This window comes from Mitsuaria sp. BK037, assembly GCF_014193045.1.
Lineage (GTDB): Bacteria > Pseudomonadota > Gammaproteobacteria > Burkholderiales > Burkholderiaceae_C > Roseateles.
Map to the genome: position 1 here is coordinate 1186975 of NZ_JACHYS010000001.1, position 56417 is coordinate 1243391.

Annotated in this window: 55 protein-coding genes (2 of these 55 only partly in view); 41 read left to right on the forward strand and 14 right to left on the reverse strand. The window is 69.7% G+C overall.

Features of this window, described 5'->3' with window-relative positions; genetic code table 11:
* Both FHT37_RS05180 and FHT37_RS05185 read right to left on the reverse strand, forming a co-directional pair.
* Nucleotides 1-301, reverse strand: the 5' portion of a protein-coding gene (locus FHT37_RS05180) for a bacterioferritin (protein ID WP_091724420.1). It extends 236 nt beyond the left edge of the window; only the first 301 of its 537 coding nucleotides appear in the window; the start codon lies at nucleotides 299-301; its stop codon lies off the left edge, out of view.
* Nucleotides 302-338: 37 nt separating this feature from the next.
* On the reverse strand, nucleotides 339-515 hold the full coding sequence (locus tag FHT37_RS05185) for a DUF1328 family protein (protein WP_084452206.1): 177 nt from the start codon (nucleotides 513-515) through the stop codon (nucleotides 339-341).
* 300 nt (nucleotides 516-815) lie between these two features.
* Between FHT37_RS05185 and FHT37_RS05190 the strand changes: the two genes are divergently transcribed.
* A complete protein-coding gene (locus FHT37_RS05190; RefSeq protein ID WP_183479268.1) occupies nucleotides 816-1340 on the forward strand; it encodes a hypothetical protein in 525 nt (174 codons plus the stop codon).
* 22 nt (nucleotides 1341-1362) lie between these two features.
* Entirely contained in the window at nucleotides 1363-1566 is a 204-nt protein-coding gene (locus tag FHT37_RS05195; protein WP_091724422.1) for a hypothetical protein, read from the forward strand.
* Between the two features lie 198 nt (nucleotides 1567-1764).
* Here FHT37_RS05195 and FHT37_RS05200 read toward each other — a convergent pair whose 3' ends face one another.
* A complete protein-coding gene (locus tag FHT37_RS05200; RefSeq protein WP_091725254.1) occupies nucleotides 1765-2424 on the reverse strand; it encodes an OmpA family protein in 660 nt (219 codons plus the stop codon).
* Nucleotides 2425-2753: 329 nt separating this feature from the next.
* Here FHT37_RS05200 and FHT37_RS05205 point away from each other — a divergent pair, with 329 nt between their 5' ends.
* Nucleotides 2754-3947, forward strand: a complete 1194-nt coding sequence (locus tag FHT37_RS05205; protein WP_183479270.1) for an EAL and HDOD domain-containing protein — start codon at nucleotides 2754-2756, stop codon at nucleotides 3945-3947.
* 117 nt (nucleotides 3948-4064) lie between these two features.
* Here the strand turns inward: FHT37_RS05205 and FHT37_RS05210 are convergent, their stop codons facing one another.
* The 4 genes from FHT37_RS05210 to FHT37_RS05225 are packed head-to-tail and all read right to left on the reverse strand — an operon-like array spanning nucleotide 4065 to nucleotide 9552.
* A complete protein-coding gene (locus tag FHT37_RS05210; RefSeq protein WP_091724424.1) occupies nucleotides 4065-4730 on the reverse strand; it encodes a response regulator transcription factor in 666 nt (221 codons plus the stop codon).
* A gap of 54 nt (nucleotides 4731-4784) precedes the next feature.
* Complete coding sequence (locus FHT37_RS05215) at nucleotides 4785-5939, reverse strand: HlyD family type I secretion periplasmic adaptor subunit (protein ID WP_183479272.1); 1155 nt, start codon at nucleotides 5937-5939, stop codon at nucleotides 4785-4787.
* Nucleotides 5940-5960: 21 nt separating this feature from the next.
* Complete coding sequence (locus tag FHT37_RS05220; protein ID WP_183479274.1) at nucleotides 5961-8144, reverse strand: ATP-binding cassette domain-containing protein; 2184 nt, start codon at nucleotides 8142-8144, stop codon at nucleotides 5961-5963.
* A 49-nt stretch (nucleotides 8145-8193) separates the two neighbouring features.
* Entirely contained in the window at nucleotides 8194-9552 is a 1359-nt protein-coding gene (locus FHT37_RS05225; RefSeq protein WP_183479276.1) for a TolC family protein, read from the reverse strand.
* Between the two features lie 219 nt (nucleotides 9553-9771).
* On the opposite strand from FHT37_RS05225, the gene FHT37_RS05230 reads away from it, so the two are divergent.
* On the forward strand, nucleotides 9772-10131 hold the full coding sequence (locus FHT37_RS05230) for a four-helix bundle copper-binding protein (RefSeq protein WP_255489492.1): 360 nt from the start codon (nucleotides 9772-9774) through the stop codon (nucleotides 10129-10131).
* Nucleotides 10132-10389: 258 nt separating this feature from the next.
* Here FHT37_RS05230 and FHT37_RS05235 read toward each other — a convergent pair whose 3' ends face one another.
* Nucleotides 10390-12459 (reverse strand): sensor histidine kinase, encoded by a 2070-nt coding sequence (locus FHT37_RS05235; RefSeq protein ID WP_183479278.1) that lies wholly within the window; start codon nucleotides 12457-12459, stop codon nucleotides 10390-10392.
* 1 nt (nucleotide 12460) lies between these two features.
* Nucleotides 12461-12691: a DUF2789 domain-containing protein gene (locus tag FHT37_RS05240; protein ID WP_091724430.1), complete on the reverse strand. Its 231-nt coding sequence runs from the start codon at nucleotides 12689-12691 to the stop codon at nucleotides 12461-12463.
* A 148-nt stretch (nucleotides 12692-12839) separates the two neighbouring features.
* Between FHT37_RS05240 and FHT37_RS05245 the strand changes: the two genes are divergently transcribed.
* The 4 genes from FHT37_RS05245 (at nucleotide 12840) to FHT37_RS05260 (ending at nucleotide 18215) form a co-directional block, all read left to right on the forward strand.
* Nucleotides 12840-13493, forward strand: a complete 654-nt coding sequence (locus FHT37_RS05245; RefSeq protein ID WP_183479279.1) for an MEDS domain-containing protein — start codon at nucleotides 12840-12842, stop codon at nucleotides 13491-13493.
* A 5-nt stretch (nucleotides 13494-13498) separates the two neighbouring features.
* Complete coding sequence (locus FHT37_RS05250; protein WP_183479281.1) at nucleotides 13499-15094, forward strand: ATP-binding protein; 1596 nt, start codon at nucleotides 13499-13501, stop codon at nucleotides 15092-15094.
* Nucleotides 15095-15217: 123 nt separating this feature from the next.
* Nucleotides 15218-16102 (forward strand): winged helix-turn-helix domain-containing protein, encoded by an 885-nt coding sequence (locus FHT37_RS05255; RefSeq protein ID WP_183479283.1) that lies wholly within the window; start codon nucleotides 15218-15220, stop codon nucleotides 16100-16102.
* Between the two features lie 7 nt (nucleotides 16103-16109).
* On the forward strand, nucleotides 16110-18215 hold the full coding sequence (locus tag FHT37_RS05260; protein WP_183479285.1) for an ATP-binding protein: 2106 nt from the start codon (nucleotides 16110-16112) through the stop codon (nucleotides 18213-18215).
* A gap of 25 nt (nucleotides 18216-18240) precedes the next feature.
* Here the strand turns inward: FHT37_RS05260 and FHT37_RS05265 are convergent, their stop codons facing one another.
* Nucleotides 18241-19146: a Crp/Fnr family transcriptional regulator gene (locus FHT37_RS05265; protein ID WP_255489493.1), complete on the reverse strand. Its 906-nt coding sequence runs from the start codon at nucleotides 19144-19146 to the stop codon at nucleotides 18241-18243.
* A gap of 342 nt (nucleotides 19147-19488) precedes the next feature.
* Here FHT37_RS05265 and FHT37_RS05270 point away from each other — a divergent pair, with 342 nt between their 5' ends.
* A complete protein-coding gene (locus tag FHT37_RS05270) occupies nucleotides 19489-19932 on the forward strand; it encodes a hypothetical protein (protein ID WP_141225266.1) in 444 nt (147 codons plus the stop codon).
* A gap of 7 nt (nucleotides 19933-19939) precedes the next feature.
* On the opposite strand, the gene FHT37_RS05275 is transcribed toward FHT37_RS05270, so the two are convergent.
* Both FHT37_RS05275 and FHT37_RS05280 read right to left on the reverse strand, forming a co-directional pair.
* Complete coding sequence (locus FHT37_RS05275; RefSeq protein WP_183479287.1) at nucleotides 19940-20530, reverse strand: DUF4142 domain-containing protein; 591 nt, start codon at nucleotides 20528-20530, stop codon at nucleotides 19940-19942.
* Nucleotides 20531-20619: 89 nt separating this feature from the next.
* The gene (locus FHT37_RS05280) at nucleotides 20620-21390 is read right to left on the reverse strand and encodes a glycosyl hydrolase (RefSeq protein ID WP_221210958.1); all 771 of its coding nucleotides are present in this window, start codon (nucleotides 21388-21390) and stop codon (nucleotides 20620-20622) included.
* A 564-nt stretch (nucleotides 21391-21954) separates the two neighbouring features.
* On the opposite strand from FHT37_RS05280, the gene tssA reads away from it, so the two are divergent.
* The 13 genes from tssA to FHT37_RS05345 all read left to right on the forward strand — a co-directional run bounded on the left by tssA (nucleotide 21955) and on the right by FHT37_RS05345 (nucleotide 35385).
* Entirely contained in the window at nucleotides 21955-22986 is a 1032-nt protein-coding gene (gene tssA / locus FHT37_RS05285; protein ID WP_183479289.1) for a type VI secretion system protein TssA, read from the forward strand.
* Between the two features lie 67 nt (nucleotides 22987-23053).
* Entirely contained in the window at nucleotides 23054-23566 is a 513-nt protein-coding gene (gene tssB / locus FHT37_RS05290) for a type VI secretion system contractile sheath small subunit (RefSeq protein WP_091724438.1), read from the forward strand.
* Nucleotides 23567-23614: 48 nt separating this feature from the next.
* Nucleotides 23615-25114, forward strand: a complete 1500-nt coding sequence (tssC, locus tag FHT37_RS05295) for a type VI secretion system contractile sheath large subunit (protein WP_183479291.1) — start codon at nucleotides 23615-23617, stop codon at nucleotides 25112-25114.
* Between the two features lie 215 nt (nucleotides 25115-25329).
* Nucleotides 25330-25809, forward strand: a complete 480-nt coding sequence (locus tag FHT37_RS05300; protein WP_091724440.1) for a type VI secretion system tube protein Hcp — start codon at nucleotides 25330-25332, stop codon at nucleotides 25807-25809.
* A 148-nt stretch (nucleotides 25810-25957) separates the two neighbouring features.
* Nucleotides 25958-26458 (forward strand): type VI secretion system tube protein Hcp, encoded by a 501-nt coding sequence (locus FHT37_RS05305; protein WP_175538241.1) that lies wholly within the window; start codon nucleotides 25958-25960, stop codon nucleotides 26456-26458.
* 72 nt (nucleotides 26459-26530) lie between these two features.
* The gene (locus FHT37_RS05310) at nucleotides 26531-27331 is read left to right on the forward strand and encodes a type VI secretion system accessory protein TagJ (protein ID WP_183479293.1); all 801 of its coding nucleotides are present in this window, start codon (nucleotides 26531-26533) and stop codon (nucleotides 27329-27331) included.
* Nucleotides 27332-28027, forward strand: a complete 696-nt coding sequence (locus FHT37_RS05315) for a hypothetical protein (protein WP_255489494.1) — start codon at nucleotides 27332-27334, stop codon at nucleotides 28025-28027.
* Nucleotides 28012-28533 (forward strand): hypothetical protein, encoded by a 522-nt coding sequence (locus FHT37_RS05320; protein WP_091724444.1) that lies wholly within the window; start codon nucleotides 28012-28014, stop codon nucleotides 28531-28533. Before FHT37_RS05315 ends, FHT37_RS05320 begins: the two co-directional genes overlap by 16 nt.
* 22 nt (nucleotides 28534-28555) lie before the next feature.
* Nucleotides 28556-29050, forward strand: a complete 495-nt coding sequence (tssE, locus tag FHT37_RS05325; protein WP_183479296.1) for a type VI secretion system baseplate subunit TssE — start codon at nucleotides 28556-28558, stop codon at nucleotides 29048-29050.
* A gap of 9 nt (nucleotides 29051-29059) precedes the next feature.
* A complete protein-coding gene (tssF, locus tag FHT37_RS05330; protein WP_183479298.1) occupies nucleotides 29060-30988 on the forward strand; it encodes a type VI secretion system baseplate subunit TssF in 1929 nt (642 codons plus the stop codon).
* Nucleotides 30985-32238: a type VI secretion system baseplate subunit TssG gene (gene tssG, locus FHT37_RS05335; RefSeq protein ID WP_183479300.1), complete on the forward strand. Its 1254-nt coding sequence runs from the start codon at nucleotides 30985-30987 to the stop codon at nucleotides 32236-32238. The genes tssF and tssG overlap by 4 nt, the downstream gene beginning before the upstream one ends.
* Nucleotides 32235-34886: a type VI secretion system ATPase TssH gene (gene tssH, locus FHT37_RS05340; protein WP_183479303.1), complete on the forward strand. Its 2652-nt coding sequence runs from the start codon at nucleotides 32235-32237 to the stop codon at nucleotides 34884-34886. Before tssG ends, tssH begins: the two co-directional genes overlap by 4 nt.
* 163 nt (nucleotides 34887-35049) lie before the next feature.
* A complete protein-coding gene (locus tag FHT37_RS05345; RefSeq protein WP_183479305.1) occupies nucleotides 35050-35385 on the forward strand; it encodes a YnfA family protein in 336 nt (111 codons plus the stop codon).
* Between the two features lie 15 nt (nucleotides 35386-35400).
* Here FHT37_RS05345 and FHT37_RS05350 read toward each other — a convergent pair whose 3' ends face one another.
* Nucleotides 35401-36105 (reverse strand): hypothetical protein, encoded by a 705-nt coding sequence (locus FHT37_RS05350; RefSeq protein ID WP_183479307.1) that lies wholly within the window; start codon nucleotides 36103-36105, stop codon nucleotides 35401-35403.
* A complete protein-coding gene (locus tag FHT37_RS05355; RefSeq protein WP_254783294.1) occupies nucleotides 36105-36827 on the reverse strand; it encodes a hypothetical protein in 723 nt (240 codons plus the stop codon). The genes FHT37_RS05350 and FHT37_RS05355 overlap by 1 nt, the downstream gene beginning before the upstream one ends.
* A gap of 173 nt (nucleotides 36828-37000) precedes the next feature.
* On the opposite strand from FHT37_RS05355, the gene FHT37_RS05360 reads away from it, so the two are divergent.
* The 19 genes from FHT37_RS05360 to FHT37_RS05450 form a co-directional block, all read left to right on the forward strand.
* A complete protein-coding gene (locus FHT37_RS05360; protein WP_183479309.1) occupies nucleotides 37001-39064 on the forward strand; it encodes a type VI secretion system Vgr family protein in 2064 nt (687 codons plus the stop codon).
* Between the two features lies 1 nt (nucleotide 39065).
* Complete coding sequence (locus FHT37_RS05365; RefSeq protein ID WP_147241392.1) at nucleotides 39066-39614, forward strand: hypothetical protein; 549 nt, start codon at nucleotides 39066-39068, stop codon at nucleotides 39612-39614.
* Nucleotides 39615-39627: 13 nt separating this feature from the next.
* Nucleotides 39628-40782 carry a DUF2169 domain-containing protein gene (locus tag FHT37_RS05370; protein WP_147241391.1) on the forward strand — a complete coding sequence of 385 codons (1155 nt, stop codon included), beginning with the start codon at nucleotides 39628-39630 and terminating at the stop codon, nucleotides 40780-40782.
* Nucleotides 40782-41876 carry a hypothetical protein gene (locus FHT37_RS05375; protein ID WP_141225267.1) on the forward strand — a complete coding sequence of 365 codons (1095 nt, stop codon included), beginning with the start codon at nucleotides 40782-40784 and terminating at the stop codon, nucleotides 41874-41876. The genes FHT37_RS05370 and FHT37_RS05375 overlap by 1 nt, the downstream gene beginning before the upstream one ends.
* A gap of 9 nt (nucleotides 41877-41885) precedes the next feature.
* Nucleotides 41886-42272, forward strand: coding sequence for a DUF4150 domain-containing protein (locus FHT37_RS05380; protein ID WP_091724455.1), 387 nt, complete (start codon nucleotides 41886-41888; stop codon nucleotides 42270-42272).
* A gap of 17 nt (nucleotides 42273-42289) precedes the next feature.
* The gene (locus FHT37_RS05385; protein ID WP_091724456.1) at nucleotides 42290-43444 is read left to right on the forward strand and encodes an HNH/endonuclease VII fold toxin-2 domain-containing protein; all 1155 of its coding nucleotides are present in this window, start codon (nucleotides 42290-42292) and stop codon (nucleotides 43442-43444) included.
* A 10-nt stretch (nucleotides 43445-43454) separates the two neighbouring features.
* Nucleotides 43455-44429 carry a hypothetical protein gene (locus FHT37_RS25270; protein ID WP_254783296.1) on the forward strand — a complete coding sequence of 325 codons (975 nt, stop codon included), beginning with the start codon at nucleotides 43455-43457 and terminating at the stop codon, nucleotides 44427-44429.
* Nucleotides 44426-45754 (forward strand): hypothetical protein, encoded by a 1329-nt coding sequence (locus FHT37_RS05395; RefSeq protein WP_141225268.1) that lies wholly within the window; start codon nucleotides 44426-44428, stop codon nucleotides 45752-45754. Before FHT37_RS25270 ends, FHT37_RS05395 begins: the two co-directional genes overlap by 4 nt.
* A 2-nt stretch (nucleotides 45755-45756) precedes the next feature.
* Nucleotides 45757-46209 carry a hypothetical protein gene (locus FHT37_RS05400; protein ID WP_183479311.1) on the forward strand — a complete coding sequence of 151 codons (453 nt, stop codon included), beginning with the start codon at nucleotides 45757-45759 and terminating at the stop codon, nucleotides 46207-46209.
* Nucleotides 46210-46282: 73 nt separating this feature from the next.
* Nucleotides 46283-46822, forward strand: a complete 540-nt coding sequence (locus FHT37_RS05405; protein WP_183479313.1) for an SMI1/KNR4 family protein — start codon at nucleotides 46283-46285, stop codon at nucleotides 46820-46822.
* Nucleotides 46812-47258, forward strand: a complete 447-nt coding sequence (locus FHT37_RS05410; protein ID WP_183479315.1) for a hypothetical protein — start codon at nucleotides 46812-46814, stop codon at nucleotides 47256-47258. The genes FHT37_RS05405 and FHT37_RS05410 overlap by 11 nt, the downstream gene beginning before the upstream one ends.
* Nucleotides 47259-47286: 28 nt before the next feature.
* The gene (locus FHT37_RS05415) at nucleotides 47287-47814 is read left to right on the forward strand and encodes a hypothetical protein (protein WP_183479317.1); all 528 of its coding nucleotides are present in this window, start codon (nucleotides 47287-47289) and stop codon (nucleotides 47812-47814) included.
* 156 nt (nucleotides 47815-47970) lie between these two features.
* The gene (locus tag FHT37_RS05420) at nucleotides 47971-49629 is read left to right on the forward strand and encodes a cellulase family glycosylhydrolase (RefSeq protein WP_183479319.1); all 1659 of its coding nucleotides are present in this window, start codon (nucleotides 47971-47973) and stop codon (nucleotides 49627-49629) included.
* Nucleotides 49630-49851: 222 nt separating this feature from the next.
* Entirely contained in the window at nucleotides 49852-52128 is a 2277-nt protein-coding gene (locus FHT37_RS05425; protein WP_183479321.1) for a type VI secretion system Vgr family protein, read from the forward strand.
* Nucleotides 52129-52138: 10 nt separating this feature from the next.
* Nucleotides 52139-52591, forward strand: coding sequence for a hypothetical protein (locus tag FHT37_RS05430; protein WP_183479323.1), 453 nt, complete (start codon nucleotides 52139-52141; stop codon nucleotides 52589-52591).
* Nucleotides 52592-52602: 11 nt separating this feature from the next.
* Nucleotides 52603-54069, forward strand: coding sequence for a hypothetical protein (locus tag FHT37_RS05435; RefSeq protein WP_183479325.1), 1467 nt, complete (start codon nucleotides 52603-52605; stop codon nucleotides 54067-54069).
* Between the two features lie 16 nt (nucleotides 54070-54085).
* Nucleotides 54086-55111 (forward strand): DUF2169 domain-containing protein, encoded by a 1026-nt coding sequence (locus FHT37_RS05440; RefSeq protein ID WP_175538243.1) that lies wholly within the window; start codon nucleotides 54086-54088, stop codon nucleotides 55109-55111.
* A complete protein-coding gene (locus FHT37_RS05445) occupies nucleotides 55108-56223 on the forward strand; it encodes a hypothetical protein (protein ID WP_183479327.1) in 1116 nt (371 codons plus the stop codon). Before FHT37_RS05440 ends, FHT37_RS05445 begins: the two co-directional genes overlap by 4 nt.
* Nucleotides 56220-56417: the 5' portion of a PAAR-like domain-containing protein gene (locus tag FHT37_RS05450; protein WP_091724466.1), read on the forward strand. It continues 174 nt past the right edge of the window; 198 of the gene's 372 nt are visible here — the first part of the coding sequence; the start codon lies at nucleotides 56220-56222; the stop codon falls past the right edge of the window. The genes FHT37_RS05445 and FHT37_RS05450 overlap by 4 nt, the downstream gene beginning before the upstream one ends.

Genomic DNA, 56417 nt, shown 5'->3' on the forward strand with positions numbered 1-56417 from the left:
GATCGCCGCCCAGCTGCACGATGCGCTCGGCGAGGCGGTCGGCATGCACGGCTTCCTGCGTCGCATGCTCGAGGAACTCCTCGGCGATGCGGGGCGAGTTCAGGCCGTGCGCAGTGAAGTAGTGGCGCTTGTAGCGCAGCACGCAGACCAGCTCGGTGGCCAGCGCGTCGTTGAGCAGGCGGATCACGTCGTCGCGCCACGGGCCGTAGCTGGGCGTGACCGGGCCTTCGTCCAGGTGCTGGCGAGCGCGTTGCAAGGCCTGCTCGTCCAGCTGCAGGTGCTTGTGTTCAGGGGCGTTCATGGGCGGGCTCCTCTGGATGCGGAAAACGGGGGGAGGGTCACTTTCGCAGCGCGTTCACGCCGGTGATGCCAAGCACCAGCAGCACCAGGAAGATGACCAGGAAGATCCCGAACAGGATCTTGGCGATGCCGGCGGCGCCGGCGGCGATGCCGGTGAAGCCGAGCACGCCCGCCACCAGCGAGATCACGGCGAAGATCAAGGCCCACTTCAACATGACGAATCCTTTCAGGTGATCGGCCGCGGCGCGGCGCTTGCAGGGCATGTTGGCGCCGCGCGGCGCGAGCGGGGATCAGCAGGGTCCACGTCCGGATGTAGGACATCACGCCGCAGCGCGCGCCCGGCAGGGCCCCCCCTCGAAGGTGCCCCGGCGGCGTCGGCGTTGCGCTGCCGGACTCGTCCTACACACGGCACCGGCGCGGTACGACAGACGCGGCCCGCCCATCGGCCTAGCCTTGCTTCATCCTCCCTTCCCGACGTCCGACTCCGTGGCGCCCCGCGCCGGAAAGGATCCAAGATGATCAAGCTCAACAAGTCCCTCTCGTCGCCGTCCACCGCCGCGCTGGTGACCGCTGGCGCGGTGCTGTCGGCCGTGATGATGGTGGCCGCGCCGGCCTTCGCCGCCGGCAGTTCCTCCAAGTCGGAGATCCAGCGCACCTATGAGAAGGAGCGCGCGGACTGCCTGGCCGGCAAGACCGGCCAGAGCCAGGCGACCTGTCTCAAGGAGGCCGGCGCCGCCCGTCAGGAGGCGATGCGCGGCAACCTGCGCACCGCCAGCACGCAGGAGCTGGCCAACAACGCGATGCTGCGCTGCCAGCGCGTCGCCGAGGCCGACCGCGAGGACTGCCGGATGATGGTCATGGGCCAGGGCACCCGCGATGGCAGCGTGCAGAGCGGCGGCATCCTGACGCGCATTGAACGCCTGGTGCAGGAGAACCCGACCGCCGCCGGTACGCCGCCGGCGCCGCCCAGCGCGCCGATGCGTCCGGGGCCCGACGTGCCGCCGCCGCGCCAGCCCAAGGCCAGCGCGCCGGCGCGCTGATCGATCGCCGAGGAGCGACACCATGCTGATGAAACGACTCGTCCCCCTGGCCCTGTCCAGCCTGGCCGGCTACGCGCTGTGGCAATGGCAGGCGCGGCGCACCGAGCAGCGCCTGAAGACCTCGCACGGGAAACCCGAGGAAATGACCACCTGGGAGGGCGAGGGCGGCGCCTTGCATCGCACCGGCCCGCACATGGGACCCGAGCCCACCAAGCCGGCGCACTGACGCGCCCCGCGTCGCTCGCACCGGGCCGCGGAGCATTCCAACGGGCTCGATGCGAAAAGGCCTGCCACCCCTGTGCCGGGGTGGCAGGCCATTCTTCGTTGCTGGCGTCGTGGAGGGCGCCGCCGGGGCGCCGTCATGAGGCCCCCGTCATGATGACCATCAGCAGGCGCGCCCGGCCGACACCGGGCGCGCCGCCGTTCAGCCGCCGGAGCCTTGCTGCGGCTCGCGCAGGAAGATCTCGACGCGGCGGTTCTTCGCGCGGTTCTCGGCGGTGTCGTTCGACACCATCGGCTCACGCGAGCCCCGGCCGGCGACCTCGATCCGGTCGGCCCGCACGCCGCGGTCGGCCAGGTAGCCGCGCACGCTCTCGGCCCGGCGCAGCGACAGCGGATCGTTGATGGCGTCGCTGCCGGTGTTGTCAGTGTGGCCGACGACGCGCACCACCGTCGGAGACGGGTTGCTGTTGAGCCCGTTGGCGAAGGCGTCCAGCACCGGGCGCAGGCGCGGCTCCAGCGTCGCGCTGTTGGTCGCGAACGAGATGTCGCTCGGGACGTCGAGCTTGAGCTGGTTGTCGGCGGTCCGGGTCACCTCGACGCCGGTGCCTTGCGTGGCCTGCTCCATGGCGCGGCGCTTGTCCTCCATGTGGCGCGACCAGACGTTGCCGGCCACCGCGCCCACGGCGCCACCGATCAGCGCGCCGGTGCCGGCCTTGCCGCCGGTGGCCGAGCTGATCACCGCGCCGGTGACCGCGCCGATCGCGGCGCCGCCGGCGGTGCCGCGCTGGCGCTCATCCATGTTGGCGCAGCCTGCCAGGACGGCTGCCGCGAGGGCGGCCACGGCCAGACGAGGGTGTCGCATCTGCATGTCGTTTCTCCTTGTGATCCGGATAAGAAAACCCAACGGCCGCGGAGCCGATCCCACCGATCCGCGCGGATGTCGCCCGCGCGGCGGTGGTCCGTCCGTGGCCGGCGGATGAGTTGCGCGCGCGCCGCGCCGGAGTTCCAGCGGGCGCGCGGCCGACGGTGATCGCCAGGGGCAAGCGCGGCGCCCGCGCAATGCCTTGATCCCAGTCAGCGCAACCCACCTATAACTGCTAGGCGGTGGTCAGGGATGACAGGTGTTTGCTATTTGGTGTCGAGTGGGCGATTCCTAGCATGAAGCCTTGTTCTTCCACTCCGCGGAAAGTCATGTCCCGCCCCTCCGACACCGGCCGCATCCCCGTCAGCGATGCGTCATCGACTTCGCCGCCCGTCCCGTCGCGCGAACGCTCCAACTCCCACGTTCCCCACGTTCCCCACGTCCGCTACGCCAGCCAGCCGATCATCGATCGCACGGGCCGCGTCGTCGCGACCGAGTTGCTGTTCCGCTGGAATGGCGATGACGGCCCGGTCGGCCCGGAACTCGGTGCCCACGCGACCGCCGCCGTGCTGTCCAACGCGCTGATCGACGGCGCGCTCCTGACCAGCGCGACCGCCGCGGAGCATCCGCTGGGGGACCTGCTGGTCAACATGGACGGTCGCACGCTGATGGGCCCCATCGCCGAGGCGATGACGCCCGACGTCGGCGTCATCGAGCTGCTGGAGACGGTCGAGGTGGACACGGCCCTGATGCAGCGCATCGAGGACCTTCATGGCCGGGGCTACCGTTTCGCGCTGGACGACATCGTCAGCCTGGACGATCCCCGATGGGCGCTGGCCCCATGGGCCCAGTTCGCCAAGATCGACATGCTGGGCCTCGCGCCGCTGGCGTTGCGATCCTTGATCCGCCATGCCCATCAGCTTGGCCTGGCGGTCATCGCGGAGAAGGTCGACAACGATGAAGCCCACCAGCGCGCGCTGCGTGCCGGTGCCGACTTCTTCCAGGGTTATGGCATCGCGCGCCCCGCGACGGTCGCCGTGCCGGCATTGCCGGAGACCGATGCACGGGTGGTCGCCCAGCTTCTGCAGTTGGCCGCCTCGGGCGCCTGCGCCGCGACGCTGGCCATGGTCGCGGGCCTGCATCCCTCGCTGGTCGCGCGGCTGCTGCGCGTGCAGGAGATCCATGCCGCGCAGAGCGTGGCCACCTCCGAGTCGCTGGCGGAACTGCTGGCCTCGCTGCCTCGCCCCGTCCTGGTCGCGTGGTTGTCGGTGTTCGGCCTTGCCGCCATCCACGGCCGGGAGCATCAGCTCAGCGCCCTCCTGCGCGAGGAGCTCGCGCAGGGCCAGCGGCGCCTGAAGGAGCAGGGGCGGGTGAGATCGCCGACCGACGCCGACCGGGCCTCGTTCTACATGTGCCGGCAGCTGCTGCGCATGCGCCTGCGGCAAGGTGGACGCAACGGAGCGTCGGCCGCAGCGAAGCCCGTCGTGCGGCGCGCCGGCCCGCTGGAGGCGCCTCGCCTGTGAGCGCCGCGGCCGTCGATGCGGCCTCGCGCCGCATTCGACACTGCATTCCGACACCGCATGAAAAAGCCGCCCTCGGGCGGCTTTTTCGCGGGAGTGCGGCGACCGGCCGCAGCCGCCTCAGTCGTCGATCAGGCCATGCATGCGGGCGACGCTCGTCGCCATGGCGCGGGAGTTCACATTCAGCTTGCGATAGATCGAGCGCAGATGCTGGTTCACCGTGAAGCGCGAGATCGACAGGCGGTTGCCGATGTCCACGATGGGCAGGCCTTCGATCAGCAGGTTCAGCACGCTCCATTCGCGTTGGCCCAGGCCCAGCTCCTTGAGCTTCTGGACGCGGTCGACCTTGGGCTTCACGCCGGTCTCCAGGCTTTCCAGCTTGTCCAGCACCAGGCGCGACACCGCCGGGCTCAGCGGCGCGTGGCCGTTGTGGGTGGCGATGATCTTGTCGATCAGGCTGGGCTGGATCTCTTCCTTCAGCAGGTATCCGGAAGCCCCCGAGCGCAGGCTGCGCATCACGTGCTTGGCGTCGCCGAAGGTGCTGATCACCAGGCTTCGCGCGTCGGGGCACTTCTCGGCGATCAGCTTGATCAGGTCGATGCCGTCCACGTCGGGCAGGCCCAGGTCGACCAGGTAGATGTCGGCGCGGTTGGCCAGGATCGCGGAGACCGATTCGCCGCGGTTGCGGCCGATGCCCACGATCTGGCAGGCGCTGCTGGCGGACACGACGTCGATCAGGCGTTGAAGAACCGTCGCGTCGTCTTCGATGATGGTGACAGTGATCATGTGTGAATCCCCTGATGGTTCGGTTTGTTGTGGAATCGAGGAGTGGGTCGTGCCTCAGCGCTCGCCGAGGGACTCCGACATCGTCTTCTTGACGGGCTTGAGCAGGTAGTCCAGCACCGTATGGCGGCCGGTGATGACCTCCACGGTGGCCGTCATGCCGGGTTGCATCACGACGCGCTCGGCCTTCGCGCCCTTGAAGCGCTTGCCGCTGACGCGGATGTGGGTCCGGTAATACGGCTGCTCGCCTTGCGGCGTGCGCTCCGTCAGCGCGTCGGGGCTGACGTAGGTCACGACGCCGTCGAGGGCGCCGTAGATGCTGTAGTCGAAGGCGTCGAGCTTGATCGTCGCCGGCATGCCGGGACGGACGAAGCCGATGTCGGCCGCGCGCAGCCGGGCTTCGATGATCAGGTCGTCGCCGGTGGGCAGCAACTGCATGATTTCGTCGCCGGAGCGCAGCACCGCACCCACCGTGGTCAGCGTGATCAGGTTGACGACGCCGTCCACCGGGGCACGCAGCGCCGTGTGCTCGAGGTTGCCGCGGCGGTCGTTCAGCATCTGCTGCACGCTGGCGAGCTCTTCCTCGGTCTTGGCCAGTTCGGCCTGCGCGTCCTGCAGGAAGCGGTTGCGGCGAGTGGTGACCTGGCCGGCCGCCTCGTTCGCGGCGCGCTGCAGGCGCAGGAACTCGGCGGCGCTGATGTCGCCGGCCTTGAACAGCGGTTCGTTCAGCTCGACTTCCCGCCGGGCAAGGTCGGCGGACTTGGACAGCACCGCCAGCTCTTCCTGGAGCGCGGTCTGGCGGCGTTCATACAAGCGGCGCTGCAGGTCGTTGAAGGCCCCGGCGCCGGCGGGGCGGTAGGGGGTGCCGAGCGTCTCGGCACGCAGTCGCGCCAGCGAGGCTTGCAAGGCCGCGGCCTTCTCGCTCGAATCCGCCAACGCGGCGCTGGCCTTGGTGTTGTCCAGCTGGACCAGCAGGTCGCCCTTGCGCACGGCCTCTCCCTCATGCACGAACAGACGTTCCACCACGCCTCCGTCGGGCGCCTGGATGACTTGTGTGCGGGAGGATGCCATGACCTTGCCGCCGGCGCGAGTCACCTGTTCGATCTCGGCCTGGGAGGCCCACCACAGGCCGGCTCCGAGGGCCGCCACGGTGGCGATGACGGTCCAGCGGACCCGGGTCTGGCCGTCGTGCGGCGCATTTGTGTGTTTCATGAGGATCTCCGGAAGACGGGGTCATGGCGCCGTCGCGACGGCGCGGATGGCGGGCGCGGCGGGCGCGGCGGCCGTTGGGGAGGTGGCCGTTGCGGTGACGCGGCCCTGCAAGCGGGCGATGACCTCGTCCCGCGGCCCGTCCATCGCCACGCCTTGCGGCGTCAGCACGATCACGCGATCGACCAGCGCCAGCATCGAGAGGCGGTGCGTTACCAGCAGCAGGGTCGCCTCGGGTTTGAGGAGCTGCTTCATCAGGCGGACCGTCGACTGTTCCAGCGCGTCGTCCATCCCGGAGGTCGGCTCGTCGAGCAGCCACACGGGACGGTCGGCGAGGACCAGCCGGGTCAGCGCGACCAGTTGGCGCTGGCCGCCGGACAGGCCGCGACCGCCCTCGGACAGCTTCCGGTCCAGGCCCAGCGGGTGCTGCGTCACCATGGGCCAGAGGCCGGTCTTGCGGCAGGCCGCCATCAGCAGGTCGTCGCTGACGTCGGGCAGCCCGAACAGCAAGTTTTCGCGCAGCGTGCCGGCGAACAACCAGGCGTGCTGCGGCCCGTAGGCCAGATGCGACGCACGCCAGCCGGCGTGGATCTGCTGCTGGTCCACGCCGTCCAGGTAGACCGTGCCGCGCGTCGGCTTGGACAGGCCGCAGGCCAGCGACAGCAGCGTCGTCTTGCCGGCGCCGACGGTGCCGAGGATCGCGACCTTGTCGCCCGGACGGACGTGCAGGTGACCGATGCGCAGCGGGTCCTTCTGGCCGGGGTAGGCGAACTCGACGTCGTCGAATCGCAGCTCGCCGCGGAGGGTCTCGGGAACGATGGGGCGCTCGATGGCCTCGTTGTCGACCTGCAGCTTGAAGATCGCGTCGAGCGCCTTCATCGAAGCCCGGGCGCTGCCCAGTTGCACCAGCAGCGGCGGGATGGAGGCCAGCGGCGACAGCACGCGGCCCGAGAGGATCGAGCAGGCGACGATCGCGCCCTGCGTCAGGTGTCCCTCGATCGCAAGGACCGCGCCGACGCAGATCAGCGAGACGTAGCTCGCCTGCTGCAGAGCCGCGGCGATGTAGGAGGTGGTGTCGCTTTCATGCTTGAGGGCCAGGCTCTGCGTGGCATTCACTTCGCACAGGCCGGCCCAGCGCGCCTCGAAGCGCCAGGCGGCGCCCAGGCCCTTGATGGCCTCCGTGCCTTCGATGGTTTCCACCAGCAGGCCGGTCTTGGCGTTCGCGCCGGACTGGTTGCTGGCGGTCAGGCGGACGATGCGCCGGGCGCGCAGCAGGCCGGTCAGCACGGTGACGCCGAACAGCACCAGCGCCGGCAGCGCCATCCAGAAGCCGCCGATCGCCGCGATCACCAGGGCGAAGATCAGGGCCATCGGCATGTCGAAGAGCAGGAACAGCGTGCTGGTCGACAGGATCCCGCGGATCGACTCGAAGCTCTGGACCTGCGACGCGAGCGTGCCGACCGAGCCCGGGCGCTGATCCAGGCGCACCGCGTTCAGGCGGGCCATCAGCGCCTTGGAGATGCCGACGTCCAGGCGCTTGAGTCGCGGCTCCAGCAGCGAGGCCCGGGCCAGCTTCAGCAGGAACTCGATCAGCACGGCCAGGCCGACGCCGGCGGTCAGCACCCACAGGGTCTGGACGCCCTGGTTCGGAATGACCCGGTCGTAGACCTGCATGGAGAAGAAGGAGATCGCGATGCCGATCGTGGCCAGCACCAGGGAGAGTCCGGCGGCCTCCATGAAGATCGGCCATTGCCCGCGGACCTGCGAGAGCATCATGCGGCGCGCGCTGGTGACGCTCGACGGCGCACGGTCCGCGTCGGCGATGGCGTGGAGGCAGGCAATGCCGTCGAGGACGAGCTCGCGATGGACGGCATCGGCGCCGGCGCAGGCCCACAGGCCGTGCGCGGTGCGGGCGGTCACCACCTGCCAGCCGTGTTCGGCGTGATGGCACAACAGAGGCAACGCGGCGCGTTGGGGCTCGGGCAGGACGACGAATCGGGTCTGCTCGTCCACGCGCCCGGCAAGTTCGCGCGCCGCGTCCAGGCCGTCCCCCGCGAGCGCCGACGACGCGGCGTGCTGGCGGACGCGTTCGATCGGAACGGGCCGGCCCGTGATGCGCATCCATTGGGTGAGGACGGCGGCAAGCGCGTCGGAGGCGGGCGGCGGCGCGGTCGTCGAATCGGACGACGAGGAGAGGAGGGCGGTCATGGCGGATCCTGAAATGGGGGCGACGAGGGGGGAAGCAGGCTGCGGGCGGTCAGTCGCCAGCGGCGGCGTCGCCCAGCAGCAGGCCCAGGCGGTAACGGCCGGCGCGTTCGTCGATCGCGGCGTCGCGCTGGGTCTGGCGGGTGGCGTGGGCTTCGCGGACCATGTTCAGCAGGTCCAGCCAGGCGCGTTTGCCGGCGTCGAACTGCCGGCGGTAGGACGCCAGCACCTCTTCGCCTGTGGCGGCGGTGAGCTCGGCGTTGCGCAGCGACGCGCCGGCGGCGGCGAAGCGCGTGTATTCCAGCTGGTAGTTGCCCAGGAGGTCCTGTTCGGTCGCGTCGACCGCGGCCTCCGCGGCGGCGATGCGGGCCCGCGCGGCGTTGACGCCGGCGAGTCCCGACAGGCCGCCCTGCAGGCCCGCCTGGAACACGAGGCCGACGCGCTGGTCCCGGTAGGCGCCGCTCTGGTGCTCCAGGCGCAGGCTGATGGTGGGCAGCAGCGCCGCCTTGGCCTTGGCCAGTTCGTCGCGCGCCAGGTCGACGTTGGCGCGAGCCAGCGCGATCTCGGGCGAGAGCTGGATGTGGTCCAGCACCTGGTGCAGCTCGGGCGGGGCGGGCTGGGCGCCATCGAGCGCCGCGCCCAGCGACGGCTCCACCGGGCGGCGCGCCAGGCGGGCGAGGCGGTCGCGCTGCAGGCCTTCCTCGAGCCGTGCCTGGGCCAGTTCGGCCTGGACGGCGCTTTCCCGGGAGGCTGCGAGCGCCGCATCGGCGTTCGTCGCGACGCCGGCCAGGTGGCGGCGCCGGATCATGTCCAGGAGTTGGCGGTGGCTGTCCTGGAGCGTCTCGAGCGCCTGGACGCGTCCGCGCGCCTTTGCCCAGTCCGCCCAAGTCTGGACGATCCGGAGTTTGAGCTGCAGCTGCGCCGCGAGCAATTCCTGCTGGCTGCCGCGCAGGGCGGTCCGGGCAGCGCTGAGGTTGGCGGTCAGCAGGCCGCCGCTGAACAGCGGCTGCTGCACGCGCACCACGTTCACATAGCGATGGGTGCCGCCCGCGAGTTCCCGGCTGATGCTGGGCGACGCGCCGAACTGCCATTTCGCGGCGGTGATGCCGTCCTCGGCCGCGGTGATCGAGGCCCGCGCGCGCTCGATCGAAGGATCTTCGGCCAGGGCGGTCAGCAGGAAGTCGTCCATCGCGGCGCCCCAGTGGGACGCGGGAGGCGTTACGGCAGGCTGGCTGGGGGCCGAGGCAACCGAGGCCGCGGCTTCAGGCGCGGGGATCGCCGCGGAGGCGTCGTCGGCGATGGCCGGGATGGCGGTGGCGGAGAGGGTCGCGGCGATCGCGATATATCGCCAGGTTTTCGAACCGGGAATATGGATCCAGGTCGTCGCTGGGCAGGGGTTTTGAGTCAGCACCGGAAACTCCGTGGAGTGGTTTTGCTTCGGTGCTCAGTTTCCTTTCTCGTCTCGCCGGCCAACAATAGCATTCATTTGCTAGCCTTTTGTCACTCTTTGATCTGCTGCCCCTGGATGCCGAATTGCGACTAGCAAATTTGAGTAGTGCTGGCCAGCGGAGGCCGGCGGGGAATGTCGGTTGCCAACATCCCGTCTTCACCCCTTCCCCGAGGAGTCGTCATGACTAACCCTTCTGAAGACCTGGAGCCCTGCATGCGGGCCTGCGCCGAGGCGCTGCTCGCGACCCGGCAATGCGCGAACGCCTGTATCCGTTCCGGCGACCGCACCCTGGAAGCCTGCGCCCTGCTGAACCTGGATTGCGCCGCCCTCTGCGAGGCCACCCTGGGCGCGCTCTCCCGGGAGTCCGAGCATCACGGTGACTTCTGCGCGTTGTGCGCCCACCTGTGCCGGGCGTGCGCCGAGGAGTGCGAGCGGCATTCCCATGCCCATTGCAAGCGTTGCGCGCAAGCCTGCCGCGCCTGCGCCGAGGCCTGCGACGTGCATGCGGGCGAGCGGCATCGGCTGCAGCCGGGCCATTGAGCGGCGCAGCCCGCGTTCGGTACTTGCCTGGCGCGACGCCGATATTCACCTTTCCGATGGTGAATTCCTCGCTTGGCTAGCGTTTATATCGCCGTGATCGAGTTTCCAGCGGGATATTCCGTGGAGGCGAGTGTTCGTGGATTTGGATCAACTGGAGATATTCGCGTCAAGGGCTATGACTCCGGTTTGCCGTCGAATATTCACTTTGATTTGACGTTTCGCAAAAGCGAAGCAGCCACGGCCGCCCGGCTGCGCTCGTCAGCGAGGAGCGACCACCTCGTGGCGCGGTGCCGCGACGGCCGCCACCAGCGGCAAGGTCAGGGTCGAACGCGCCCCGTCCGGGCCGCGCTCGAAGCGGTACTCGCCGCCCATGCGGCGCGCCCGCTCGCGCATGTTGATGAGCCCCTGCCCGGTGGAGGTGCCGAACGCCGGCCGCACCGCGGGTGCGGGGCCGGCGGCGGATTGGCCGTCGTCCTCGACCACCACGACGAGGACGTCGCCGTCCAGCCGCAGCGAGAGGTTCAGGCGCGAGGCGCGGGCGTATTTCAGCGTGTTGGCCACGCTCTCCTCGACGATCCGCATCACCTCCTTGGACAGCCCGCCGAGCAGCACGCATTCGCGGTCGTTCTCGATGTCGTAGCTGACCTGGAAATCGGGCGCGCTCAGCAGCGCGTCCAGATCCACGCCGTAGTCGAACAGGATGTCCTGGATCGGCCGGTGCTCGGTGGTGTCGGTCTCGCTGATGACCTCGCGCACGCCCTGCAGCACGTCCAGCAGGCCGCGCTCGACCTGATCGCGGTCGAGGCGGCCATCCCGGACGCTGAAGATCGTCCGCACCAGCTTCGACCCGATGCCGTCATGCAGCTCGCTGTAGATCCGCTCGCGTTCCTCCTGCGCCGCCTCGCCGCGCTCGAGGTCGCGCTGCCGGGCGTGGCTGACGGCCAGTTCCATCTCGCGCCGGCGCAGCGCTTCGGCCAGGATGCGGTTGGCCTCGCGCACATGCTCGACGCTGACGCGGAACTTCGCCAGATGCACCCGGGCCATCACGATCAGCAGCGGCGGCAGGGCGAGGTGGGTCAGGTAGATCGGCGCGGTGAGCAGGCGCATGAGCGTCCCGTCGTCCTCGCGGGGCGCGCGCCGCACCAGCTGCATCAGCACGTTGTAGTCGTGCAGGATGAGCGCGCCGGCCGCCAGCACCACGACCAGCAGCAGCACCGCGTCGCTGCTGCGGGTGCGCCACGCGTGGCGCGCCAGCCGCAGGATCGCCCAGGCCTGGAAGGGCACCAGCACCCAGATCCAGAACATGTCCAGGTCCCACTCGACCACCTGTCCCAGGAAGGGCCAGACCGTCGCCGCCCCGGCCGAGATGGCCACCAGCGTCGTCAGCGCGCGGCGGCTCAGCGGCTGGTCGATGTAGCGCAGGATGAACTGGATCAGCAGCACGTTGAGCGCGCCCGCGCACAGGTAGAAGGCCCAGAGCCAGGCGGGGCGCCACCCGGCCGGCATGTAGATCCACAGCGACAGCGTGTAGACGGCCGCCCAGATCAGCGACGCCGCGCCCAGCAGCCCGAAGGCGGGATCGCTGCGATTCGCCAGCCACACGCCCACCATGAACAGGCCGGCCAGCAGGCAGAAGCCGCGCGACGCGTTCGCCAGGGTGCGGCACAGGAAATGGATCGACTCGGCGACGTAGGCGGCGTGATCCGCCGGCCCGATCAGCACGGGCGCGATCGTGAAGTAGGGCTCCCAGCTGTTCACTTCGAGGGTGATCCGGTTGGGGCCGTCCCGGCGCAGCAGCTTGCGCGGCAGTTCCACCACCAGCGGGCGGAACCACATGAAGCGGGCCCGCGCGCTGGATTGCGCCAGTCCGTTGATCCAGACGCCGTTGAGGTAGATGTCCGCGCCGTTGATCGCCTGCGAGAGCACCAGGCTCTTGGCGGGCGGACGGTGCGCCGTGGCCGCGTCGCCGTCGCGCGCGGGGTCGAAACCGTCCTCCGGGCCGATGAACGGGTCGAGGTCGATCTCGAAGACGGCGCGGTGCAAGGACTGGTCGCCGTCGGTGCGGATGAACGCGGGCAACGCGAGCCGCTCCCGGGCCTCGACGAGCCGGCCGCCCGGGCCGCGGCCGTCCGGGTCGCCGGGCGCGACCTCGCGGAGTTCGAAGCGGCTGACCGCGGGCACCGCGGCCAGCAAGCCGCCGGGCAGGCTGGCCGCCCAGCCGGCGAACAGCACGATCAGCAGGAGGACCGCGCACGCGGCGCCGAGGCCGACCCATCGCGCGAGCCGGTCGTCCAGGGCTGGCGACCCCGGCAGCGTGTCGGGCGTCAAGTCAGTGGAGCGCGAGATTCAGCTGGTCGACCACCGGGGCCCAGTCGGCGTCCTCCAGCAGCATGTCGCGCAGCGCCTTGGCCTGGGCCGGCGTCCAGAACGGCGCGTCCTGGACTTTCACGTCACCGGGCAGCGGACGGTGGCGGGTGATGAAGGCGCGGATGTCGGATTCGGCGGCGGGCAGTCCCAGTTGCTCGAACAGCGCCGAGAACGGGTGGACGACAGGCTCCATGGGGACACTCCTTGCGCGGTTGCGGGTCGCACATACTCATCAAGGCTAACATCACCAGCCTAACTCACAAGAGCCAGCTACCTGGCCGCCACACCTCGGGTCGGAGGACATCCGCGGCGCGAGCGCCCCCGGATGGAATGAGAGAGCAGTGATCACCACCCATTTCCACATCTGCGCGTTCTTTGACAGCCGCGAGGAGGCCGGCCAGGTGCTGGCGCCGTTCTACCGCGAGGCGCAGGCGCGCAACGAGTGCAACCTGCACCTGGTCGAACCCGACGGGCTGGACGAGCATCGCGAGCGGCTGGCCGCCGCCGGCATCGACGTGCCGGGCTGTGAGCATCGCGGGCAGCTGGTCCTGCGCCCATGGCCGGACGAAGCGGGCGCCTTCGACGTCGAAGGCCTGCTCGAGGCGATGGACCGCGCCACGGCGGAGCGCGGCGCGGCGTCCGGCGCCTTCGACGGGCTGCGGGTCATGGCGCAGATGGGCTGGGCGGTCCGCCCCGGCATCGACCGGCTGGACCTGCTGGAATACGAAGCACGGCTCAATCGCGTGCTGGACACGAACCAGCAGCTGGCGATCTGCGTCTACGACCTCGCGCCGCTGGACGGGGCCACCATGATGGACCTGCTGCGGACGCATCCGCTCACGATGATTGGCGGCGTGCTGCGCGAGAATCCCTTTTTCACGCCGCCGGCCGAGATGCTGCGCGAGCTGTTCGCGCGTCGCGCCACCGGCCGGCGCCGCGGACGGTCGGCACCGGCGGCGCTTCCAGTGCCGGCGCCAGGCCGGCGTGCCGAATGACGACGATGTCCCGAGAAAGAGAACCGTCCGCCGCCGACCGGGCGCTGCGAGACCTGATGGGTTTGCTGGCGCTGCCCGCGCTGTGGGTGGGCCGTGACGCCGCCACCGTGCTGCAGCTGACGACCGAGGCGGTCAACCGCATCGTCGGCACCGCGGTCTGCCTGGTGCACGCGCCGCTGGTGCCCGACGCCGCGCCGACGACGCTGCTGCAGCTGGGCGGGGTGCGTGTCGCGCACGATGCCTGGACCGACTTCATCACCGCCTGCCGGCAGATGCCCGACGCCGCCGACGCCGCCACCGCGCTCGAATCGCCGCTGGGCACCCTGCGCGTCGTGCGGCTCTACCTCGGGCCGGCGGGCCGGGCGGGCAGTCTGTGGTTCGGCTCGTCGCGACCGGACTTCCCCTCCGCCCACCAGAGCGCCTTCATGCGCGCGGCGGCGACGCTGGCCTCCACCGGCCTGCATGCCGCCCGGCTGGATCACGAACGCGAGCGCGCCGCCAGCGCCAAGGATGAGTTCCTGGCGATGCTCGGTCACGAACTGCGCAATCCGCTGGCGCCGATCTCCACGGCGCTGCACCTGATCCGGCTGCAGACGGGCCAGCTCTCGCGCGAGCACGAGATCATCGAGCGCCAGGTCGGCCATCTGTCCAAGCTGGTGGACGACCTGCTCGACATCACCCGCATCACGCGCGGCAAGATCGAGCTGTCGCGCGAGCCGGTGGACGTGCCCTTCCTGCTCAGCGACGCGATCGAGGGCGTCAGCCCGCTGCTCGAGGAACGCAACCACCAGTTGCGGGTCGCCTGCGAGGTCGGACCGGAGCTGCGCCTGGTCGGTGATCGCGCGCGGCTGCGGCAGGTGGTGGTCAACCTGCTCAGCAACGCCGCCAAGTACACGCCGACGAACGGCGAGATCCGCGTCGCCGCGCGGGCCGAGGGGCAGGCGCTGGTGATCGAGGTGCAGGACAACGGCGCCGGCATCGACGCCGAGATGCTGCCGCGCGTGTTCGAACTGTTCGAGCAGGGCTCGACGACGCTGGACCGCTCCAAGGGCGGGCTCGGCATCGGGCTGGCGATCGTGAAACAACTCGTCGAGATGCATCACGGCCAGGTGGCGGTGCACAGCGAGGGACCGGGGCAGGGCGCGACCTTCCGGGTCACGCTTCCGGCCGAGATCCATGCGGCGCCGCCCGAACCCGGCCCCGCGGCCGAGGCGCTGGACACGCTGCCGCCGGTGCAGGGGCGGGTGCTGGTCGTGGACGACAACCGCGACGCCGCCGAGACGCTGGGGCTGGCGCTGCGCTACGCCGGCTACGACGTGGTCACCACCACGCTGCCGCAGGAGGCGCTGGACCGGCTGCGCGGCTCGCGCTTCGATGCGGCGGTGCTCGACATCGGCATGCCGGTCATCGACGGCTACCAGCTCGCGATGCTGATCCACGACGAGCTTGGCGCGGGCGCGCCGCGGCTGATCGCGCTGACCGGGTACGGCCAGGCGTCCGACCGTGACAAGGCCCTGAGCAGCGGCTTCGACGAGCACATGGTCAAGCCGATCGACCTGGACCGGCTGACGCGCACGCTCGAGCGCCTGATCCGCGCCTGATCCGCGCCTGATCCGCGCCGACGCGCGTTCAGGCGTGTGTCGACGCGCATGTCGGGGCGTGCCCGGGCGGCGCGCTCGGACAGGCGGCCCGCGGGCGGGACGCCCTCCTAGAATGCCAGCCCAATGAGCACGCCCGGAACCTCCCCGTCCTCCTCGCCGAGCGCCCCCGCGCCGGCGCCCGCGCATGTGGCGATCCTCGACGACGAGATGGACATCACCCAGCTGCTGGCCGGTTACCTCGCCACCCACGGTTTCCGCACGACGCAGCTGCACACCGGGCGCGCGCTGATGGCGCTGATGGCCGACGATCCGCCCGACCTGGTGCTGCTCGACCTGGGCCTGCCGGGCGAGGATGGTTTCGTCATCGCGCGGCAGCTGCGGGAGCACTGGCGCTGCGGCCTGGTCATCGTGACCGGGCGCGGCGACGCGGTGGACAAGGTCGTCGGGCTGGAGGTCGGCGCCGACGATTACGTGACCAAGCCCTTCGACCTGCGCGAGCTGGTCGCGCGGGTGAAGGCCGTGCTGAGACGACTGGCGCCGGGTCCCGATGGGGCCGCCGGTGCGGGGGCGTCGGCGACATCGGGTGCCGCGTCGCCGGCCTCCGGCGCGCCAGGCGTGCCGGCCCCGGGAGGCGCGCGCTGGCCGGGCGGGGAGATCGTCCACGACCTGTCCGCCGGCCGGGAGCGCCTGCATTTCGAGGGCTGGACCGTCGACCTCGCGGCGCGTCTGGTCACCGGCCCCGACGGCGCCGAGGTGGCGCTGACCACCGGCGAATTCGACCTGCTGCACACCTTCCTGCTGCATCCGGGGCGGGTGCTGTCGCGCGACTTCCTGCTGGAGCAGACGCGCGGCCGGGAGTCCGGCCCCTTCGACCGCACCATCGACGTGCAGGTGGGGCGGCTGCGCCGCAAGCTCGGCGCCGAGTCGGGCGAAGGCCAGTGGATCAAGTCGGTGCGCGGCGCCGGTTATCTCTTCGCGCCGAGGGTGACCTCGACGCTCTCGGGCTGAGGTGGCGATGGCGACCTGGCCACCTGGCGTCGAGGAACACGCTGTCTTCCGCGCGCTGTTCGCCGCGTCGCCGGACGGGCTGATGCTGGTCGACGGCAGCGGACGGATCTGCCTGGCCAATCCGACGGTGTCGCAATTGCTGGGCTACGCGAACGAGGAGCTCGTCGGCGCCCCGGTCGAGATGCTGGTGCCCGATGCCATCCGCCCGCGCCACGCGGCCTATCGCCGGGCCTACGGCAGCGCGCCCCGCGCGCGACCGATGGGCGGCACGGCCACCGAGCTGGTCGCGCGGCGGCGCGACGGCTCCGAGGTGATGGTGGAGATCGCGCTCAGTCCGCTGCAGCCGCTCGGACTGCCCTACACAATGGCATCGATCCGTAGCGTCGCCGAGTACCCGCGCGTGCGCCAGGCGCTGCAGCGGGCCCGCTACAGCGAGCATCTGGCCCAGCTCGGCCGCATCGCCGTCGACGCGCTGGATCCGCAGGAGGTGCTGCAGCAGGCGCCGGTGATCGCCGCCCAGGCGCTGGAGGTCGAACTGGCGATCGTGTTCCTGCTCGATCCCGGCCGCTCGACGCTGCGCGTGGCCGGCGGCGTCGGCCTGCTGGCCGAGGAGGGACTGGGCGCCGTGGTGCCGAACCGGCCCGACACGCCGCCCGGCTTCGTGCTGACCGAGGGGCGGCCGGTGATCGTCGAGGACTACGGGCGCGAGACGCGCTTCGCCGTGCCGGCCACCTATCGCCGCGAGGGCCTGGTGTCGGCGCTGTCGGTGCCGCTCTCGGACCGCGGCCGGCCGGTCGGCGCGCTGGCGGTGCGTTCGCGCCAGGCCAAGCGCTTTGGCGACGCGGAGCTGCGTTTCCTCGAGTCCGTCGCCAACCTGCTGGGCACCTGCCTGCAGCGCGCGCAGACCGAGGAGGCGCTGCATCACTCGCAGCGGCTGGAGGCGGTCGGGCAACTGACCGGCGGCATCGCGCACGACTTCAACAACCTGCTGACCGTGATCCAGGGCAACCTGCAGGTGCTGGCCGACCTGCCGGCGGTGACCGACGACGGCTTCGCGCCGCAACTGGTGGCGGCCGCGACGCGGGCCTCGCGACGCGGCGCGGAGCTGACCGGCAAGCTGCTGGCGTTCTCCCGCCGGCAGATGCTGCAGCCGGCCAGCGTCGACGTCGCGGCGATGATGCGATCGCTGGCCGACATGCTGCGCCGCACGCTGGACCAGCGCATCCGCATCCGCATCGAGGTGGCGCCCGACTGCCCCGATGTCCAGGCCGATCCGGCGCAGCTGGAGTCGGCGCTGCTCAACATCGCGATCAACGCGCGCGACGCCATGCCCGAGGGCGGCGAGCTGGTCTTCGAGGCCGCGCCGCTGGGCGTCGTGCCGCCGGAGCTGCGGCGGGAACTGGAGGAAGACGGGACATCGCCCGATCCGGACGGCCCGGCGCGCTATGTCCGCATCGCGGTGACCGACAACGGCGTCGGCATGCCGGAGGACGTCAAGGAGCGGGCCTTCGAGCCCTTCTTCACCACCAAGCAGGCCGGTCGCGGCACGGGACTCGGCCTGAGCACGGTCTACGGCTTCGCGCGGCAGTCCCGCGGGGCGCTCGCCATCGACAGCACGCCGGGCCGTGGCACGACGCTCACGCTGATCCTCCCCCGACCGCCGGACGCGCCGGAGGGCGCGCTGGACGGCGATGCCGTCGTGGAGACGGTGCCGGCGGGCCTGCGGGTGCTGCTGGTGGAGGATGACGCGGAAGTGCGCGCGGTGGCGCGGCGCTTCCTGACCGACCTGCGGTGCCGGGTCGTGGCCTGCGCGAGCGGGGAGGAGGCCTTGCGGCACCTGCGCGAGGTCGCGGACCGCGTTGAGGGGGGCGAGGGCGGCGAGCGGCCGCAGTTGCTGGTCAGCGACATCGCCCTGGGCGCCGGCATGCGGGGCACGGAGCTGGCGGGGGCCGTCCAGCAGGCCTGGCCCGACATCGCGGTGCTGCTGGTGTCCGGCTTCTCCGCCGAGTTGCTGGGGTCGGGCCCGGAGGCCGCCCTGGGCTGGGAGCTGCTGCCCAAGCCCTATGACCGCACCGCGCTGGCGCGGGCGATCGCGAAGGTGCTCAGCCGCTGAGGAGGCGGCGTGTCCGCCGCCACGATCACTGGACCGCGGCCGGGCCGGCGTCCGGCAGGCCGCCGATGACGAACTGCTCCAGCCGTTCCAGGTTGGGGATCGAGATCTGCCGGCGGCCGCGTTCGCCGAAGCGGATGAGGCCTTCGCGGCTGAGCCGGGACAGGCAGCGGCTGACGGTCTCCAGCGTCATGCCCAGGTAGTTGCCAAGGTCGGCGCGGGTCATGCGCAGCGTCAGCTCGTCGGCGCGCAGGCCGCGCTGGTGCATGCTGCGCGCCCAGGCGCAGAGGAATTCCGCCACCCGCGCCAGCGAGGCCAGCGTGCAGACCGACATCAGCGACTGCCGCTCGTGGGTGATCTCGGTACTCATGCCCTCGTGGACGATGGCCATCATCTCCGGATGGCGCGCGCAGGCCTCGGTGAGGGTGTCGTAGGGAATGATGGAGATGTTGCCGGTGTCCATCGCGACGGCGTCGCACGGATGGCGGCCCTGCGCGATGCCGCTGAAGCCCAGCCAGTCGCCCCGGAACTTCAGGCTGACGATCTGCTCGCGGCCATCCAGGCTGCGGCTCACCAGCTTGAAGGCGCCGGCGTTGATCAGATACACGGTGTTGAAGGGCTGCGCGGCGCGGAAGATCATGTCGCCGGCGCGCACGACCTTGGCGCTGGGCTGGACGAGGTCGCGGATGATGCGCATCGCTTCGAGCATGCGCTGGTGGGGATCGCGCGGGGAGGGACGGGTGTCGCTGGTGGCCACCGTGAAGGGGCGCGTCAGCGGACGGAGTTCGGAGACGGCGGTCGCGGCCGGGGGCAGCGCGAGGGCGGCGAGGCGGGAAGCGGCGGGGACGAGGGGGATGCGCGGGCGACCTGCCGGGGCATCGCGCAGACGGTCGCGGGAGAGGTCGCTCGAGGGGGGGGCGATGGCGCTGTGCATGATGGTCTCGTGGTTGGTGGCGTTGAAGGGATGCTAGGAAGCGCGCGCAACGGCTGCGCCAATCCTTGACATCGCTCGGCAACAGTTGGTGAACCCTCGGTGACGGTTCAGTAACGGACCCTCAAGACGTCGCAGTGTTCCTGCGCATCGAGGCGCGCCAACCGCCGTCGTTTGACATCCATCAACGCTTTCCGGCGCGGGCTGACTACGCTCCCCAACCTCGCTGCCGACGCGTGTCGGCCGGGCCCCCTCCAGCCCCTCGCGCCCCTCACGCGTCCTCCCTCCTAAGCCTGCGTTCCGCGCCTGTCGACCATGCCGCATCACGCCCCGCCGCTGTCTGCGATGCCGACCTCCGTCCTGCCCTTGTCCGCGACCGCGCTGGACCGGTCCGCGGACGAGCTCGCGCAGGCCACGCAGCGCGGCGCGCCGCATCGGCCGCTGGTCGGCATGCGACTGGGGCTGTTCTGCGGTGACGAACGGTCCGAGACGGTCCGCTGCTTGCGCGAGGCCGCGCAGGCGCTGGGCGCGCAGGTCACGATGCTGGACCCGGCGCGGGCGCTGGAGGAGGGCGCCGCGCTCGACGAGATCGCCCGGCTGCTGGGCCATCTCTACGCGGCGGTGGCGTGCGAAGGCGTGCCCGCCGCCGTCATGCGCGGCCTGGCGATGGCCGCGGTGGTGCCGGTGCTGGACGCGCGGGCGGTGCTGGCGCCCGCGTCTGGACGCGGCACGGGCGCCGAGCGGCGCCCGTGGATCGCGCAGGCGGCGCTGCTGGCCGCGCTGCGCTGAAGCGCGCTTACTTCTTCTTGTCGGCCGCCTTGGTGGCCTGCTCCAGGGCCTGCGCCTCCTGCAAATGATGCTGCAAGGCCGGCAGCATCTTGGCGGCCCAGGCCTTCACGTCGGCGTCCTTGGCGTCCTTGGACGCCTTCTCGAACAGCTTGACGGCGTCCTTGTGGGCGCCGACCTGGTTTTCGGCGTAATGGTGGTCGAAGCTGGTCCCGTCGCGCTGCTCCAGGATCTTGGCCTTGCCCTTCTGGACCATCGAGGCATCGGTCGGGAGCTTCACCCCCTTGGACGCGGCCAAGGTCTGCAGTTCCGAATCCGCCTTCTTGTGGTCGTCGATCATCTTCTGGGCGAAGGCCTTGACGTCGGCGCTAGTGCCCTTCTTGAGCGCGAGGTCGGCGGCCGCGATCTCGGCGAAGTTGGACTCGGCGGCGTTCTTCATGAAGCTGCTGTCCGCGTGCGAACGCGCCGCGGAGGCCGGCGCGGCCGCGGTCGTGGCGGTCTGGGCGGCGACGGTGCCGGCGGCCAGGGCGCCGCCCAGGGCGAAGGCGATCGCGGCGATCGCGGGCAGGGCGCGCGGGCGGGAGGAGGCAATGACGGTCATGGGGATCACTCCATGAAGTGGTGATGCCCGGGAGACAGCAATCCCGGTTCCCGCGCCGCCGCCGTCCGCCGCGTGGCCTCGATCGCGCGTCAGGATGTCGGCAGCGCCTTGTACTGCTGACCCACCTCCGTCAGCGTGCCGGCGGCGCCGAACAGGCTGGTGAAATGCGGATCCGGCGACCAGCGGCCGGTGAACCACGCATAACGGAGCACGTCCGCGCGGGTTTCGCAGGTCTTGACCATGTCCGCCATCTGCGCCTTCTGCTTGGCCGCCGAGTCGACCTGCGCGCTTCCGTCGCCGACATGCCAGTTGGCCATCTCGGTGATCCAGAACGGCTTGCCGTACTTCTCCAGCCGCTTGAGCTGGTCGGCCAGCCCGTAGTCGTACCAGTGGAAGGCGAGCGCGTCGATCTGCGGGTCGCGCCCGCCGTTGGCATTGCGGTAGGCGGCGATGAAGGCATCCATCCAGACCACCGGGTCGGCGTAGCCGGCCATCGTGCCCCAGGTGATCGCCGGACCGACGAGCTTGACGCCCGTCTGGCGCGCGACCTCCTCATACCGCGGCCACTGGGCGGCGGCTTCCGCCGGCGTCTTGTTGGCCTGGTCGGTCAGGTTGGGTTCGTTGAGCACCAGCAGGGACTTCACGGCCGGACGCGACTTCAGGTAGGCGACCACCTCCGCCGTGTCGAAGTCGAAGTTCCACAGCATTGGCACATGGTCCATCGCGCCGGCGATGGCGGGCTGGGCGAGCACCGCCGCATTGGGCTTGAGCGCCCAGTTCACCCACCAGCCGACGGTGCCGCCCGACAGCGCGCGGCGGCGGCGCGGGCGGGGTGGGCGCGGCAGGTGCGGCCGGTTCACCACCACCGCCGCCGCCGCAGGCAGACAGCGTCGCGCCGAGGACGCCAGCGCCGGCGAGGGTGAGCAGGCGACGGCGCTGGGCGTCCGGCGGCGGCGGGGCGACGAGCGCGTTCAGGGGATCGACCGCGTTCGCGGCGGCTGGCATCGGGGTTGGCTTCATGGGGCGGGCCTCTTCTTGGATGGAGGCGGCCCGCCGCTCTCCCTCCCGAGGAGAACGCGTCGCGCGGGCCTCGTGCGCCCGCGGACCGGCGGAGCCGCCGGATCGACCTGTCCCTGACAGAAGGGACAGGTCTTGCGGGGGCGGAGTATGGCCGGGCGTTCGTGTTCTTGTCCCGCACCGAAACACATCGTTAAGGTTTCCCTGCGTTTGCATTAACAGCGCTACCTCCAAAGAGGCAAGGGTCGCCGGCTGCCCGTTCCGTGGCGATCGCGCCGCGGGCGGGCGGCGGTGCAATCCCTAGGCTGAGCGCCTCCCTGGGGGGCAAAGTGACTTTCGACCACTGTGCGCGGTTACAGCTGTCAATAGAGTCCATGGCATGCAACTGTTCCGCTGCCTCCGACGCGATGGCTGATCTCGACCTCGACGCGCTGCTTGCCCCGCTGCAGGACGACGCCCCGTGTGGCGCCGACCTGGAGTACGACCCTGCCTTCCTCGCCCTGGAAGCGGCGGGCGCCGGCAAGCCGGAGCAGCAGTACGGCGACACCGTCATCCCGGCCGAGGAGCCGGATTGGCCCGCCGTGCACGAACAGGCCCTGGCCCTGGCCCGGCGCACCCGCGACCTGCGCGTGGCCGTGTGGCTGGCCCGCGCCGGCGCCCGGCTGCACGGCTTCGGCGCGGCGCTCGACGGCCTGTCGCTGATCCGCGGCCTGCTGGAGCGCCATTGGGCGCATGTCCATCCGCAGCTGGACGCCTCGGACAACGACGACCCCACGATGCGCCTGAACGCGCTGCAGCCGCTGGTCAGCGGCACCGCCGCGATCGCCGATTTCCGCGCCGCCAGCCTGACCGGCCAGCGCGGCGGCCCCCGGGTGCGGGACGTGGAACTGGCGCTCGGCAATGCCGATCCGATCGCCGATGAATCCGTGCCCTCGCCCGAAGGCCTGATGGCCGGACTGGCGGCGCAGGCCGCGAACGATCCGACGCTGGCCGCCCGGCTGCATGAATCGCTCCCGATCGCGCAAGGCATCGTCGCGGCGATCGAAACCCAGCTCGGCGCCGGCCAAGGCCCCGATTTCGCACCGCTGCTGCGCCTGTTCAAGCCGCTGGCCGCCGCCGCCGGACAGCTGCAGGGGCAGGGCGGCGAGGCGGTTGCGGCGCCTGTGGACGGCGCCAGCGCGCCGGCCGGCCTCGCGGTCGGCGCCGTGGTGGCCGGCGCGGTCGCCGCGCCCGGCACCATCGCCAGCCGCGACGACGCGGTCCGCGCGCTGCAGCGCGTGTGCGAATGGATCGAGCGCCACGAGCCCAGCAATCCCGCACCGCTGCTGATCCGCCGCGCGCAGCGGCTGATGAGCAAGTCCTTCCTGGAAATCATGCGCGACCTGAATCCGGACGGCGTGCATGAGATCGAGAAGCTCGCCGGCACGCCGAGCGAGTGATCCGCATCGCCTTCCTTCCCTCCACGGTTTCCACCCTTCACCCGATCCACGCTTCAAGGAGCACCCCATGGCCACCAGCAGCCAGAAGTTCATCGCCAGGAATCGCGCCCCGCGCGTGCAGATCGAGTACGACGTCGAGCTCTACGGCGCCGAGAAGAAGGTCCAGCTGCCCTTCGTGATGGGCGTGTTGTCGGACCTGTCGGGCAAGCCCACCGAGCCGCTGCCGCCGGTGTCGGACCGCAAGTTCCTGGACTTCGACGTCGACAACTTCGACGCCCGCATGAAGGCGATGAAGCCGCGCGTCTCCTTCGCCGTGCCCAACACGCTGACCGGCGAAGGCAACCTGATGGTCGACCTGACCTTCGAGTCGATGGACGACTTCTCGCCCGCCGCGGTCGCGCGCAAGGTGGACGGCCTCAAGCAGTTGCTCGAGGCGCGCCAGCAGCTGGCCAACCTGATCACCTACATGGATGGCAAGGCCGGCGCCGAGCAGCTGATCGCCAAGGTCGTCAAGGACGAGGCGCTGCTGAAGTCCCTGGCCTCGGCCCAAAAACCCGCCGACGACGCCGCCGCGCAATAAGCGCCGCGCGCCCTCAGACCCCTAGCCGGACCCCACGGAGCACGCACCATGGCCGAAGAGATCCTCTCGCAAGCCTCGCCCTCGCTGCAGGGCATCGAATATGAAGGCGGCGAGTTCGCCTCGCTGCTGAACAAGGAATTCAAGCCCAAGACCGACGAGGCCAAGTCCGCCGTCGAGCAGGCGGTGCTGACGCTGGCGCAACAGGCGCTGTCGCAGACCAAGCTGATCGGCAGCGACGTCATCGTCTCGATCGAGTCGATGATCGCGGAGATCGACAAGAAGCTGTCGGAGCAGGTCAACGCGATCCTGCACCACGCCGAGTTCCAGCAGCTGGAATCGGCCTGGCGCGGCCTGCACTACCTGGTCAACAACACCGAGACCGACGAGCAGCTCAAGATCCGCGTCATGAGCATCTCCAAGAACGATCTCGGCAAGACGCTCAAGCGCTACAAGGGCACGGCCTGGGACCAGAGCCCGATCTTCAAGCGCGTCTATGAAGAGGAATTCGGCCAGTTCGGCGGCGAGCCCTTCGGCTGCATCGTCGGCGACTACTACTTCGATCACAGCCCGCCGGACGTCGAGCTGCTGGGCGAGATCGCCAAGGTCTCGGCCGCCGCCCACTCCCCGTTCATCGCCGCGGCGAATCCCTCGCTGATGCAGATGGGCTCGTGGCAGGAGCTCGCCAACCCGCGCGACCTGACCAAGATCTTCAGCACGCCCGAGTACGCCGCCTGGAAGTCGCTGCGCGAGTCCGACGACGCGCGCTACATCGGCCTGGCCATGCCGCGTTTCCTGGCGCGCCTGCCCTACGGCGCGAAGACCAATCCGGTCGAGGAGTTCAACTTCGAGGAAGAGACCGGTGGCGGTGAGCACGCCAAGTACACCTGGGCCAACTCGGCCTATGCGATGGCGACCAACATCAACCGCTCGTTCAAGACCTACGGCTGGTGCACCCGCATCCGCGGCGTCGAGGCGGGCGGCGCGGTCGAGGGCCTGCCGGCCCACACCTTCCCGACCGACGAGGGCGGCGTGGCCATGAAGTGCCCGACCGAGATCGCCATCAGCGACCGCCGCGAGGCCGAGCTGGCCAAGAACGGCTTCATGCCGCTGGTGCACCGCAAGAACTCCGACTTCGCCGCCTTCATCGGCGCGCAGTCGCTGCAGAAGCCCGCCGAGTACGACGATCCGGACGCCACCGCCAATGCCAACCTGGCCGCGCGGCTGCCGTATCTGTTCGCCTGCAACCGCTTCGCCCATTACCTGAAGTGCATCGTGCGCGACAAGGTGGGCTCGTTCAAGGAACGCGCCGACATGGAGAAGTGGCTGAACAAGTGGATCATGAACTACGTCGACGGCGATCCCGCCAACTCCTCGGAGACGACGAAGTCGCAGAAGCCGCTGGCCTCGGCCGAGGTGGTGGTCGAGGAGATCCCGGGCAATCCCGGCTACTACTCGTCGAAATTCTTCCTGCGTCCGCATTACCAGCTCGAGGGCCTGACGGTCTCGCTGCGGCTGGTCTCGACGCTGCCGTCGCAGAAGGGCAAGTGAGGCGGCGGGTCGCCCCGGCGGCCCGCGCGAAGGAAACAAAGAAATCGCGCGCAACGACGCGCGACGCGTCCAAGGGAGCGCTGTCGAAGGCGCCGTTCTGAAATTTTCGAGGCGATGAGCCAACCGGGCCCTCGGGCCCGAAATCCCGGTTTCCGCATGCGGTGAGCGTTGATGCGGAGACTTTTTTCAAAGAGTCCATCTAGGAGAAACCGACCATGACGATCGACGCCAATCTGAAGTTCGCCGGAGTCGAAGGCGAATCCACCCACAAGGACCACAAGGGCGAGATTGATCTGCTCGCCTGGTCGTGGGATGTGCGTCAGGAAAGCACCGCCGCCGCCGGCACCGGTTCCGGCAAGGGCAAGGGCATTCCCGGCCAGTTCGTGTTCGCGCACTACTACGACAAGGCGTCCCCGGTGCTGGCCAAGGCCTGCGCCTCGGGCAAGCACTTCGACCAGGCCGTCCTGACCTGCCGCAAGGCCGGCGAAGGCCAGCAGGACTTCCTGAAGGTCACGCTGAAGCAGGTGCTGGTGACCAACGTCGCCCCGTCGGCCTCCGCCGGTGGCGAGATCAGCGAGAGCGTGGCCCTGTCGTACGCGGACATCGAGTTCGAGTACAAGGCCCAAGACGCCAAGGGCGGCCTGGGCGGCGCGGTCAAGTTCGGCTGGAACGTGGCCACGACCGAAACCCGTTGATCGGCGGGGCGCCGGTGCGAGCCGGCGCCTTCCGTTCGCGGATCCGCGGCGCGACGGCCCCTGGCCGGCCGCGCCGCGCTCGGACAACGCATGACGGTGCGCCGCCTGGCGCGCACGCCGTCATCCGTTGTCCATGCCGGAGCGAAAGATGAATCCGATGACCAGCGGCGGCGCGACCAGCGCCGACATGTACCTGGACCTGTCGCTCAAGCGGGCGGGCAAGGTCAAGGGCGAATCCACCTCGGCGGGCCACGCCGGCGACGTCGTCGTGCGCGGCTTCAGCTGGGGCGTGGGCGCCGCCGGCGATGCGGTGGCGGGCCAGCAGACCGGCCGCCGCAGCTATCGCCAGCTGACGATCACCAAGGACCTGGACAGCGCCAGCACCGCGCTGATGAGCGCGGTGGCGACCAACGACGAGGTCAAGTCCGCCAAGCTCTACCTGCGCAAGGCGGGCGGCGCGCAGGAGGACTACTTCTGCCTGACGCTGGAGAAGGCCCGCATCGCCTCCTACGACATCGACTGCGATGCCGACGGCGCGCCGGTCGAGCGCATCGCGATGAGCTTCCAGAAGGTCTCCATCGAGTACCGGACCCAGAACGCCAAGGGCGCGATGGGCGGCACCCACACCTTCGACGACGACCTGACCTGACCGGCCCGTTCCCGCGCGGCGGGCGAGGGCGGGTCTGCACCCCAACAACGACGAGATGTCACGGAGCATGCGATGAGCGCAGTGCAGGAACTGCTGGCGGCGGGCCGCCCGACCGAGGCGCTGGCCGCGGCGCAGGCGGAGGTCCGGCAGCGTCCGCAGGACGCCAGGCTGCGCACGATGCTGTTCCAGCTGCTGGCGGTGACCGGCCAGTGGGCGCGGGCGGCGGCGCAGTTGGAAGTCTGCGGCGAGCTGGACGCCGGCACGCTGGCGATGGTCAACACCTACCGCGAGGCGCTCAAGTGCGAGCTGGTGCGCGAGGCCGTCTTCGAGGGCCGCACCACGCCCATGGTGATGGGCGAACCCGCCGAGTGGGTCGCGAACCTGGTGCATGCGCTCAAGCTCGACCACGACGGCGACGCGGCCGGCGCGCGGCAGCTGCGCGCGCAGGCGCTGGAGGCCGCGCCGGCCACCGCCGGCACGATCGACGGCCAGGCATTCGAGTGGCTGTGCGACGGCGACTCGCGCCTGGGCCCGGTGCTGGAGGCCGTGATCAACGGCCGCTACTGCTGGGTGCCGTTCTCCGCGCTGAAGGAAATCCACATCGAGCCGCCGACCGACCTGCGCGACCTGGTCTGGGCCGCGGCGCACCTGGAGTTCCCCAACGGCGGCGCCTCGGTGGCGCTGATCCCGACGCGCTACCCGCGCAGCGTGGCCTTCGACGACGAACGCGTCTGGCTGTCGCGCCGCACCGAATGGCAGCCGCTGCCGGGATCGGAGGACGACCAGTACGCCGGCATCGGCCAGCGCGTGCTGATGAGCGACCAAGGCGAGGCAGGATTGCTGGATGTCCGTCTCATCGAATTGAGGAAGTGAATGCCCTGCCGTCCGTTCCTGTCCCGCGCCACCCGGGCGCCGTCCGTCCTGTCCGCTGGCGTGCCGGCCACGGTGTCGCCCGCGGCGTCCCCGCTCCGTTCGATCGCGATGAAGGCGGTCCTGGCCGTGGCCGGGACCATCGTCGCGTCGTCCGTCCACGCCGACGCGGGATCGATGCCGCCGGCGGCGAAGACCGCGGCGGCCAAGGCCGCGCCGTCCGCGAAGGCGGCCTGGCGCGCGCTGTCGCCCGAGGCCTGCACGCCGCTGGCTGACGCCGACCGGGCCAAGCTGCCCGTCAGCTGGGCCAAGTACCTCGACGCGGCGCGCCGCTGCGAGCTGGCGGCGCCGGGCGACACGCCGCGCGTGGCGCTGATCTCGGTCTTCGCCGAGACCTATTACGCCACCCGCGCCGCTGACGCGCCGTGGGAGGACTTCCCCAAACCGATGCTGGTCGACCGCGAGTTCCGCTGCGTCGGCGGGCTGCCCGAGCTGTTCCCCTTCGATCAACCGCGGACATTGACGCTGCGCCACGGCCTGTGGCGTGACGGCGTGCCGCAGGAAATCCGCGTCCAGGTCAGCAACCCGGCCGTCGGCGGCGATTACGCGCTGCCGGCGCTGCGTTGGGACGCGGCCGAACACCGTTACCGCGCAGCGGGCGCCAAGCCGTCCGCGGACTCCCCATGCCCGACATCCTGAATCCCTCCGCCACCGAACCCGTCACGGCCGCCCAGCTCAAGCAGGTCGCCGACGAGGCCTACGAGAAGTACCCCGGCTCCTGCAGCCACGCCGTGTGGCACGTCATCAAGCGCTACATCCCGGACCAGGAGTACCGCACCGCCAATTCGCTGGTCGCCTTCCTGAAGGCCGACAAGCGCTGGAAGGAGACGCCGGTGTCCGAGCTGGCCGAGCGCGCCAGTCGCGGCGAGCTGATCGTCGGCGGCCTGGTGACGCAGCCCAACGGCCACGTGATCGTCGTCTATCCCGGCGCGGCCAAGCCGGCCGGCGGGTATGCCTACACCTCGGGCGGCAAGTCCCAGACCATGCGCGCCCGCGGCATGTATCCGCTGGCGATGTCGACCTCGCTGGGCGGCTGGGCCGGCGCCAAGAGCAAGGGCGACAAGACGATCTGGGACCCCTGGGCCAACGACGGCAAGTTCGCCGAGGTCGTCTTCTGGCGCCTGGACACCGGCGCCGCGAAGTGAGCGGATCCGCGCCGCGCGAGCCATGACCCAGATCACCCGCGATCGCCTGCAGCCGGCCCTGCTGGACCGCCTCACCGACGACGATCCCTTCCACCGCGTCGAGGCGGAGGAGCGCCGCGTCATGACCAAGTCGCAGCTGCGCCAGGCGGTGCTGCGCGACCTGGGCTGGCTGTTCAACGCCATCCAGCCGCTGGGCAAGACCTGCGACCCGTATGCGCGCGTCGGCGACAGCGTGCTGAACTTCGGCCTGCCGGCGCTGTCGGGGCAACTGGCCTCGCGCATCGACGTGCATCTGCTGGAGAAGCAGATCCGCCAGGCCATCCTGCGTTTCGAGCCGCGCATCCTGCCCGACACGCTCGAGGTCCGCGCGATCGAGACGCAGAGCGTCATGGACACCCACAACGTGATCGAGTTCGACATCCGCGGCCACCTCTGGTCGCAGCCGGTGCCGCTGGAGATCCTGCTGCGCACGCAGATGGACCTCGAGGCGGGGCAGGTCGAGGTGCGCGAGGGCTGAGGACGCGCGATGGATCCCCGGCTGCTGCGCCTGTACAACGACGAGCTCGCCCACCTGCGCGAGGTCGGCGCCGAGTTCGCGCGCGACTTCCCCAAGATCGCCGCGCGCCTGGGCCTGGAGGATGCGGAGGTCGCCGACCCCTATGTCGAGCGGCTGCTGGAGGGTTTCGCCTTCCTGTCGGCGCGGGTGCAGCTCAAGCTCGATGCCGAGCATCCGCGCCTGATCGCCCACCTGCTGGAGTCGATCTACCCCAACTTCCTGGCGCCGGTGCCGTCGATGATGATCGCGCGCTTCGGCGTCGATCCCACCGACCCCAACCTCTCCAAGGGTCACCCGGTGCCGCGGGGCAGCGTGCTGCAGTCCGGCGTGCCGCGCGGCCAGGACACCCGCTGCGAGTTCCGCACCGCGCACGACGTGACGCTGTGGCCGCTGACGCTGGACGACGTCCAGTACTTCAGCCACGCGCCCGACCTGCCGATGTCGCGCCTGCCCGATGCCGCCGGCAGTCGCGGCGGGCTGCGGCTGCGGCTCAAGACCGGCGGCGGCATTCCGGTGCGCCAGCTGGGGCTGGACCGGCTCGCGCTCTACCTGAGCGCGCCCGACGAGGTCGCCTATCGCCTGCACGAGCTGGCGCTGGGCGCGCCACTGGGCAGCTTCGTCACCGGCGAGGGCATCGACGCTCCGGCGGTGCCGGCGCAGTGGCGGTCCGCGGCCAGCATCCGCCCGCTGGGCTTCGCGCCGGACGAGGCGCTGCTGCCGGAGACGCACCGCAACTTCTCCGGCTGCCGGCTGATGCAGGAGCTGGCCGCGATGCCGCGGCGCTTCCTGTTCCTGGAGATCGACCAGCTCGCCGAGCGCCTGGCGCGCGTGGAGGGCACGAGCTTCGAGATCGTGCTGTTCTTCAGCCGCGGCGACGGCGCGCTGGAGGCGATGGTCGACGTGGACAGCGTCTCGCTGCACTGCACGCCGGCGATCAACCTGTTCCCCAAGCGGCTGGACCGCATCCAGCTCGGCACCGGCAGCTGGGAATACCACGTCGTCCCGGACCGCACCCGGCCGATGGATTACGAGATCCACAGCCTGCAGTCGGTGACCGGCTACGGGGCCGGGGCGCTGGGCCAGCAGGGCTTCGAGCCGCTGTACGCGACCTACCACCAGGCGCCGCCCGATGCGCCCGGCTTCTACACGGTGCGGCGCGAGCCGCGCCTGCTGTCGACGCGCCAGAAGGAGCAGGGCCCGCGCACCGGCTACATCGGCGACGAGGTCTTCCTGTCGCTGGTCGACCCGCGCCACGCGCCTTATCGCGAGGACATCCGCCAGCTGTCGGTCTCGGCGCTGGTGACCAACCGCGACCTGCCGATGCTGCTGCCGCACAACGGCGCCGGCGCCTGGCGGCTGGACGCGGCGGGCCCGGTGCTCAAGGTCGAGGCGGTGCATGGCCCGACGCGGCCGGTCAACCGCCAGCCGGTGGGCGAGGCGGGCTGGAGCCTGGTCGGCCTGCTGACGCAGCAGCAACTGCCCTGGGCCGACGAGCCGCCCGCGCAGGCCGCGGCGACGCTGCGCCGCCTTCTGGCGCTGTACGGCCCGCCGAGCGATCCGGCCTGGCTGCGTCAGGTGGAGGGCGTCCGGGGCGTCGATGCCCAGCCGGTCGTGCGGCGACTGCCGTTCACCGGTCCGCTGAGCTTCGGCGCGGGCACCGAGATCACGCTGGAGCTCGACGAACTGGCCTTCCAGGGCCACAGCGCCTATCTGTTCGCGAGCGTGCTGGAGCGCTACTTCACCCGCCACGCGGCGATCAACAGCTTCACGCAGCTGAGCCTGCGCACGCCGCAGCGCGGCCAGGTCAAGCGCTGGGCGCCGCGCATCGGCGGCGATGCCGAGGGCCGCGCGCAGCGCACGGAACGCGACGGACGCGCCTCCCCGGGGAGCCGTCCATGAACGTGCGCGACGCCGGCGGGTCGGACGACGCCCAGGCGCCGTCCGCCGCGGGAGGCGCGGTGCCGGGCGCTGCGGCGGCCGCGAGCGCCGCGGTCAGCGACGCCGAGGACGCGGGCGCGGAGCCATCGCCCGCCGCGCTGCTGGCGCGTCGTCCCGCGCGGCGGGGCGAGCACGACGCGGCGCTGCGCGCGCTCTTCGAGAGCGTGGAGGCGACGCCCTGGGCCCATGACTTCTTCGCGCTGCTGCGCCGCATCGAGGGTCTGACGCCCGATGTGCCGCGGTTGGGGCGCGGCCTGCGGCCGTCGCAGGAGGCGATCCGGCTGGGGCAGGAGCCCGAGCTGGACTTCGCGCCGGCGGCGCTGGCCAGCCTGACCCGCGGGCAGAACCCCGCGCCGCGGCTGGGCGTGCGCTTCTTCGGGCTGCTCGGTCCGCAGGGGCCGATGCCGCTGCATCTGACCGAGTACACCCGCGAGCGGCTGCATCAGCGCGGCGACCCGACGCTGAGCCGCTTCCTCGACGTCTTCCATCACCGGCTGCTGCTGCACTTCTACCGCGCCTGGGCCCAGTCCCAGCCCGCGGTGCAGCACGACCGGCCGGCCACGGACCGTTATGCCGCCTGGCTGGGCGCCGCCACCGGACTGGACAGCGCGCAGCGGCCGGCGGACTCGCTGCCGCAGACCGCGCGCCTGTTCCAGGCCGGACTGCACGGCGGGCGGGCGCAGCATGCCGAGGGGCTGGCCAAGATCCTGTCGCTGCACTTCGGGGTGCCGGTGCGCATCGAGCAGCACGTGCCGCACTGGCTGCCCGTCGAGGATGGCGAGCGCACGCGGCTGGGCTTCGCGCGCCAGCGGCCGGAGCGCATCGGCCGCGAGCTGCCGCGGCTGGGCGTCGACACCGCCTGCGGCAACAAGGCCTGGGACCGGCAGTACCGTTTCCGCGTCGTGCTGGGCCCGCTGACGCTGCGCCAGTACGAGGGCTTCCTGCCCGACGGCGACGCGTGGCGACCGCTCAACGACTGGATCCGGCAGTACGTCGGCCACAACCTGCAATGGGAGCTGCAGCCGGTGCTGCGCCGCGACGAGGTGCCCGCCGCGGCGCTGAGCGGCCGCGCGCGCCTGGGCTTCACATCCTGGACGGGCCGCTCGGGCGGCCGTCCGCATCGTCACGACCGGGGCGACCTGCACCTGCATCCGCGACAGCGGGTGAAGGGGCGGGCCACGCCGCCGGCATCACAGGGAGCATCGTCATGACTGAAATCGCCCGCACCAGCCTCTTCGGCAAGCTCAATCCGCTGGCCTACAAGGCGATCGAAGGCGCCACCGTGTTCTGCAAGCTGCGCGGCAATCCGTACGTGGAGCTGCAGCACTGGCTGTACCAGATCCTCAACACGCCGGACTCGGACCTGCATCGCATCGTCAAGCATTACGGGCTGGACGCGGCGCAGCTGTCGGCCGACCTGATGGCCTCGCTGGACCGGCTGCCGCGCGGCGCCACGTCGGTCACCGACCTGTCGAGCTGGGTCGAGAACGCGGTCGAGCGCGGCTGGGTCTACGGCTCGCTGATGTTCGGCGACCAGCAGGTGCGCACCGGCCATCTGGTGCTGGGGCTGCTGAAGACGGCGTCGATGCGCAACGTGCTGCTGTCGGTGTCCAAGCAGTTCGAGAAGATCCCGGTCGACGACCTGAGCGAGCATTTCAACCAGATCCTGGAAGGCTCGCCCGAGCGCGCGATGCGCGCGGCCGAGCCAGGCGCGGCGCCCGGTGACGCGAGCGGCGCGATCGCGCCCGCGGCGATGGGCAAGCAGGAGGCGCTCAAGCGCTTCGCGGTGGACCTGACCGAGCGCGCGCGCAATGGCGAAATCGATCCGATCGCCGGCCGCGATGAGGAGATCCGCCAGATCGTCGACATCCTGATGCGCCGGCGCCAGAACAACCCGATCCTGACGGGCGAGGCGGGCGTGGGCAAGACGGCGGTGGTGGAGGGCTTCGCGCTGCGCCTGGCGCAGGGCGACGTGCCGCCGCAGTTGAAGGATGTGTCGCTGTACATGCTGGACATCGGCCTGCTGCAGGCGGGCGCCAGCATGAAGGGCGAATTCGAGAACCGGCTGCGCCAGGTCATCGACGAGGTGCAGGCCTCGCCCAAGCCGATCATCCTGTTCATCGACGAGGCGCACACGCTGATCGGCGCGGGCGGCGCGGCGGGCACGGGCGACGCGGCCAACCTGCTCAAGCCGGCGCTGGCGCGCGGCAAGCTGCGCACGATCGCGGCGACGACCTGGGCCGAGTACAAGAAGCACATCGAGAAGGATCCGGCGCTGACGCGGCGTTTCCAGGTCGTGCAGGTGCCCGAGCCCGATGAGCACAAGGCGGTGCTGATGCTGCGCGGCGTGGCCTCCATCCTGGAGAAGCATCACCGCGTGGCGCTGCTGGACGAGGGCATCGAGGCCGCGGTGCGTCTGAGCCACCGCTACATCCCGGCACGGCAACTGCCGGACAAGGCGGTGAGCCTGCTGGACACCGCCTGCGCGCGCGTGGCGGTGAGCCAGCACGCGACGCCGGCGGAGCTGGAGGATTGCCAGCGCCGCATCCAGGCGCTGGAGATCGAGCGCGAGATCATCGCGCGCGAGGGCGCCATCGGGATGGACGTCGCGGAGCGCCAGCAGCGCGTGGCGGCGGCGCTGGACGAATCGCAGACGCGCAAGGCGGAGCTCGAGGCGCGCCACCTGAAAGAGAAGGGCATGGTCGACCGCGTGCTGGAGCTGCACGCGCTGCTGCGCAAGGACGGCGAGGGCGCGCCTTCGGAAGAGGAGCGCGGTCCGCTGCTGAGCGAGCTGCACGGCCTGCGCGCCGAACTGGCGACGCTGCAGGGCGATGCGCCGCTGATCCTGCCGCAGGTGGACGAGCAGGCGGTGGCCGCGGTGGTGCAGGACTGGACCGGCATCCCGGTCGGCCGCATGGTGCGCAACGAGCTGCAGGCGGTGCTGCAGCTGGCCGACACGCTGAACCAGCGCGTGGTGGGCCAGCGGCATGCGCTGGAGATGATCGCCAAGCGGATCGAGGTGTCGCGCGCCGGGCTGGACAACCCGAGCAAGCCGATCGGCGTGTTCCTGCTGGCGGGCACCTCGGGCGTGGGCAAGACCGAGACGGCGCTGGCGCTGGCCGAGGCGCTCTACGGTGGCGAGCAGAACGTCATCACCATCAACATGAGCGAGTTCCAGGAGGCGCACACGGTGTCGACGCTCAAGGGCTCGCCGCCGGGGTATGTCGGCTACGGCGAAGGCGGCGTGCTGACCGAGGCGGTGCGCCGCCGGCCGTACAGCGTGGTGCTGCTGGATGAAGTCGAGAAGGCCCACCCGGACGTGCACGAGCTGTTCTTCCAGGTCTTCGACAAGGGCTGGATGGAGGATGGCGAGGGCCGCTACATCGACTTCAAGAACACGATCATCCTGCTGACGAGCAACGCGGGCAGCGACCTGATCATGAAGCTGTGCGCGGATCCGGAGCTGATGCCGGAGCCGGAGGGCATCGCCAAGGCGCTGCGGGAGCCGCTGCTGAAGGTGTTCCCGGCGGCGCTGCTGGGCCGGCTCGTGACGATCCCGTACTACCCGCTGAGCGAGGAGATGCTGGGCCAGATCGTGCGTCTGCAACTGGGCCGCATCCAGAAGCGCGTGGGCGAGAACCTGGGCGTGCCGCTGAGCTTCGGCGACGACGTGGTGAAGCTGATCATCAGCCGCTGCAACGAGGTCGAGAGCGGCGGCCGGGTGGTGGACGCGATCCTGACGAACACGGTGCTGCCGCGCATCAGCCGGGAATACCTGACGCGCCTGACCAACGGGCAGACGATCACCAAGGTCGCGCTGAACGTGAAGGATGGGGATTTCGAGTACGGGTTCGATTGAAGCCGGAAACTTGCTCGCGTGAGCACCGGCGGTATCGAGCTCGTATGAAGACATCTTCGAAACTTTCGGCAGCGACCGCGAGGCGAGTACCCGAAGTCGCTGCGGCGCAAGCTCGAAGCGGCTCGTCATCCACTTCCACGAAGTGATCGGCGAGCGCTGAGCCATGGAACTGGCCAAGACCTTCCTGCTGTTCGTCGTCACCGCCGTCGCCGAGATCGTCGGGTGCTATCTGCCGTATCTCTGGCTCAAGCAGGACAAGTCCGCGTGGCTGCTCGTGCCCGCGGCCGGCAGCTTGGCGCTCTTCGCCTGGTTGCTGACCTTGCATCCGACCGCCGCGGGCCGCGTCTACGCGGCCTATGGCGGTGTGTACATCGGCGTGGCGATGGTCTGGCTGATGCTCGTCGACAAGGTCAAGCCCACGCCCACCGACTGGATTGGCGTGGCCGTCAGCCTGGTGGGAATGGCGATCATCATCCTGGGGCGCCGGCCGGCGGCCTGATCCGCGCCGTGACGCTCAGGGCTGGCCGATCGTCAAGGTCCCATCCTGGGCGTTGCCCGGCTCCCCGCTGACCGTGCGGCGATCGACCTGGCCCTCGCAGCCGCGCGCGCTGCATTGGTAGGCGACCAGCCGCAGCGGCTTGCCGGCCTTCGGCTCCGAGCGCTCGACCACCCGCAGCGTGAGCGCGCCCGCGGTGGCGCCCGACACCAGCGAGTCGCAGCCCGTCCAGTACCCGACGAAGCGATGCGCCGTCGCGCCCGGCGCCGTGCCGTTGAAGGGCACCAGCACCACGCTGGTCCAGCGCTGGAAGGTGCCGCTCTTGCCCACGCCCGCGTGCGAGAACTCCAGGCAACTGCCCCAGCGCTGACCGCCCGCCATCACGCGGTACGCGTCGGTCGGCGTCCAGTCCAGATCGGGCAGGGCGTCGCCGCCCGGCGCCTTGTGCTCGACGACCTGCAGCCGCTGGCCGCCCTCGGCGCGGGCGAACCCGCCCTTGTCGCGGTCGATGCGCAACTCGCCGGCATCGATAAAGCAGCCCTGGGGGCCGCACCAGCCTTCGGTCTTGATCGGGGTCAGCGTCGCCGCCGTGGCTGGACCGCGGAGCAGGTCGCGCAGCTCGGTGGCGTTCTTCGCCAGGGCGTCGGCCTGGGCGGCGCAGGCGGCGAAGGCCGAGCAGGCGAGGGCGATCGCGGCGAGGGCAACGGGACGCTGGGGGCGCATCAGTCGTATTCCTTGTTGTTGGTGGCCTTCACGAAGTCCGCGTTGTACTTCCAGAAGATCGTGCCGCCATACGCGGCGGTGGACTCGTACTTGTAATCCCATTTGCCGCGCAGCTTCGTCTTCTGCCCCTGCGCGTTGCGCCACCACTCCTCGCCGGGGACGTCCTTGTCCTTGATGTCGTAGATGTTGTGCTTCGGGTCGGTGATGTGGATGCCGGCCTTGACCTTGGGATGCTTGTCGTAGTTGGACTTGATGTCGGCGCCGTCCCAGAAGTAGGCGCCGTTCGAGTAGTCCGTGCCACTGGGATCGAGCGCATTGCGCGCGCCACGCACGGCGTCGTTCATGCCGGCGTCCTTGGCGATCTCCTCGGCGCTGGCCTTGATCAGCTTGCCGTGGCGCTGGTTGCCGTCATGCGCGGCGAAGGCGAAGGTCTTGTCGGCCTTGATGAAGGCGCTGATCGTCTTGTAGCCGCGGGCCTTCTGCTGGCGCACCAGCACGTTGGCGATGGCGGCCATCTCCTCGTAGACGTTGCCGGTCGAGCCCTCGCCATAAGCGACGGCGGCCAGTGCGCGGGTGTCGTCATCGATGGCCGGCGGCTTGTCTCGCGGCGCGGTGCCGACCGGGGCCGGCAGCGGCGACGCGGCGCGCACCAGGGTGCCGTCGTCGATGTCGAAGCAATTGGCGCCGGCGCCAAGCGGCCCGGGAATGCGGCAGGCAGGCATGGAAATCTCCTGGATACGACCCCGGAGGCCGCGGGCAGCGCAAGTCCTGCCCCTGATGCGGATGGGGAGGATGGACGGTAACGGGCGCAGGGCGGCGGCCAAAGTGACTTTCGCCTCTTTTGCGCGCGATAGGCGCCCCCTACCGTGTCGGCCAGGGAGATCCTGGAAGACCTATGGCCTCACCGTTCCGCCTCAAAACCGCCTTGCCCGACGACGTCCTGCGCGTGCATTCCTGCACTTCGCGCGAGGGCCTGAGCGAGGCAGGAGACACCACGCTGACGCTGCTGAGCGAGCGCAAGGACATCCTGGCCTCCGAGCTGCTGGGCAAGCTGGCGACCTTGACGATCGCGCTGCGCGAGGACGCGCCGCGCCACCTCAGCGGCTATGTGACGCGCTTCGCGCAGCGGGGCTTCGAGGGCAAGCACTGCGTCTACGAGATGCAGCTCAAGCCGTGGCTGTGGCTGCTGTCGCGCACCGCGGACTGCCGCATCTTCCAGGAGATGTCGGTGCCGGACATCGTCAAGCAGGTGTTCGAGGACCATCCGGTGGCGCGGTACGAGTTCAAGCTGCTGCGCCCGTACCGGACCTGGAACTACTGCGTGCAGTACCGCGAGACCGACTTCAACTTCGTGGCGCGGCTGCTGGAGCATGAAGGCATCTACTGGTACGTGGAGCACGACGAGAGCGGCCACAAAGTGGTGCTGTGCGACTCGGCCAGCGGGCATGACGCGAAGCCGGGGTGTGAGTCGCTGCCGTTTTATGGCTCGGAATCGCAGGGCGCGCCGCAGCTGGAGTACGTGCAGGGCTGGAGCGGCGCGCAGTGCGTGCGGCCCGGCAAGGTGGTCATCACCGACTACGACTTCCAGAAGCCGTCCAGCGCGCTGGAGACCAGCCAGATGGTCAAGCGCGACTACGACCTGTCGGACGGCGAGATCTTCGATTACCCGGGCGGCTACATCCAGACCGGGGACGGCTCGCAGTACGTGGAGGACCGGCTCGACGAGCTGCAGAGCAGCCATGAGACCTATGAGGGCACGACCAATGCGCAGGGCGTGCAGACGGGCCACCTGCTGGCGCTGACGCGGCATCCGCGCGACAGCGAGAACGCGCAGTACCTGGTGACCGGCACGCAGCTGGCGCTGCACCAGGCGGCCAATGAATCGGGCTCGGGCGAGACCTCGCTGCGCTGCAGCTTCAGCTGCATCCCGGCGCAGCAGCAGTTCCGGCCGGGGCGTCGCACGCCCAAGCCGCTGGTGTCGGGGCCGCAGACGGCCATCGTGACGGGGCCGGCGGGCGAGGAGATCCACACCGACAAGTTCGGGCGGGTGAAGGTGCAGTTCCACTGGGACCGGCGGGGCAAGCGCGACGAGCGCAGCTCGTGCTGGGTGAGCGTGGCGCATCCGTGGGCGGGGTCCAACTTCGGCGGCATCCACATCCCGCGCATCGGGCAGGAGGTGATCGTCGGCTTCATCGAGGGCGATCCGGACGCGCCGATCATCATCGGCCGCACCTACAACGGCGAGAACCTGCCGCCGTGGGACCTGCCGGCCAATGCGACGCAGAGCGGCTTCCTGACGCGTTCGACCAAGGGCGGCAGCTACGGCAATGCCAACGCGATCCGCTTCGAGGACAAGCAGGGCGCCGAGCAGCTGTGGATCCACGCGGAGAAGAACCAGGACATCGAGGTCGAGAACGACGAGACGCATTGGGTCGGCCGGGATCGGACCAAGACGATCGACCGGCATGAGACGGTGTTCGTGAAGGGGAACCGGACGGAGACGGTCGACCTGGACGAGACGATCACGGTGCATCAGAACCGGACGGAGCGGGTGGATCTCAACGAGACGATCTCGATCGGGGACAACCGGTCGGTGACGATCGGGGGAATGAAGACGGAGACGGTTGCGCTGGCCAAGGCGGAGACGATCGGGCTGGGCAAGGCGCTCACGATCGGGCTGGGCTATCAGACGACGGTCGGCGCCATGATGAACACGACCGTCGCATTGAGTCAGACCGCGCAGATCGGACAAAACAAGAGCACCAACGTTGGCAAGAGCTACGCCATCACCGCCGGCGACGAGCTGTCCATCAATGTTGGCAAGGCGAGCCTCACGATGAAGAAGGACGGCACGATCATCATCAATGGCCACAGCTTCAGCCTGGGTACCACCGCCGAACAGACGTTCAACGCTGACGGCGAGGTGACCGTGAAGGGCAAGAAGATCCTGGAGAACTGACGTGGAGCGAGTCGACTTTCCGGCGCATGGCGCCGAGGAGGCCTCACAGGAGGCATCCCCGTTCCATGCGCTGCTGAGCCAAGGGGCGCAGGTGGCGGCGTTGCCGGCGCCGGGCCAGGTAGTCATCGGCACGCTGCAGACGACACCCGTGATGGGTTCGGCGGGCGCGGCGCTGGTGCCGGGGTTGGGCGTGGTGGGCGTCGCTCACAGCCTCGTGCCGCTGACACCGGCGCAGGAGGGGCGAGGTGTGGCGCTGAGCGTCCTTGCGGACGGCTCGGCCATCGTGCTGGGGCTGCTCTGGAATGGCGCCGGGTCGGAGCATTCCCTGGAACTGCCGGATCGGCAGCCAGAGGCCCGGCCGGAAGGGATCGAAATCACGGTCGACGGCCATCGCGAGGTGATCGAGGCCGCTGAAGAGCTTGAGTTGCGCTGTGGTGAGGCGTGCATCGTGCTGACGGCCGATGGCCGCATCCAGCTCCGCGGGACCTACATCACGAGTCATGCGAGCGCGACGCAGCGCATCGTCGGCGGGTCGGTGCACGTGAACTGAGGGTGGCGCAGAGATGCAGGTACACGTAGGGTCGAAGCATCTGGCCACCGATGTCTCGGTGGCGCTGGATGCGAGCGGCAGGGAGCATCTCGTGGTCATCGCGAAGGCGACGTGGAGCATCCCCGAATGGGGACAGCGGCCGCGGCCGCTGGCGCCTCGTCCCATCGTCTCAACAGACGACTACTTTGGGGATCCCGGCGAGAGCGCAATGAGGTACGGCGCCGATGCGGCCCGCTACAAGCCGCAGTGCGACGTGATCTTCGACGCCACTGCGTATAGCGCCGCCGGCGCGCCGGTCACCACGCTGCTCGCAGGCTGGCAGGTAGGCGCGCTTGCCAAGCAGGTGCGGGTGATCGGCCCGCGCGTTTGGTCTGCTTCCCTGGAGCCTGGGGCGCCGGCGCCTTTCGATCGCATGCCCATCCGCTACAGCCTGGCCTTCGGAGGAACGCGCTGGTCCGACGACGGCGGGCGGCATGCCGAGTCGTTGCTGTCCAATCCCGTGGGACTGGGCTTCGCAGGACCGGATACGCTGCGGCAGATGGTTGGACAACCATTGCCGACGCTGGAGGCCGTCGATGATCCGGTGCGCCGGCCCGATGGCTCCCATCGAAGTCAGTCCTTCGGGCCCATTGGTCGGCATTGGATGCCGCGCAAGACTTTCTCCGGCACCTATGACGAGCATTGGCGCCGTGAGGTTTTCCCCTTCCTGCCCGACGACTTCGACGAAGCATTCAACCAGGTGGCGCCGCCCGACCAGCAGATGCCATATCCGGTCGGTGGCGAGGAGGTCGTCCTCACGCGCTTGATGCCACATGTCGCCGGCGAAACCGAGCGGCGCTTCTTTCTTCCGAAGCTCGACCAACCTGCAGTCCGCATCCTGCGCACGGACTATTCGCAGGAGCGTTTGAAACCGGTGGTCGACACCCTGTTCTTCGAGACAGACGCGGTGATTGATGAAGAGACCGGACGACGAGGACGTTTCACCGCGGTCTGGCGCGTCGCTACTCCCATCCGGCGCCGCATTCAGGAGTTCAGCGCGGTCACCGTTGGACCGGTTGATGAAGCCTGGTGGGCGGCGAAGGCGTCGGGTCAGGCGGATGGCGCCTGCGTGGGATGTGGCGAGGCGAAAGCGCCGGCTTTGGCAGGCGACCTCGAGGAGGTCGACTGATGGATCGAGCGCGTTCTGAACTGCGCGTGGTCTCGGCGGGCGTCTGTTGCGCCCTGGGCCACGAACTTGCCGCCGCGGGGCCGGCTATTGCCGCCAATCTCGATGCGTTCGGTACAGCCGGTTTTCTTACCGATACGGGAGTGCCCATCCCTGTCGCTGCGTTGCCCTCGGGGCGGGTGTGGGGTGTGTCGAGATTGGCACATTGGGCCGCTTGGGCCGTCCGGGACTGCCTTGTGAACGCATATCCCGGCCTTACGCAGGAGGGCCTGATTGGTATCGCCAGATCCTGCGCACTGCTGCTGCTTACGCCGACCGCGGAGGCGCTGGAGGATCGCGACATCACCGTCGACGGCCTACCCGAAGCGGTGGCCAATCTTTTGGGCTTGCAGTTCTCCAATGCCACGCGCGTGCTGCCGTTTGGCGAAGCGGGCCTGAGCAGGGCCTTGGACCAAGCCGCGGCGCTACTGGAGCACGCACCAGAAGGACGTGTGCTGCTGGTGTCGGCGGACAGCCTCCTGGATGTGCAGTTGATAGAGCGGATGGTCGAGGAAGAACGTCTGCGGGTACCGGGCTCGGATCGCGATGGCTTCACGCCGGGCGAGGCCGCTGCGGCGGTGTTGTTGGAAAACCCATTGCGCCCCGGGCCTGCCGGGATCGTCGGCCAGGCCGATTTCCGATTGCTTGGCTGGGGGGGCGCGGAAGAAGCGGCCCGGTGGAACAACGGGCTTCCCAATCGGTCGCAGGGGCTGACAAGGGCTGTCCGTGCCGCCTTGGGAGCCGCGCATGTGACGATGGCCGATGTCGACTACCGTCTCTCGGACCAAAACGGTGAGACGTTCCTGGTGCGCGACGCCGCAAATGCGATGACGCGTCTGATGGCGGATGTCGATCCTGATCGGTCGCCTGTGCTGATTACGCTGGCCGACAAAATTGGTGATGTGGGAGTCAGTGTCGGCGTGGTCGGAATTGCCTTGCTCCATTACCTTTCCAATCGGCCGGCGTTCTGTCCCGGACAGCTTGGTCTCATTCATCTCGCGCAGGACGATGGTCTGCGCTGCGCAATCGTCGTCGGCACCCTGCCGATGGCGGCTTGAAGGAAGCAAATGGACACGCGTGTCTTTGCAAACGGCTCGGAGGTCTGCTCCAAGGCTGCGGACGGAACGTCCCAGGTCGCCGTCGACCCGTGCTGGAGCCCACCGGCGCCGAGCGCCGGTCCAGTCGTGATCGTCTATGCCAATACGGCCTTCTCCAACCAGTTGCAGAAGGGCAGCAGTACGGTTTTCATCTGCGGCACGCCGCTCGCCTTGCGCGACAAGTCCTTCCTGGCAAACAGCACTGGCAACGAGCCGGCGACGCAGCAGTTCGCCAAAGGCGTGTCGAGCGGCGTCATCAAAGGCAAGGCGTACTTCGTGGACTGGTCGCCGGACGTGAAAGTCGAGGGACTCAACGTGTGCCGGCATTTTGACCCGATGACTCACAACCACGGCTGACGACGGAGCGACCGGGAATGAGCGCCAACACGCCCACCACGTATTACAAGGATTCGTCCGCCGTCGCGGCCGCGTGCAAGAAGGACTTCGAGAAGATCGAAAAGGCCTGTGCGAAGGATGACGACACGAAGCCAAAGTCGCGGCCCACATTCAAGAAGCTGCTGGGATCGAAGTACAAGAATCACAGCGGAACGCTGAGCAAGGGAGGGACCGACAACAAGTCCTGGATGGCGGATCACTGCGATTTCCTGTGGATTCCGCCGGGGCCGAATTCGCATGATGAGTTTTTGAAGAAGCTGGACAGCTTGAAGGACGACTTGGCCGAGGTTGTCGACACGAAGCTAGCATCCGCGATGGACGCGGCGAAGGAGAAGCTCAAACAGGAAGCGATCGACATGGCCAAGAAGAAGGCCGGTCAATCTGCGGCGCGAGCAGGGACGAGGTGGTTTGTTGGCGCGAGCGGTGCCGCCGTAGGCGGTGTCGGAGGACTCGTGACCGAGGGAATTGCGACAGTCTGGAATCTTTGGGATATGGCGAGCACAGGCTGGGATGTCGCAAAGACCGGCTACAACGCCTATCAAGAACTCGGTGCCTTGGATGACATGGTGAAGGAGTTCAAGAGCGTTGGTAACGAACTGGAACGACTGGGCCAGCAGGCAAAGGCTGATCCGCAACGCGCGATCGCGGACTTCATGGCCGGCGCGGCGAAGCTCAATCCCTGCATGCGAGCCAGACGCTGCTCCCTGGTTCCTAAAGGGAAGGCTAACAACCTGTCGGGCGACGGCTGCTGCCCAGGCCAAACCGGACATCACCTCATACCAGACGCGGCCGTCAAAGATGCCGGGTGCCCGGGTTATGACTACGAAGCCGCTCCAACAGTCTGTGCGGAGGGGACCGGCAACAGCCATGGTGGGTCGCACCAGAGGCTCCACGATGTGCTGGATCGTCGAATGCGCGAACACAAGGAACGGCGCGGAACGAATCAGATCTCATACGCCGATTACCGGACACAGGCGATGATGGCGTTCTACGAGACATTTCCGGAGTCCGGTTGCAGCCGCAAATGCTTGCAAGCCCAACTCGACGCGCATTACAAGTGCTCCGGTAAGTCTCTCTCGGCCGCGTCCGGCAAGGGCGGCGGAGCGACAGGCGGAAATACTGGCAGCCGTTAAGGAGAGTGTGTTGCTGCGAATTGAGGACTACAAGGCGTACTTCGAAGGGTTCGGCATCCGGGATGCAGTGCTACGGGACCGCAACATTCTGGTGTTCATTGCACTGCAGGATTGGGATGACGCCAAGCCAAGGCCTTTCGAGGAAGAACTGAAAACACGCTACATCTGCTATTTCCGCGACGAGGATCGATGGGGGGCAGATCATCTGGAGGGTTTTGCGGGATTGATGGCCGGGGCTTCGCTCAAGCCCTTATTCCAGAACGTCTGTGTGGATCGCTCCGGACAGGTATACGTCAAGGGTAGCGGCGCGTCCGAAACCGAGAGGAAGATCCCGGGTGGCATGGGACAAGGCCCCAAGCGTGGGAGCGTTCGCAATATCAAGCAATTGAACGGCTGGCTGTTTGGCTGCGGAAGCCCGCGTAGCCTGTTCAAGCGTACTGGCCGCGAGCACTGGGAGGAGGTCGGCCCTCTGCCGCCAGAAGGCCGCGGCGAAACCGGCTTCCAGGATTTCGACGGTTTCTCTGAATCCGATATCTACGCGGCGGGTGGCAAAGGCGACGTCTGGCGCTATGACGGGACTGCATGGCACAAGATCGCCTTCCCATCCAACATGTGGATCGAATCGGTTTGCTGTGGCGAAGACGGGTATGTCTACATCGGCGCGCAGTCGGGTACGGTCTATCGCGGTCGCGGTGATCAGTGGATGATGATTCATCAAGGCGATCTGAGCTTGCCGTTCCGCGACATGGTCTGGTTCAAGGACCGCGTCTACGCGACGAACGACTACGGCCTCTGGGAGATACACGAAGGCCGGCTGCAGCCCAGCCAGGCCCCCATTGAGATCACCAACTGCGCGGGCAATCTTTCCGTCGCTGACGGAGTGATGCTGATGGCGGGCGCTTACGGCGCTGCGCTGCATGATGGTCAGTCGTGGTCACGCCTTTTCAGCATCGCCGAGCTGGCTCGCCAGGCCCAGGGCGGATGAGCACAGTGCTGCGTCTGGAGGAGCGGCCGCCGATCATCGCGGTGGTGGTGCGGCGTCACGTTGAGGACGCGGCGTTCTACTGGTCGCAACTCGATGGATCGATCGATTCGCCGCAGCTTGGCGCCGAACGGGCTTCGCAGTTCGCTGCCTTGCTCACCGCCCATCTCGAGGGCGTGCGAGCTGGGAAAGAAGCGGCAGCGGCGATGGCGCTGCAAGCGCTTGAGCGGTGGCGCAAGCCTGGAGAGGCTTTCGTCGCCTGCGTCGCGGCGCTGTCGCTGGAGGGGGAGGGACGCATCGCCGCGATCGAGGCAGTTCTTCGACAGGTCAGGCTCCGGCCGGATCTTCTGGTGCGCGGGGCCGTATCGGCGCTCGCCTGGGCATCACCAGCGGCGACCCGCCGATGGCTGGCCACAGTCACCGGCCTCTCCGACCCCGTAGACCTTGTCATCGCGTTGCGAGGCAGTGTCTTGATGCGAGGCACCGTCGCCGACCTTGAAGCCTTCGTTGTCCATGCTTCTCCTCACGTGCGTGCTGCCGCCTGTCGGTGTGCAGACGCCGCGATGATCCCGGCACTCCAACGCCTTTGCGCTGACGAAGCGCTCGCCGTGCGCGCGGAGAGTTGCATCGCGCTTGCCCGGCTTCTGGACGCCGAGGCGGACGAACACCGAATGGCTGCCGCATCGCGCCTCTGGCAATGCGTGGCCGAGCAGGTGGCCTATCGCGAGCGCGCCAGTGGATGGGATCTCGTTCAAGCCGATCGCCGATTGAATCGATGGGTCCGCCATCTGGCGCAGTTGGCGCCCATTGGGCATCCGGGAATGCGTGAGCTGGTGCAGCGTCTTCCCCCCCGGGTGGGACTGACAGCGATGCTTCACCATGGCGACATCGCGCTGCTCGATCTTGTTGTGCATCGCATGGCGGACGACGAACAGGCGCGCTGGGCTGGATGGGTCTGGCACTGTCTCACCGGCGTTGACCTGTTGGCTGAGGGACTGGCGCTCGACGAGCCGCCTTTGGACCTCGATGCACGTATGACGCCGGGACGCAGAGATGCGGACCTTGGGCTGGTGCTGCCGGATCGTGATCGGGTGGCAGCGCATCCGATGAACAGACTGCGGCTTGGTGATGGCAGACGAGCACTGCTGGGCCGCCCGGCGGGGGAACACGAACTCAAGCAGATCGTTGACCCCAAAGCCGACTTGCCGCAGGGGCTGCGATTTGTTGCGGCGAATGCCCTGAATCGAATCCAGTCCGAGGCGGAGTTGAACATCCGAGCGCGACCCGACGTGCAGCGGTCGACGCTTCAATCCCTGGGAATCTCCTGAGCATGCCTGCGTTTGATCCTTGGAACGATGCCGAGCTACTCGGCCGACACCTCGCACGGGAGGATGCTGAACTGCTCGTGGTGATCGGTGCGGAGGGCTGGTGTGAAAAATGCAAGCGCCTCCGCCCGGCGTTCGAGACGCTTTGTCAGGCGGGCATGCCGTCGCAAGTGGCGTGGATGTGGCTTGATCTGGAGGACCATCAAGAGTTCCTTGGGGAATTCATTCCGCCGGATCTGCCCCTGTTGCTGCGCTGGCGCAAAGGACTCTGTGTCCAGGCGGCCGTGGTTGAAGACATTGCACTCGATGCGGCGCCGAACGAACGCGTCAAGCTGCGACCGATGCACATCGAAGGCGCCGGGGTGAGCGATCCGAACCAGGGTGAAGTGGTGGAGCTGCCCGCACTCTGGGGGGAGTTCGTCGCGGAGACCTGGGCCGAGGGCTCGCCGAGTCGCTGATCTTGGCGCCGATCGTCTTGGCTTCGCCTGCGCGGCGCGGATTCCAGGTTCGGATTCAACGAAGGCACTCCACATGAGCTGGAAGCTGGCGTTCCCCTTCGCGCATGATTACCCCGTCATCACTCGTGCGGACATCCTCGCTTTCGAGGGACGCAATCAGCTGAAGCTGCCCGCCGACTATGCGGCGTATCTGCTGGCGCACCGAGGCTCTTCGCCGATGTTCCAGAACGAGGACGGACGATTCCGGGCTGTCGAGTTCGATGTGGGTTGGGAAGGGAAGCCAGCCAAGAGCTACGGAGATCGGTGCGATCTGGAGAGCACCTTCAGCATCTTCGCAGGCAAGGACATTGAATCGCCGTACAAGGGCGGATGCGACCTGGACGACAACATCGTCTGGAACAAGCATCTCCATCCGCCGGGCCTGCTACCGATCGGCATGGACGCCGGCAATTCGCTGTTCTTGTTGGGCGTTGAGGGGGAGTTGGCGGGGCAGGTCTTCTTCCTCTCGACCTTCCACATCCCGTGTCCCATGTCTTACGACCACATCGGTTTCATCGCCGATTCCTTCACCGCCTTCCTTGCGGCCGCGCGGCCGATGCAACGTGACAACTGACCTCACCCTGGACCTCTGGGCCGTGCTCTCGCTCCTGGTGGGGCAGGCGCCCCTCGATGCGCCGAAGCTGGCCTCCACGCTGCACTCCCCGGTGGTTCAACGCGACATTCACAACGCCTGGACCGATGGCTTCTTTGGCGGGCCGGTGACGCTCGCAGACGGCGTGCGGATCGAGGAAGCCTTTCTGCGCGTGAGCCGGCGCGATCCGTCAAACGCCTGGGGTCTCGTGCTGAAGATCGATGGCTCCTGCGTGCCGCGCGCGGAGGTGCTTCGTCGCCATGAGGGGCTCGCGATCACCGGCCATCCCCGCGGTGCCTCCCTGAACGAAGAAACCCACTGGTCCCGCCCCACGCCCTGGGGCAAGCTGGGCTTCGGCTTCGCCGAGCGCCGCGAGGACTGCCTGAGTTCCATCCTCATCGCCGGACCCGCCTGGTGAGCGCCGCGACGCGTTATCGTTCGCCTCCATGACCGACACCCACGCCACCGCCCCCCTGTCGCTCCCCGAGCTCCCCCGCCTGCTCGGCCTCACCGAGGTCGACGCGCCGCTGATCGCCGCGATCCTCGCGCACACCACGCCCGCCGGCGCACCAGCGCCGACCGAGCTCTCACAGAAGCGCAAGAAGGAGATCCGCGCCGGCTTCGTCCTGCTCAAGGAACTCGGCGTCGTGATGTCCTTCACCCCGCGTGAAACCCACGCCGTGGACTTCGGCGAGCCGCTGGGGCCTGGCACCCACGTGCTCAGCGCGCTCTTCTACTACCCCGAGGGCAGCGAGGAAGTCGAGCCCTATGCCGGCGACGCGCCGTTCGCATCGACACCGGTCGAGACGCGCGACCAGGCGCTCGCCGCCTACGGCACGCCGTCCGATGGCGAAGAGGAGGAGGGCATCGTCGAGTGGGAGCAGTGGCAGCTCGAGGATCGCGAGCTGACCGCCGACTACGCCGACGACGGCGCCGTGCTGACCCTCACCGTCGCGTTGCCGCTGTCGCTCTGACCCGCCGCGCGCGCCGCCCGGACTCGCCGCCGGAACGCGCCGCTGTGGCGAAGATGACAACGTAGTCATACGGCGTTACCCATTCTCACCAGCCCTTGCGGGCGAGGCTTCGACACTGCCGGCGTTCCCTGTCCCTCAACTTCATGGGCCAACGTCATGCATCCAGTTCCTCGTCGCTTCGTTCAGCGTGCCAGCCTCGTGGCGATGGCCTTCGGGGCCGTCGCGCCCGCCTATGCGGCCCTGAGCCTGAACGTGGCCCAGGACGTCTGGTCGGGCGGCTTCTGCTCGCGGGCGACCGTCCGCAATCCCGGCGCCACCCCCAGCGGCGCCTGGACGCTGCGCTTCGAGCTGCCCAGCGGCCAGATGAACGGCTCCTGGAACGGCACCTTCAAGCTCGAGTCGGGCGCGACCTTCGCCGTCACCGGCACCAGCTGGAACTCGCCGGTCGCGCCGGGCCAGAGCTTCGAGGTCGGCTTCTGCGGCACCGGCACCGCGCCGAATAGCGCCTCCTTCCGCATCTCGGAGGCCGGTGCGCCGGCACCGGCTCCCGCTCCGGCACCAGCGCCCGCTCCGGCTCCCGCTCCGGCTCCCGCTCCGGCTCCGGCTCCGGCACCGGCACCGGCACCGGCACCGGCACCGGCACCGGCACCAGCGCCAGCGCCAGCGCCAGCGCCAGCGCCCTCCAGCGACCTCTCCGTCCCCTCGACGGGCCAGTTCAAGCTGCCGTTCAGCGTCGCGACCGATGGCCGCATCCTCGACAGCCAGGGCGTCGCGGTGTCGATCCGCGGTGTCAACTGGTTTGGTTTCGAGACGCCGGACCTCGTCGCCCACGGCCTGTGGCAGCGCAACTACAAGGACATGATCGGCCAGATGAAGGACCTGGGCTTCAACGCGGTCCGGCTGCCGTTCTGCCCGGCGACGCTGCGCTCCACCGGTCGCCCCAGCGGCGCGCTGAACACCAGCGTCAACCCCGACCTGGCCAACAAGACGCCGCTGCAGGTGCTGGACCGCATCGTCGCGGAGTTCGCGACGCGCGGCTTCTATGTCCTGCTCGACCATCACCGGCCCGACTGCAACGCGATCTCCACGACGCCGCAGATTCCCGGCTACACGCTGGACCAGTGGGTCGCCGACCTGCAGTTCGTCGCCGATCGTTACCGCAACGTGCCCAACGTCTTCGCCATCGACCTGAAGAACGAGCCGCACAGCACCGGCGGCAGCGGCGCCTTCTGGGGCACCGGCGACATCAACAACGACTGGAAGCTCGCCGCCGAGCGCGCCGGCAGCGCGGTGCTCGCCACCAATGCCAAGCTGCTGGTCTTCGTCGAAGGCGTGTCCGACAACGGCGGGCGCTGCGAGAACCCCGATGCCCACTGGTGGGGCGGCAACATCGAGCCCTCGTCCTGCTATCCGATCGACGGGACGAAGATCCCGGGCAACCGCCTGGTCCTGTCGCCCCATATCTACGGCCCGTCGGTCAGCGGCCAACCCTATTTCGGTGACGGCACCGGTTTCCCCAACAACATGCCGGCCATCTGGCAGAACCAGCTCGGCCGCTTCATGGGCAAGAACGCCGTGGTGCTGGGCGAATTCGGCGGACGCTTCACCGACAAGGACCGCCAGTGGCAGGTCAAGTTCGTCGACTGGCTGAAGTGCAAGGGCGTGCGCAACTTCTTCTACTGGTCCTGGAATCCGAATTCCGGCGACACCGGCGGCATCCTGCAGGACGACTGGCAGTCCGTCTCGCTCGACAAGTACAACAACCTGAAGCGCCTGTGGGACGGCTCCGCCGTGGACACCAACGTCTGCCGGTGAACCCACCGAGCGGGCGGGGAGGGCGCGGCGGCGTCGCCCGCCCGGCACCGTAGCGCGCGCCGCCGGCGGCGTCTGTGGCGTCACCCACACTGGTGACACGCCGTCGCCGGCTGATTCACCCCTTTACAAGGGCGCGTCGCGCGAATGACTTTGGTCGCTTCCGGCGCTCCTCGCACCGGCCTACCGTGAAGCACCACTCCCCGGGTCCCCTCCGGTCCGCCCATGGCCAGTCCATTCCGCCTCAAGACCGCGCTCGGCGACGACGTCCTGCGTGTCCACGCCTGCGCGTCGCGCGAGGCGCTGAGCGACCTCGGCGAGACCACGCTCACGCTGCTGAGCGAGCGCAAGGACATCCGCGCCGCCGAGCTGCTCGGCAAGGCCGCCACCTTGACGATGGCGCTGCGCGACGACGCGCCGCGCCAGCTGGCCGGCTACGTCACGCGCTTCGCGCAGACCGGCTTCGAGGGCCGGCACACCGTCTACCAGATGACGCTGCGGCCCTGGCTGTGGCTGCTCACGCGCACCGCGGACTGCCGCATCTTCCAGGAGATGACCGTCCCCGACATCGTCCGGGCGGTCTTCGACGACCACCCCGTCGCGCGCCACGAGTTCAAGCTGATGCGGGCCTACCGCCCCTGGACCTACTGCGTCCAGTACCGCGAGACCGACTTCAACTTCGTCGCCCGCCTGCTCGAGAACGAGGGCATCTACTGGTACTTCACCCATGACGAGGCCGGCCACACGCTGGTGCTGACCGACGCCGCCTCGGCCCACGACTGCGCCCCCGGCTGCGAGTCGCTGCCGTTCTACGGCAGCTCCGCCAACGTGCCGCCGGAGCTGGAGTACGTCGACGCCTGGATCACGCAGGAGAGCCTGAAGCCCGGCAAGGTCGTCATCACCGACTTCGATTTCGAGCGGCCCTCCAGCTCGCTGGAGAAGCAGCAGGACCGCACCCGCGACTACGACCTCTCCGACGGCGAGGTCTTCGACTATCCCGGCGGCTACCTGCAGGCCGGCGACGGCGCGCAGTACGCGGAGGACCGCCTCGACGAGATCCAGACCGCCTACGCGCGCTTCGACGGCGACACCAACGCGCAGGGCGTGCGCACCGGCCATCTGCTGTCGCTGGAGCGCCATCCGCGCGACGACCAGAACGCCAAGTACCTGGTCACCGGCACGACCATCCAGATGCGGCAGGCCGCCAATGAATCGGCCTCCGGCGAGTCGGACCTGCGCTGCCGCTTCAGCGCCATTCCCGCCGACCAGCAGTTCCGTCCCGAGCGCCGCACGCCCAAGCCGATGGCGCCCGGCCCGCAGACCGCGATCGTCACGGGGCCGTCGGGCGAGGAGATCTTCACCGACAAGTACGGCCGGGTGAAGGTGCAATTCCACTGGGACCGCCGCGGCAAGCGCAACGAGAGCAGCTCGTGCTGGATCCGCGTCTCGCAGCCCTGGGCCGGCAAGGGCTGGGGCGGCGTGTCCATCCCGCGCATCGGGCAGGAGGTGGTGGTCGACTTCGTCGAGGGCGATCCGGACCAGCCGCTCATCACCGGCCGCGTCTACAACGCCGAGCAGATGCCGCCCTACGGCCTGCCGGCCGCCGCCGTCATCAGCGGCATCAAGTCCAAGACCCACAAGGGCGCCGGCTACAACGAGCTGTCGATGGACGACACCGCCGGCAAGGAGATGATCACCATCCACGGCCAGTACGACATGGCCACGACGATCGAGCACGACCAGACCTCGACCATCCACAACAACCGCACCGACACCGTCGACGTCGACGATGCGGAGACGGTGGGCAACAACCAGACGCAGACGGTCGGCGTGGACCAGACGATCTCGATCGGGTCCAACCAGACGATGACGGTGGGCAGCAACCGCAGCAAGACCGTGGGCGTGGACGAGACGCTGACGGTCGGCGCCAACCAGGTCGAGAGCATCGGCGCCACGCGCACGCTGACCGTGGGCGCGGCGGACACGCAGAGCTTCGGCAGCACGCAGACGGTCACCGTGGCGCTGCTCAAGGCGGAGACCATCGGCGCGGCCTACGCGCTCACCGTCGGCGCGGCGATGAACCAGGCCATCGGCGCGACGCTGATGCAGGAAGTCGGCGCCGCGAAGGTGGTGGCGGTGGGGGGCTTGAGCTCGGAGCAGGTGGGCCTGAGCAAGGCCGTGTCCGCCGGCACCCACATGAACCACGAGGCCGGCGCGAAGATGAGCCACAAGGCGGGCGCCAGCTATTCGGCGCAGTCGGGCTCGACGATGAGCTTCCAGTCGGGCGGCGACTACAGCGTCAACAGCAAGGCCAAGGCCGGCGTCGAGGCGGCGTCCGAGCTGGTGCTCAAGTGCGGCTCCGCCCAGCTGATCCTCAAGAGCAGCGGCGACATCACGCTCAAGGGCACCAGCATCACCATCCAGGGCAGCGGCAAGATCGGCATCAAGGCCGGGGGCAACCTCGACTTGAAGGGCTCGCCCAACATCAACCAGAACAGCTGAAGGAGGCGCGATGTCCAACCCCTTCGATCTTGCGCCGCTCATCGGTCAACCGCAGGCGCTGTGCCGCGGTGAAGTGGCCGAGGTGGACGACGAGGGCCACCTGCGCGTGCGGCTGCCCGGCGGCGAACTGCTGCGCTGCGAGCTGCTCCAGCCGGATGCGCCCGGAGCCGCCTGCAGCGGCGGCGACGCGGTGCTTGTCTGGCAGGACGGCGCCGGCGGCGGCATCGTGCTCGGGCGCATCGGGCGCCAGCTGGCCGAAGCGCGGCCGGTGGCCGATCCCAAGGCCTTCGCCGATCGGCCGGAGACGCTGGTGCTCGAGGCGCGCGGCGACATCGTGCTGCGCAACGGCCAGTCCCGCCTGCGCCTGGGCGCCGACGGCGACGTCGAGATCGTCTGCGCCAGCTTCGCCACGCGCAGCCGCCGGCTGCTGCGGCTGCTGGCGCCGATGATCAAGATGAACTGAGCGCGGCGATCGTGAACTCCGCCCTCGTGATGCCGGCGGCCGGACCGGCCGCGCCGACCGGCGCCTCCCGTGCCGGCGCCGGCGCGGCGTCCCGGCGCCTGATGATCGACCAGCCCCGGCTGCTGGACCTCGGCGCCGTCGGCGCGCCGGCGCCCTCGCTGCGCGTGCCGGCCCAGCCCGGCTGGCGCGGCGCCTGGCCGTCCGGTGGCGAGGCGCCGTCGCCTTTCGAGGCCGGCGGCACCGCGGCGTTCCGGCGCCGCGCGGCGGAGGAATGCCTGGACCTGGTCGCGGTGCTGCGCGCCTACCGGGCCCCGCAACCGGACGAACACTGGCGCACGCCGATCGACTCGGAGCGCCGGCTGCTGGCCCAGGTCAACGCGATCATCGGGCTGGGCGCGGAGGCGCTCGACCAGGTCGCGGCCCTGGCCATCGACCCGGACCTGCCGGACCCCGGCCGGGTCTTCGCGGCGCTGCTGGTGCTGGGCTGCGTGGCGGGCGACCGCTGGTGGCCGGCGATGCAGCGGATCTTCGAGGCCGCCGTGAGCCGTCATCCGGAGGAGGGCGCGCATGCGGTCGAGGCCCTGTCGCTGTCGCCGAGGACCGACCTGCCGGAGCTGCTGAGCCCCTGGCTGGGCCATGAATCGCCGGCGCTGCGCGCCGCGGCCGCGCGCGTGCTGGCCTTCCGCTGGGAACTGCCGGAGCGCGCCTGGGAGACGGCGATGCGGGACGCGGCGCCGGCGGTGGTCGCCGCCGCGCTCGGCGCGCCGGCGCATCAGTTCGATCCCGGTCGCTGCGAGCCGCTGCTGCTGGCGGCGGCGCACTCGCCCGCCGAGCCGGTCGCGCGGGCCGCGCTGCGTCTGGGCGCGGCCTTGCGCCTGCCCGCGCTGCACGGCCAGGCCACGCGCATGGCCACCCGTGATCCGGGCTGGGCCGACGCGCTGACGGCCATGGCGATGCACGGCCATCCCGGCGATGCCGTGCTGCTGCGCGCGATGCTGCGCAATGCCGACCGCTGGCAGGCCGCGCGCGCCGCCGGCGTGCTGGGCCTGCCGGCGCTGATCCCCGACCTGCTGGCGCTGCACGACGACCCGCTGCGCAACGACGAGGAGCGCCAGCTGGCGGCCCAGGCGCTGGCGACGATCGCCGGTCCGGCGCCGGACGGCGACAGCGCCGGCTGGTGGCGGCGGATCGCGCAGGCGCCGGCGGACCTGCGCGTGCGCGGTGGCCGGCCGCTCGGTGCCGGCGTGCTGCTGGCCCGGTTGCGCGGACCGGGCTGGTCGCGCGCCGTGCGCCAGGACCAGTACCTGGAGCTGGTCGCGGCCTCGCGCGGCCAGGCGCCGCGTTTCAGCCCCTTCGATTTCGTCGCGGCCCAGGAGGCCTCGCTGCAGCGCATCGCGGACGCGATGGTGCCGCGGGATGCGCGCGAGGCGCATGACGCGCGCGACGCCGGCGCTTCGCGCGCCGACGGGCCGCATTGATCGTCGTCGAGCGCCCATGGACGAACCCGCCTTCTACAACCACAGCGGCCACCACGCGCAGGTGCTGCCCATCCTCGACCGCGACGGCGCCGAGGCGCGTCTCGTGCTCGTGAAGGCCAGCTACGACATCGTGCCGGGCGGCGGGCTGCGCGCCGCGGAGGCGCCGCGCGAGATCCGCCTGGGCGACGAGCCCTGGGGCGATCCGGCGATCGCCGACCTGCGCCTGCCGGGCGACTACGGCCTGCCCAAGCCCGGGACCGACTTCGTGCTCAGCGGTCACGCGGTGCCGCCGCTGGGCGGCGAGGCCGCCACGGCCATGGACGTCGGGATCCGGGTGCGCGACCGCGTCAAGCTGCTGCGCGTCCACGGCCCGCGGGTCTGGGTGCGGCAGTTCGGCGGCATCGGACCGGGCGAGAGCGGCCCGCTCGAGCGCACGCCGCTGGCCTGGTCGAGGGCCTACGGCGGCGCCGATTTCAGCGACCCGGCCAAACCGGTGGAAGAGGCCCGCAACCCCGTGGGCAGTGGCATCAGCCGCCATCCGGAGGCGCTGGTGGGACGGCCCGCGCCGCAGATCGAGACCTCGGGCGAGCCGGTGACGAGCGCCGGCGGCCGCCACACCCCCGCGGGCTGCGCGCCACTGGGCCGGCATTTCGCGCCGCGCCGCGCGCACGCCGGCACCCATGACGCGGCCTGGCTCTCGGGCGGTTATCCGGCCCGGCCGTCGGACTACCGGCCCGAGCACGAACACTGCGCCGCGCCCGGCCTGGTCTTCGAGGAGCCGCTGCGCGGCGGCGAGGCGGTGCGCATCGCCGGCGTGCATGCCCAGGCGCTGCTCGATTTCGCGCTGCCCCGGCAGCTGCTGCGCATCGACGCGATCGTCGACGGCCAGCCCGACACGCGACGCCCGCACCTGGACACGGTGGTGGTCGACAGCGACGCGCTGATGCTGGAGATGGTCTGGCGGGCGGTGTTCCGCTGCCCGGCCAAGATGCGGGGTCACTTCACCTCGATCACGGTGCAAGCCAAGGAGTACATCGAATGAGCGCCTCCCAGAAAACGTCCGGCTGGCGCGCCGGCCTGGCCCATGCGGAGGCGGTGACCTGCCTGGGCGAGACGCTGTCCGAAACTGCGCTGCTGCTGCGCGCCGGGGTGTCCGGGATCGGGCTGACCGACTTCGTCGACGGACAGGGGCGCCGGGTGATGGGCTGCGCCTCGCCGGCGCTGCCGCCGGACCTGCCGGCCCGCGAGCGGCTGCTGGCGCTGGCGGTGCACGCGCTCATCGGCGTCAGCCGGCGCCGCGCGGCCCAGGCGCACCCGCGGCCCGATCGGCCGCCGATCCTGCTGCTGGGATTGCCGGCGCGTTTCGCGCTGGAGCCGCAGAGCTACGAGCTCAATGTCGCCGGCCGCGACTTCGTGCAGCGTCTCTCGACCGCGCTGCCGCCGCCCTTCGCCGGCGCGGACATCGAGGCCTTCCCGTTCGGACGCGCCGCCGGCGCGATCGCGATGGCGCGTGCGCTGCAGCTGGCCGAGTCGCGGCGCGAGGTGATCTGGGGCGGCGTCGACAGCCTGCTGCACTGGCCGACGCTGGAAGCGCTGCAGCAGAGGGAACGGCTGCTCACGATGGAGAACGTGGACGGCGTGCGTCCGGGCGAGGCGGCGGCCTTCGCGATGGTGACGCACGAGGGCCGCGAGGACGGCTGGGTCGCCGGGCTCGGGCTGGGGCGCGAGGCGCATCCGGTGGGCAGCGACGGGCCGTGCCGCTCGGACGGTTTCGCGCAGGCGCTGGAGGCGGCGGTGGCGCCGCTGCGGGCGACGGGCCGGCGCTGCGCGCTGTGGGCGCTGGACGCCTCGCATGAACGCCATGCGACGCGCGAGGTGCAGAACGTCATCGCGCGGTTTGGCGACGTGCTCGATCCGGGCACCGACCTGCGCCTGCCGCTCAAGGAGCTGGGCGACGTCGGCGCGGCGGCGCTGCCGCTGATGGCGGCGCTGGTGCTGCAGGACTGGGCCCACGGCGTGGCGCGCGACGAGTTCGCGGTGCTGGCGGCCGGCGCCGATGACGGCGCGCGCGGCGCGCTGCTGCTGGCGGCGGGCGATCCGGCGGCGGCCGGCGCACGGCCGCGGGCGGCAGAGCATCGGGAGGTGACCGCATGAGCGTCAACGCGAATTTCCGTGAGGTGGCCGGCGAGTCGACGAACCACGTGATCGTCTACATGAATCCGAGCGTGTGCCTCACGCCCGCGGCGCCGAGCCCGGTGCCGATCCCGTATCCGATCACCACGCCGGTGGGCTCGGGCAAGCTCGATGGCGACACGCGCGGCGTCAAGATCGGCGGCAAGCCGACCTTC

Coding starts and splice junctions, on each gene's coding strand:
- FHT37_RS05185 (WP_084452206.1), bottom strand. CDS start 515: ATGTTGAAGTGGGCCTTGATCTTCGCCGTGATCTCGCTGGTGGCGGGC.
- FHT37_RS05190 (WP_183479268.1), top strand. CDS start 816: ATGATCAAGCTCAACAAGTCCCTCTCGTCGCCGTCCACCGCCGCGCTG.
- FHT37_RS05195 (WP_091724422.1), top strand. CDS start 1,363: ATGCTGATGAAACGACTCGTCCCCCTGGCCCTGTCCAGCCTGGCCGGC.
- FHT37_RS05200 (WP_091725254.1), bottom strand. CDS start 2,424: ATGCGACACCCTCGTCTGGCCGTGGCCGCCCTCGCGGCAGCCGTCCTG.
- FHT37_RS05205 (WP_183479270.1), top strand. CDS start 2,754: ATGTCCCGCCCCTCCGACACCGGCCGCATCCCCGTCAGCGATGCGTCA.
- FHT37_RS05210 (WP_091724424.1), bottom strand. CDS start 4,730: ATGATCACTGTCACCATCATCGAAGACGACGCGACGGTTCTTCAACGC.
- FHT37_RS05215 (WP_183479272.1), bottom strand. CDS start 5,939: ATGAAACACACAAATGCGCCGCACGACGGCCAGACCCGGGTCCGCTGG.
- FHT37_RS05220 (WP_183479274.1), bottom strand. CDS start 8,144: ATGACCGCCCTCCTCTCCTCGTCGTCCGATTCGACGACCGCGCCGCCG.
- FHT37_RS05230 (WP_255489492.1), top strand. CDS start 9,772: ATGACTAACCCTTCTGAAGACCTGGAGCCCTGCATGCGGGCCTGCGCC.
- FHT37_RS05240 (WP_091724430.1), bottom strand. CDS start 12,691: ATGGAGCCTGTCGTCCACCCGTTCTCGGCGCTGTTCGAGCAACTGGGA.
- FHT37_RS05250 (WP_183479281.1), top strand. CDS start 13,499: ATGTCCCGAGAAAGAGAACCGTCCGCCGCCGACCGGGCGCTGCGAGAC.
- FHT37_RS05255 (WP_183479283.1), top strand. CDS start 15,218: ATGAGCACGCCCGGAACCTCCCCGTCCTCCTCGCCGAGCGCCCCCGCG.
- FHT37_RS05260 (WP_183479285.1), top strand. CDS start 16,110: ATGGCGACCTGGCCACCTGGCGTCGAGGAACACGCTGTCTTCCGCGCG.
- FHT37_RS05265 (WP_255489493.1), bottom strand. CDS start 19,146: ATGCACAGCGCCATCGCCCCCCCCTCGAGCGACCTCTCCCGCGACCGT.
- FHT37_RS05270 (WP_141225266.1), top strand. CDS start 19,489: ATGCCGACCTCCGTCCTGCCCTTGTCCGCGACCGCGCTGGACCGGTCC.
- FHT37_RS05275 (WP_183479287.1), bottom strand. CDS start 20,530: ATGACCGTCATTGCCTCCTCCCGCCCGCGCGCCCTGCCCGCGATCGCC.
- tssA (WP_183479289.1), top strand. CDS start 21,955: ATGGCTGATCTCGACCTCGACGCGCTGCTTGCCCCGCTGCAGGACGAC.
- tssB (WP_091724438.1), top strand. CDS start 23,054: ATGGCCACCAGCAGCCAGAAGTTCATCGCCAGGAATCGCGCCCCGCGC.
- tssC (WP_183479291.1), top strand. CDS start 23,615: ATGGCCGAAGAGATCCTCTCGCAAGCCTCGCCCTCGCTGCAGGGCATC.
- FHT37_RS05300 (WP_091724440.1), top strand. CDS start 25,330: ATGACGATCGACGCCAATCTGAAGTTCGCCGGAGTCGAAGGCGAATCC.
- FHT37_RS05305 (WP_175538241.1), top strand. CDS start 25,958: ATGAATCCGATGACCAGCGGCGGCGCGACCAGCGCCGACATGTACCTG.
- FHT37_RS05310 (WP_183479293.1), top strand. CDS start 26,531: ATGAGCGCAGTGCAGGAACTGCTGGCGGCGGGCCGCCCGACCGAGGCG.
- FHT37_RS05315 (WP_255489494.1), top strand. CDS start 27,332: ATGCCCTGCCGTCCGTTCCTGTCCCGCGCCACCCGGGCGCCGTCCGTC.
- FHT37_RS05320 (WP_091724444.1), top strand. CDS start 28,012: ATGCCCGACATCCTGAATCCCTCCGCCACCGAACCCGTCACGGCCGCC.
- tssE (WP_183479296.1), top strand. CDS start 28,556: ATGACCCAGATCACCCGCGATCGCCTGCAGCCGGCCCTGCTGGACCGC.
- tssF (WP_183479298.1), top strand. CDS start 29,060: ATGGATCCCCGGCTGCTGCGCCTGTACAACGACGAGCTCGCCCACCTG.
- tssG (WP_183479300.1), top strand. CDS start 30,985: ATGAACGTGCGCGACGCCGGCGGGTCGGACGACGCCCAGGCGCCGTCC.
- tssH (WP_183479303.1), top strand. CDS start 32,235: ATGACTGAAATCGCCCGCACCAGCCTCTTCGGCAAGCTCAATCCGCTG.
- FHT37_RS05345 (WP_183479305.1), top strand. CDS start 35,050: ATGGAACTGGCCAAGACCTTCCTGCTGTTCGTCGTCACCGCCGTCGCC.
- FHT37_RS05350 (WP_183479307.1), bottom strand. CDS start 36,105: ATGCGCCCCCAGCGTCCCGTTGCCCTCGCCGCGATCGCCCTCGCCTGC.
- FHT37_RS05355 (WP_254783294.1), bottom strand. CDS start 36,827: ATGCCTGCCTGCCGCATTCCCGGGCCGCTTGGCGCCGGCGCCAATTGC.
- FHT37_RS05360 (WP_183479309.1), top strand. CDS start 37,001: ATGGCCTCACCGTTCCGCCTCAAAACCGCCTTGCCCGACGACGTCCTG.
- FHT37_RS05370 (WP_147241391.1), top strand. CDS start 39,628: ATGCAGGTACACGTAGGGTCGAAGCATCTGGCCACCGATGTCTCGGTG.
- FHT37_RS05375 (WP_141225267.1), top strand. CDS start 40,782: ATGGATCGAGCGCGTTCTGAACTGCGCGTGGTCTCGGCGGGCGTCTGT.
- FHT37_RS05380 (WP_091724455.1), top strand. CDS start 41,886: ATGGACACGCGTGTCTTTGCAAACGGCTCGGAGGTCTGCTCCAAGGCT.
- FHT37_RS05385 (WP_091724456.1), top strand. CDS start 42,290: ATGAGCGCCAACACGCCCACCACGTATTACAAGGATTCGTCCGCCGTC.
- FHT37_RS05395 (WP_141225268.1), top strand. CDS start 44,426: ATGAGCACAGTGCTGCGTCTGGAGGAGCGGCCGCCGATCATCGCGGTG.
- FHT37_RS05400 (WP_183479311.1), top strand. CDS start 45,757: ATGCCTGCGTTTGATCCTTGGAACGATGCCGAGCTACTCGGCCGACAC.
- FHT37_RS05405 (WP_183479313.1), top strand. CDS start 46,283: ATGAGCTGGAAGCTGGCGTTCCCCTTCGCGCATGATTACCCCGTCATC.
- FHT37_RS05415 (WP_183479317.1), top strand. CDS start 47,287: ATGACCGACACCCACGCCACCGCCCCCCTGTCGCTCCCCGAGCTCCCC.
- FHT37_RS05420 (WP_183479319.1), top strand. CDS start 47,971: ATGCATCCAGTTCCTCGTCGCTTCGTTCAGCGTGCCAGCCTCGTGGCG.
- FHT37_RS05425 (WP_183479321.1), top strand. CDS start 49,852: ATGGCCAGTCCATTCCGCCTCAAGACCGCGCTCGGCGACGACGTCCTG.
- FHT37_RS05430 (WP_183479323.1), top strand. CDS start 52,139: ATGTCCAACCCCTTCGATCTTGCGCCGCTCATCGGTCAACCGCAGGCG.
- FHT37_RS05440 (WP_175538243.1), top strand. CDS start 54,086: ATGGACGAACCCGCCTTCTACAACCACAGCGGCCACCACGCGCAGGTG.
- FHT37_RS05445 (WP_183479327.1), top strand. CDS start 55,108: ATGAGCGCCTCCCAGAAAACGTCCGGCTGGCGCGCCGGCCTGGCCCAT.